39 protein-coding genes, 2 tRNA genes, 4 pseudogenes and 1 riboswitch are annotated in these 48,365 nt (G+C 59.7%); of the genes and pseudogenes, 25 read left to right on the top strand and 20 right to left on the bottom strand.

The genetic code is table 11. The annotated features are described in order from the left end of the window. The 3 genes from DES45_RS23270 to DES45_RS23260 all read right to left on the bottom strand — a co-directional run. Positions 1 to 344, bottom strand: a 344-nt coding sequence (locus DES45_RS23270) for a transposase (RefSeq protein WP_147282490.1), incomplete at its 3' end; no start/stop codon positions are given. Positions 345 to 851: 507 nt separating this feature from the next. Beyond that, a complete protein-coding gene (aptA, locus tag DES45_RS23265) occupies positions 852 to 2,195 on the bottom strand; it encodes an omega-aminotransferase AptA (RefSeq protein WP_114773105.1) in 1,344 nt (447 codons plus the stop codon). Between the two features lie 70 nt (positions 2,196 to 2,265). After that, positions 2,266 to 3,345, bottom strand: a complete 1,080-nt coding sequence (locus DES45_RS23260) for a GntR family transcriptional regulator (protein WP_245571859.1) — start codon at positions 3,343 to 3,345, stop codon at positions 2,266 to 2,268. Here DES45_RS23260 and DES45_RS23255 point away from each other — a divergent pair. After that, a complete protein-coding gene (locus DES45_RS23255) occupies positions 3,241 to 4,419 on the top strand; it encodes a C45 family autoproteolytic acyltransferase/hydrolase (RefSeq protein WP_114773103.1) in 1,179 nt (392 codons plus the stop codon). The two genes, DES45_RS23260 and DES45_RS23255, sit on opposite strands and share 105 nt — an antisense overlap. Before the next feature lie 67 nt (positions 4,420 to 4,486). Then, the gene (locus DES45_RS23250; protein ID WP_114773101.1) at positions 4,487 to 6,055 is read left to right on the top strand and encodes an ABC transporter substrate-binding protein; all 1,569 of its coding nucleotides are present in this window, start codon (positions 4,487 to 4,489) and stop codon (positions 6,053 to 6,055) included. A 22-nt stretch (positions 6,056 to 6,077) separates the two neighbouring features. On the opposite strand, the gene DES45_RS23245 is transcribed toward DES45_RS23250, so the two are convergent. After that, positions 6,078 to 6,890: a GntR family transcriptional regulator gene (locus DES45_RS23245; RefSeq protein ID WP_342633543.1), complete on the bottom strand. Its 813-nt coding sequence runs from the start codon at positions 6,888 to 6,890 to the stop codon at positions 6,078 to 6,080. Between the two features lie 57 nt (positions 6,891 to 6,947). Between DES45_RS23245 and DES45_RS23240 the strand changes: the two genes are divergently transcribed. The 5 genes from DES45_RS23240 to DES45_RS23220 are packed head-to-tail and all read left to right on the top strand — an operon-like array spanning position 6,948 to position 12,839. Further along, on the top strand, positions 6,948 to 7,838 hold the full coding sequence (locus tag DES45_RS23240; RefSeq protein ID WP_114773097.1) for an alpha/beta hydrolase family protein: 891 nt from the start codon (positions 6,948 to 6,950) through the stop codon (positions 7,836 to 7,838). 4 nt (positions 7,839 to 7,842) lie between these two features. Then, positions 7,843 to 9,390 carry an ABC transporter substrate-binding protein gene (locus tag DES45_RS23235; protein WP_114773095.1) on the top strand — a complete coding sequence of 516 codons (1,548 nt, stop codon included), beginning with the start codon at positions 7,843 to 7,845 and terminating at the stop codon, positions 9,388 to 9,390. A gap of 20 nt (positions 9,391 to 9,410) precedes the next feature. After that, positions 9,411 to 10,355: an ABC transporter permease gene (locus tag DES45_RS23230; RefSeq protein WP_114773093.1), complete on the top strand. Its 945-nt coding sequence runs from the start codon at positions 9,411 to 9,413 to the stop codon at positions 10,353 to 10,355. After that, entirely contained in the window at positions 10,352 to 11,167 is an 816-nt protein-coding gene (locus DES45_RS23225; RefSeq protein WP_114773091.1) for an ABC transporter permease, read from the top strand. Before DES45_RS23230 ends, DES45_RS23225 begins: the two co-directional genes overlap by 4 nt. Position 11,168: 1 nt before the next feature. After that, the gene (locus DES45_RS23220; protein WP_114773088.1) at positions 11,169 to 12,839 is read left to right on the top strand and encodes an ABC transporter ATP-binding protein; all 1,671 of its coding nucleotides are present in this window, start codon (positions 11,169 to 11,171) and stop codon (positions 12,837 to 12,839) included. 341 nt (positions 12,840 to 13,180) lie between these two features. On the opposite strand, the gene DES45_RS23215 is transcribed toward DES45_RS23220, so the two are convergent. Beyond that, positions 13,181 to 13,468, bottom strand: coding sequence for a response regulator (locus tag DES45_RS23215; protein ID WP_114773086.1), 288 nt, complete (start codon positions 13,466 to 13,468; stop codon positions 13,181 to 13,183). Between the two features lie 721 nt (positions 13,469 to 14,189). On the opposite strand from DES45_RS23215, the gene DES45_RS23210 reads away from it, so the two are divergent. From DES45_RS23210 to DES45_RS25920, 5 genes and pseudogenes are all read left to right on the top strand, one after another. Beyond that, positions 14,190 to 14,265: transfer RNA gene (locus DES45_RS23210), tRNA-Lys, on the top strand. 632 nt (positions 14,266 to 14,897) lie between these two features. Beyond that, the gene (locus DES45_RS23205; RefSeq protein ID WP_114773084.1) at positions 14,898 to 15,341 is read left to right on the top strand and encodes a helix-turn-helix domain-containing protein; all 444 of its coding nucleotides are present in this window, start codon (positions 14,898 to 14,900) and stop codon (positions 15,339 to 15,341) included. 51 nt (positions 15,342 to 15,392) lie between these two features. Beyond that, complete coding sequence (locus DES45_RS23200) at positions 15,393 to 15,650, top strand: hypothetical protein (RefSeq protein WP_114773082.1); 258 nt, start codon at positions 15,393 to 15,395, stop codon at positions 15,648 to 15,650. A 327-nt stretch (positions 15,651 to 15,977) separates the two neighbouring features. Next, on the top strand, positions 15,978 to 17,690 hold the full coding sequence (locus tag DES45_RS25925) for an IS630 family transposase (protein ID WP_245571858.1): 1,713 nt from the start codon (positions 15,978 to 15,980) through the stop codon (positions 17,688 to 17,690). A 126-nt stretch (positions 17,691 to 17,816) separates the two neighbouring features. Beyond that, a pseudogene (locus DES45_RS25920) lies at positions 17,817 to 18,041 on the top strand (transposase); the annotation flags it as partial. 65 nt (positions 18,042 to 18,106) lie between these two features. Here the strand turns inward: DES45_RS25920 and DES45_RS23180 are convergent. Continuing rightward, positions 18,107 to 18,985, bottom strand: a complete 879-nt coding sequence (locus DES45_RS23180) for a hypothetical protein (RefSeq protein WP_147282489.1) — start codon at positions 18,983 to 18,985, stop codon at positions 18,107 to 18,109. 407 nt (positions 18,986 to 19,392) lie between these two features. After that, positions 19,393 to 19,608, bottom strand: a pseudogene (locus DES45_RS23175) (transposase); the annotation flags it as partial. 1,218 nt (positions 19,609 to 20,826) lie between these two features. On the opposite strand from DES45_RS23175, the gene DES45_RS23165 reads away from it, so the two are divergent. Continuing rightward, positions 20,827 to 20,903: transfer RNA gene (locus DES45_RS23165), tRNA-Gln, on the top strand. 849 nt (positions 20,904 to 21,752) lie between these two features. Here DES45_RS23165 and DES45_RS23160 read toward each other — a convergent pair. The 9 genes from DES45_RS23160 to DES45_RS23120 all read right to left on the bottom strand — a co-directional run bounded on the left by DES45_RS23160 (position 21,753) and on the right by DES45_RS23120 (position 31,893). Beyond that, entirely contained in the window at positions 21,753 to 23,135 is a 1,383-nt protein-coding gene (locus DES45_RS23160; RefSeq protein ID WP_245571857.1) for an NAD(P)/FAD-dependent oxidoreductase, read from the bottom strand. 77 nt (positions 23,136 to 23,212) lie between these two features. After that, positions 23,213 to 24,229, bottom strand: a complete 1,017-nt coding sequence (locus DES45_RS23155) for an ABC transporter ATP-binding protein (RefSeq protein ID WP_114773070.1) — start codon at positions 24,227 to 24,229, stop codon at positions 23,213 to 23,215. Next, entirely contained in the window at positions 24,222 to 25,226 is a 1,005-nt protein-coding gene (locus tag DES45_RS23150; protein ID WP_114773068.1) for an ABC transporter ATP-binding protein, read from the bottom strand. The genes DES45_RS23155 and DES45_RS23150 overlap by 8 nt, the downstream gene beginning before the upstream one ends. 2 nt (positions 25,227 to 25,228) lie before the next feature. After that, positions 25,229 to 26,758, bottom strand: a complete 1,530-nt coding sequence (locus DES45_RS23145) for an ABC transporter substrate-binding protein (RefSeq protein WP_114773066.1) — start codon at positions 26,756 to 26,758, stop codon at positions 25,229 to 25,231. A 64-nt stretch (positions 26,759 to 26,822) separates the two neighbouring features. Further along, on the bottom strand, positions 26,823 to 27,686 hold the full coding sequence (locus DES45_RS23140) for an ABC transporter permease (RefSeq protein WP_114773063.1): 864 nt from the start codon (positions 27,684 to 27,686) through the stop codon (positions 26,823 to 26,825). Next, positions 27,683 to 28,591 carry an ABC transporter permease gene (locus DES45_RS23135; RefSeq protein ID WP_245571860.1) on the bottom strand — a complete coding sequence of 303 codons (909 nt, stop codon included), beginning with the start codon at positions 28,589 to 28,591 and terminating at the stop codon, positions 27,683 to 27,685. Before DES45_RS23135 ends, DES45_RS23140 begins: the two co-directional genes overlap by 4 nt. Before the next feature lie 29 nt (positions 28,592 to 28,620). Then, positions 28,621 to 29,439, bottom strand: coding sequence for an enoyl-CoA hydratase/isomerase family protein (locus DES45_RS23130; protein WP_245571856.1), 819 nt, complete (start codon positions 29,437 to 29,439; stop codon positions 28,621 to 28,623). Continuing rightward, positions 29,436 to 31,076 (bottom strand): class I adenylate-forming enzyme family protein, encoded by a 1,641-nt coding sequence (locus DES45_RS23125; protein ID WP_245571855.1) that lies wholly within the window; start codon positions 31,074 to 31,076, stop codon positions 29,436 to 29,438. The genes DES45_RS23130 and DES45_RS23125 overlap by 4 nt, the downstream gene beginning before the upstream one ends. 4 nt (positions 31,077 to 31,080) lie before the next feature. Next, the gene (locus DES45_RS23120; RefSeq protein ID WP_114773059.1) at positions 31,081 to 31,893 is read right to left on the bottom strand and encodes an enoyl-CoA hydratase/isomerase family protein; all 813 of its coding nucleotides are present in this window, start codon (positions 31,891 to 31,893) and stop codon (positions 31,081 to 31,083) included. Positions 31,894 to 32,062: 169 nt separating this feature from the next. Between DES45_RS23120 and DES45_RS23115 the strand changes: the two genes are divergently transcribed. Beyond that, positions 32,063 to 32,986 (top strand): LysR family transcriptional regulator, encoded by a 924-nt coding sequence (locus DES45_RS23115; RefSeq protein WP_114773057.1) that lies wholly within the window; start codon positions 32,063 to 32,065, stop codon positions 32,984 to 32,986. Positions 32,987 to 33,140: 154 nt separating this feature from the next. On the opposite strand, the gene DES45_RS23110 is transcribed toward DES45_RS23115, so the two are convergent. Continuing rightward, positions 33,141 to 33,347, bottom strand: a complete 207-nt coding sequence (locus tag DES45_RS23110) for a hypothetical protein (protein ID WP_147282488.1) — start codon at positions 33,345 to 33,347, stop codon at positions 33,141 to 33,143. Positions 33,348 to 33,383: 36 nt separating this feature from the next. Continuing rightward, positions 33,384 to 33,482: riboswitch (SAM-I-IV-variant riboswitch) on the bottom strand. 578 nt (positions 33,483 to 34,060) lie between these two features. Between DES45_RS23110 and DES45_RS23105 the strand changes: the two genes are divergently transcribed. The 8 genes and pseudogenes from DES45_RS23105 (at position 34,061) to DES45_RS23070 (ending at position 41,748) form a co-directional block, all read left to right on the top strand. Then, entirely contained in the window at positions 34,061 to 35,623 is a 1,563-nt protein-coding gene (locus DES45_RS23105) for a calcium-binding protein (RefSeq protein WP_114773053.1), read from the top strand. A 65-nt stretch (positions 35,624 to 35,688) separates the two neighbouring features. After that, positions 35,689 to 36,399 (top strand): IS6 family transposase, encoded by a 711-nt coding sequence (locus DES45_RS23100; RefSeq protein WP_114773051.1) that lies wholly within the window; start codon positions 35,689 to 35,691, stop codon positions 36,397 to 36,399. 351 nt (positions 36,400 to 36,750) lie between these two features. After that, positions 36,751 to 36,963: a hypothetical protein gene (locus DES45_RS23095; RefSeq protein ID WP_114773049.1), complete on the top strand. Its 213-nt coding sequence runs from the start codon at positions 36,751 to 36,753 to the stop codon at positions 36,961 to 36,963. Between the two features lie 175 nt (positions 36,964 to 37,138). Continuing rightward, complete coding sequence (repC, locus tag DES45_RS23090) at positions 37,139 to 38,293, top strand: plasmid replication protein RepC (protein WP_114773109.1); 1,155 nt, start codon at positions 37,139 to 37,141, stop codon at positions 38,291 to 38,293. Between the two features lie 87 nt (positions 38,294 to 38,380). After that, positions 38,381 to 38,629: a hypothetical protein gene (locus DES45_RS23085; protein WP_114773047.1), complete on the top strand. Its 249-nt coding sequence runs from the start codon at positions 38,381 to 38,383 to the stop codon at positions 38,627 to 38,629. A gap of 69 nt (positions 38,630 to 38,698) precedes the next feature. Beyond that, positions 38,699 to 39,975 (top strand): annotated as a pseudogene (tnpC, locus tag DES45_RS23080) (IS66 family transposase). A gap of 215 nt (positions 39,976 to 40,190) precedes the next feature. Then, positions 40,191 to 41,398 (top strand): annotated as a pseudogene (locus DES45_RS23075) (IS3 family transposase); the annotation flags it as partial. Between the two features lie 98 nt (positions 41,399 to 41,496). Continuing rightward, positions 41,497 to 41,748, top strand: coding sequence for a WGR domain-containing protein (locus DES45_RS23070; RefSeq protein WP_114773045.1), 252 nt, complete (start codon positions 41,497 to 41,499; stop codon positions 41,746 to 41,748). 22 nt (positions 41,749 to 41,770) lie between these two features. On the opposite strand, the gene DES45_RS25315 is transcribed toward DES45_RS23070, so the two are convergent. Together DES45_RS25315 and DES45_RS23060 are read right to left on the bottom strand one after the other, a co-directional pair. Beyond that, entirely contained in the window at positions 41,771 to 41,974 is a 204-nt protein-coding gene (locus DES45_RS25315) for a hypothetical protein (RefSeq protein WP_170151615.1), read from the bottom strand. Between the two features lie 569 nt (positions 41,975 to 42,543). Beyond that, complete coding sequence (locus DES45_RS23060) at positions 42,544 to 43,194, bottom strand: SOS response-associated peptidase (protein ID WP_114773107.1); 651 nt, start codon at positions 43,192 to 43,194, stop codon at positions 42,544 to 42,546. Positions 43,195 to 43,300: 106 nt separating this feature from the next. Here DES45_RS23060 and DES45_RS23055 point away from each other — a divergent pair, with 106 nt between their 5' ends. The 3 genes from DES45_RS23055 to DES45_RS23040 all read left to right on the top strand — a co-directional run bounded on the left by DES45_RS23055 (position 43,301) and on the right by DES45_RS23040 (position 46,517). Beyond that, positions 43,301 to 44,659 carry a metallophosphoesterase family protein gene (locus DES45_RS23055; RefSeq protein WP_114773041.1) on the top strand — a complete coding sequence of 453 codons (1,359 nt, stop codon included), beginning with the start codon at positions 43,301 to 43,303 and terminating at the stop codon, positions 44,657 to 44,659. A 54-nt stretch (positions 44,660 to 44,713) separates the two neighbouring features. Continuing rightward, a complete protein-coding gene (locus DES45_RS23050; RefSeq protein ID WP_245571854.1) occupies positions 44,714 to 45,451 on the top strand; it encodes an inositol monophosphatase family protein in 738 nt (245 codons plus the stop codon). A gap of 580 nt (positions 45,452 to 46,031) precedes the next feature. Next, the gene (locus DES45_RS23040) at positions 46,032 to 46,517 is read left to right on the top strand and encodes a CYTH domain-containing protein (RefSeq protein ID WP_245571853.1); all 486 of its coding nucleotides are present in this window, start codon (positions 46,032 to 46,034) and stop codon (positions 46,515 to 46,517) included. A 62-nt stretch (positions 46,518 to 46,579) separates the two neighbouring features. Here DES45_RS23040 and DES45_RS23035 read toward each other — a convergent pair whose 3' ends face one another. Then, positions 46,580 to 47,866, bottom strand: a complete 1,287-nt coding sequence (locus DES45_RS23035; RefSeq protein ID WP_114773037.1) for a site-specific integrase — start codon at positions 47,864 to 47,866, stop codon at positions 46,580 to 46,582. Between the last annotated feature and the right edge of the window lie 499 nt (positions 47,867 to 48,365).

Below are 48,365 nucleotides of genomic sequence, written 5' to 3'. Positions count from 1 at the left end.
CTTTTTTTGAGCAGACGGTTCTCGAGGGTGAGATCGGCCACCACCTCCTTGAGAGCGGCTGCCTCCCGACGCAGGCCCCTGACCTCGTCTGAGGTCGCCTCCCGGGCGGTGTCGCCGGCCAGGCGCTTTTTGCCCGCCTCCAGGAACTCCTTGGACCAGCGGTAGTACACGTTGGGCGGGATGCCTTCACGGCGGCAGAGTTCGGCAATGCTGTCCTCGCCGCGCAAGCCCTCGAGCACGATGCGGATCTTCTCCTCGGCGGAGTAATGCTTGCGGGTGGCACGGCGGATCTCCTTGACCACCGCCTCGGCCGGCCCTTTGGCCGGCCTCTGCTTCTGTCTCATCGTCGCGTCCTCATGGGCTACGATGGACCAGAACCTCTCCCTTCCTCAACTCACCCAATCTGTCTCATGAGTGCTGACGGCGGACAAGTAGCGGTTTGTCCACCTGGAACAGGGATCGCGATGGAAGAGGGGTTTGGACGTGTCAGGATCCCGCTCGTATCAAATGTGAGTGTACCATTGGTAGCCAAAGGCCCGCTTGCGTACGGGAACACTGCAGGGCTGGGTGGGGCATCTGCATTGTTGAATGAGGGCGTGGCAATGATCCGCAAAGGACAGGCCGCGAGACCACCTGAAGCGGCACCGGGGCTAAGGGTCATCTGCATTACGGCTCAGTCCTGCGCGGTTACCTGACTTCAGCATCCGCCCGGATGCCACTCGGCCGAGCACAGGATTCACAGTGGAATCCACCAGATCGCAAACAGACATTCCGGGCGATAGAATGTGCCGTGAAAGGGAGGCACTTGTGAGGTCGTAGGAATCGTTCTTATGCCGGGTGGCCTACGGATGCTAGTCAATCTGTCGCAGGGCGGAGCGAACGCTGACGGCCACCTGTTCGATCTGTCCCTCTTCGATGATGAGGGGAGGAGATAATACGATGAGGTCACCCGAGGCACGCACGAGGGCGCCGTCCTCATAGCAGCTCTGCGCGCAAAGGCCTCCCCGGACTCCCGGCTCGCCGCTGCGGGGCGACAGTTCGACCACGCCGAGCAGGCCGATATTGCGAATGTCCACGACGTGAGGTTCGCCCCTCAGGCTGTGCAGCGCAGCCTCCCATGTGGGAGCGATGGCGGCGGTCCGCTCGAAAAGACCGAGTTCTTCGTATACGTCCAGTGCCGCGAGGCCGGCGGCGCAGGCGAGGGGGTGTCCGGAATACGTGTAACCGTGGAAGAGTTCGATGGCTTCCGGCGGACCGGCCATGAAGGCTTCGAACACGAAATCACGCAGAAGGACGCCACCCATGGGTACGGCGCCGTTGGTCATTCCCTTGGCACAGGTAATGATATCCGGCGCGACGTTGAGTGCTTGGGCGGCGAAGGGCCGCCCGAGCCGGCCGAAGCCGGTGATGACCTCGTCGAAGATTAGGAGAATGCCGTGCCGACTGCAGATGGCGCGCAGCCGCTCAAGATATTGCACTGGCGGAGGATAGACACCGCCGGATCCGATCACCGGCTCCACGATCACGGCGGCGACCGTAGCGGGATCATGGATCTGCAGGAGGCTCTGGAGCTCATCCGCGTACTGTGCGCCTGTCTCAGGACGGCCCCGGGAAAATCCCATCGACGGATGATCGTACGGCAGGGAGAGGTGGGCCACATCCGGGAGAAGAGGGCCGAAATCCCGCTTGTGGCGTCCAATGCCACCGACAGAGAGACCGCCGAACCCCATGCCGTGATAGCCCTTCGCGCGACCGATGAGCTTCGTGCGGCCGCTTTCGCCACGGGCCCGGTGGTAGGCCCGCGCGATTTTGAGTGCGCTATCGACTGCCTCCGATCCGGAATTCGTGAAGAACACGTGATCGAAGCCTTCCGGAGCGATCCCGGTAAGCCGACCTGCCAGCTCGAAGGCCGCCGGATGGCTCATCTTGAAGGAGGAGACGAAGTCGAGACGACCGGCCGCCTCTCGAATAGCGTCGACGATGCGCGGCTGTGCATGACCGGCATTGACGCACCAGAGACCGGCCATCGCATCCAGCACCCGTCGGCCGTCGGCGGCCAAGTAATGCATGCCCTCGGCTCCGACGAACATCATCGGGTTCGACCGGAACTGGCGCATGGCCGTGAAGGGAAGCCAGTAGCTGTCGCCCACGTCGTTGGCGCGCGGATGGAGGTTGGTCTGTGGCGAGGCAGTCATGGAAGGCTCCTGGCAGGAATTGACTTGGGCAAGTCGCGTGGATTTTATAGCCACGAAATACAATAACTTGCTAGCCTGGATCAGGGCCGCTGCGGGACCTGATATGGCTTGCCCGCTCCAGGTGCCGGCGCATGAGCAGGGAAGCGATCTCTCTCTCGTCGCGGGCCAGATAGTCCAGCATCTCCAGGTGCTCGCGACAGTTCACCACGACCCGCTCGAAACCGAACTTCCAGTCGTATTGGGAGAACCGCCGCAGCTGGTTCTGATGCCGGATGGCAGCGTGCACAAACCGGTTGCCGGAGGCTGCGGCAAGCCCCTCGTGAAAGGCGGCGTTCATCTCGAAGAACGCGACGCTGGATGATTCGAGCCACGGTCGGCCGAGTGTGTCCTCGTGGAGGCGGCGCATCTGCTCGATCCAGGTGGGCTCCAGGCGGAACCCCGGCTCCAGGATCCCCATCGGCTCGACCATGATACGGAAGCGATAGCTTTCATCGTGGGTCGCCGTATCACGCGTTCCCGCTAGGAACCGCCAGCCGTAGCCAGGCTTGCGCTCAACCATCTCCAGTTCCGCGAGGCGTGAGAGCACGCGCTGTACGATGGGCCGGTTGAGCCCATAGCGGCGCATTACTTGCACCTCCGAGATCTCCTGCGGAAGAACGCCGCTCCTATGGTCGCGAGCGATCCGGACCAGCCACTCTTCGTCCTCATCGGTTGCTGGCGCGGATGTGACCTTCTCCCGGCGCGGGATCGAAATCAGTTCGACGCCCCGATTCGGCCGGCGGGCAACGATCCCCAAGCCTTCTAGATGCAACAGTGCCCCCCGGACAGGGGTGCGGGATACCTCGAGCCTGCGTGCCAAGCTGTTTTCGTTCAAGATATCCCCGACGGCGAGGCCGTCCTCAGTAACAAGCTGGACGATACGGTCAGCCAGATCCTGCTGCAGTCGGGTCGGCTGGTTCACGCGAGATTCCTCTTGCTTGTATTCTGTTGCGATGAAATACAATAGTTCCGGCAAAAACACCAGTCCCATTGAGAGGCCACCCTGATGACGCCGTCCTGCCCGCTCATAGAAGTATCCGGCTCTCCCCGCGAACGCGGGCGCCAATATGGCGAGCAGGCGGCAGACCGGGTGCGCCTCGGAATTCAGCATTATTCCGATCAGCTTGGGCGAAACGACCTGACGCCGGAAGGAATCAAGGCTCTGGTTCGGCGGTTCGAGCCCACGATTGACCGGTTTGACCCCACCTATCTTGAGGAGATGCGCGGGATCGCAGAAGGCGCGGGCGTGGCTTTCGAATCGGTCGTGCTCCTCAATGCACGCACCGAAATCCTGAAGCTCGCGCAGCGACCCGCCGACGAGCGCATCGTCCCGGACGACGATCCTGACGGCTGCACCGGCGTGGTCGCGATGCCTGAGGTCACGAAGGACAGGCGTCTTATCCATGCCCAAAACTGGGACTGGAAGGTTGAATGCGCCGAAACGGCGGTCGTGCTGAAGATCCGCCGGGACGACGGACCGGACATTCTGACGTTCACGGAGGCTGGCGCTCTCGCCCGCTCAGGTTTCAATGCGGCAGGCATCGCCATCACGGCGAACTACCTTGAGACAGACCGGGACTATCGCCGCCTCGGCGTCCCCCTGGCGCTGATCCGGCGCAAGGTTCTGGAACAGAAGCAGGTCGCAGTCTCTATGCAGGCGGTCTACGCGACGCCGAAATCCGCTGCGAACAACATGATCGTGAGCCAGGCCAACGGCATCGCCATCGACTTCGAGTGCGCGCCCGACGAGACCTTCCAAGTCCTGCCGGAGCGCGGTCTCATCGTCCATGCCAACCACTTCCAGAGCCCCGTAGCCCTCTCGAAGCTGAAGGACACGGGCATCGTCAACACACCGGACAGCCTCTACCGCGACCTTCGCGTCCGCTCCCTGATCGAGCCGCATCTCGGCAGCATCACGCGCGATACCGTGAAGAACGCCCTGTTCGACGATTTCGAGACCCCGTGGTCGGTCTGCCGTCCGCCGCGCAAGAACCTGAGCAGCAATCTGAGCGCCACGGTGGCGATGATCGTGATGGAGCCGATGCTGGGCATCATGGAGGTGGCGATGCTGCCAGCCCTCAATCGGGATTTCACGACATACAAGCTCGACATGGAGGTGCAGCGGCCGACCGTGCACGCTTTTCCCGCGTCGACACAGGCCACGCCGATCGTGAAGGCTGTCTAAGCGGCGGCAAACAGCTGCAGACAAGAAAAGACCAGAGCAGGAACCATTAAGTGTCGGGAGGACTATGATGAAACTGAAGGCTACGTTCCTTGTCGCGGGCTGCGTATCGGTCCTAATCGCGGCATCCGCACTGCCCGCACTCGCACAGCAATCCGTTCTTCGCATTGCGCTTAACGCCGACATCCGCGGCACGAATCCCGGTGTAAACCGCGACGACAATACGGACGCTGTCGTTCTGCACGCCGTCGAAGGCCTCGTCGCCTATGGGGAGAATGCCAGCATTCAGCCTCTGCTCGCGGAATCCGTCGCGGTATCGGAGGATGGGCGATCCTACGTCTTCAAGCTCAGGAAGGGGATCAAATTCCACAACGGCGCGGATCTGACGGCGGAGGACGTGATCTGGAGCTGGAAGCGCTACACAGATCCCAAGACGGAATGGCGTTGCCTTGCCGATTTCGACGGCCGCGGCCGTTCGCAGGTCGAGTCGATCGAGGCACCCGACGCGCAGACAGTCGTGTTTCGCCTGACCAAACCCGATGCGCTCTTTCTGGCTACGCTGGCGCGCACGGATTGCGCCATGACTGGCATCATCCACAAGGACTCCCTGAAGCCCGACGGAAGCTGGGATAAGCCAATCGGCACGGGTCCCTTCAAGCTCATGGAGTGGCGGCGAGGCGAGGTCGTCAAGCTCGCCAAGTTCGAAGGCTACGCCAACCGCGGCAACGGCAAGCCCGACGGCTACGCCGGCTCGAAGCGACCGCTGATCGACGAGGTGCGGTTCATCGTGATCCCCGACAGTGCCGCTGCTAAGGCAGCGCTGCTGCGCGGAGACGTGGACGTTGTTCCTGATGTCGCCAATGCGGACGTGAAGGAGATCAAGGCTAACGCGAATCTGGGCCTGTCGATCGCGCAGAACATGGGTCTGAGCACATTGCTAATGCAGACGCGCGACCCACTGCTCTCCAACGTGAAGATGCGTCAGGCCATCGCCGCGGCGCTCGATACTCCGCAGATTGCCGAGGCGGTCACCGAGGGGCTGGCGAAGCACAACAACTCCATCGTGCCTCTGAGCTCGTCATACCACACGGCGGCGCATGACCAGGGTTACAAGCATGACCCCGAGATGGCGAAGAAGCTGCTCCAGGAGGCCGGCTACAAGGGTGAGCCGGTCGTGATCCTCACCAACAAGCGCTATCCGCAGACGTTCGCGTCCTCCGTTATCATTCAGGCAATGCTCCAGGCGGCCGGCGTCAACGCCAATCTGGAGGTGCTGGAATGGGGCACCCAGCTTGACCGCTACACTAAGGGCAACTACCAGATGATGGCGTTCCCGTATTCGGCCCGTCTAGATCCGTCGCTGAGCTACGAGTCGGTCATGGGACCGAAGGACAAGCAGCCGCGCAAGGTCTGGGACAGTCCCGAGGCTCAGGCTCTGCTGGAGAAGTCCATGATTACCCCGGGCCAGGGGGAGCGCCAGAAGATCTTCGACGAGCTTCATCGCCGCTTCCTGGCCGAGGTTCCATTTGTGATGCTGTACAACGGCGTCGAGGCGAGTGCCTACCGCAAGAACGTCCAGGGCTACACCGCGTCGGTCCTCTCCAAGCCGCGCGCCTGGGAAGTGCAGGTTTCGAACTGAGGCGACCGGCCAACGAACGGGCTCAGCCGCTCTTGTGCTTGGGTGGCTGAGTGCTCGCCACCCCTTCCAGCCCGGTCTGTCGGATGTGGGCGGTCAGGACGCGCCTGAGGGCAGCCGTATCATGCGCTGCGAGTGCTTCGATCATCAATAAGTGCTCGCGGCCGGACTGCTCTATCCGAGCCCGCGTCTTCCATTGCGTGGCGGGAGCCGACGGTCCCCGCCCACGCAGCTCCATCACGATGTTGACCAGCTCCTGGTTGGAGCAGAGCTTTAGGAGCCGCACATGGAACGCGATGTTCGCCTCATATTGCTCCAGGATCGTTCCGGTCAGGGTCAGCTCGTCGAACCGAGCCGCAAGCCTCCGGAGGTCTTCCAGGTCGGCGGGACCGACATTCTCGACCATGCTTTCCGCGGCTGCCGTTTCCAAGATGACCCGAACGTCGCGGATTTCATCGGCTTGCCGGTCATCGAGAGCATGAACGTGGTAGCCCCGGTTGGGAACATGCCGGACGAGACGTTTCAATGCGAGCTGATCAAGGGCCCTTCGAACGTCCATGCGAGTGGCGCCGTACCGATTCTCGAGGTCGATCTGCTTGAGCCAGGATCCGGGCGTGAAAACGCCAGCCTGGATGTCTCGAGCCATGAGGTCCACGAGACTTTCTGGCGATCTTTTGGTCTTGGCACTCATCGGAACAGGAGGACCTCGTTTGCACCGTATGGGCTTCTCATACGACATCATTCGCCCGGAGAAATTATCTGCCTCGATCCGCATGGCCTGCAATTTAATTTCGCGACAGGAGCCTCGACGGAAATTTTCCCAAATCAGTATTGCCAACTCCCTTAGTCGATGCAAACATTTTGGCGCCAATTATTTTGCCAATCGGACGGCTTCATGGATCTAGCACTCGCCCCACTACCACAAGAGCAAACCGGCAAGAAGGATCGTGGGAGGCAGATCTACGATCTCGGCCACACGACGGTCTTCGCAAGCAAGAGCGATCCCCGCTTCTCCTATTGCCTGTACGTACCGCCGACCCTTGGGCAGGGCGGTTCGCCGAACCTTGTCGCCGTGATGCACGGGACCGGGCGGGCATTCACGTCCTACCGGGACGCGTTCGCAGGCTTCGGCCGCTGGAACAACTGCATTATCCTCTGCCCGCTCTTTCCGGTCGGCGTGCTCGGAGATGGGAACCGCGACGGTTTCAAGTACATGCAGGAGGCCAGCATCCGCTATGACGAGGTGCTCCTCTCGATCGTGGAGGAGGTCGGGGAGCGTTATGACCTCGACGTCAGCCGCTTCGGCCTCTTTGGCTACTCGGGCGGGGGGCACTTCACTCATCGATTCCTCATGTTCCATCCGGACCGTCTCTGGGCGGCATCCATCGGAGCGCCCGGATCCGTGACCCTGCTCGATCCGAGCCGCGACTGGTGGGTTGGAATGCGTGACGTGAAGGAACGCTTCGGGATCGAGATCGACCCCGCTGCAATGGCGCGGGTGCCCGTTCAGATGATCGTAGGCGCGGCAGACATCGAGACCTGGGAGATTACCCACCGCGAGGGAGGCCGCCACTGGATGCTAGGCGCTAACGATGCGGGCCGGACGCGGCCCGAGCGCCTCGACAGCCTGCGCCGGTCATTCGAGGCCCATGGGATCAACGTCCGGTTCGACCTCATACCGAACGTGCCGCATGACGGCAACCAAGTGGTCGAGCATGTGGAGAGCTTCCTCGCCGAGGTTCTGAGGGACCGGCGCGCCAACGAACAATCCATTGCAGAGGGATAACACGATGAACAAGTCGATTGCAGTTGCCTTGGGAGCGGCGCTCCTGACGGCCGGCCCGGCATTTGCCCAGACGGTAACGGTGGCTCTCAATGCGGATATCCGCAGCACGAACCCAGGTGTGAACCGGGACGACAATACCGATGCCGTGGTGCTCCACATGGTGGAGGGACTCGTTGGCTATCGAGAGAACGGCACCGTCGCTCCTCTGCTGGCGGAGTCCGTCCAGCTCTCGGCCGACGGGAAAACCTACACGTTCCGGCTTCGCAAGGGCGTGAAATTCCACAACGGCGCCGAACTGACGGCCGAAGACGTCCTGTGGAGCTGGAACCGCTACATGGAGCCGAAGACCGACTGGCGCTGCCGCACGGACTTCGATGGTCGCTCCGGCCTCAAAGTCGAGAAGATCGAGGCACCGGATTCCCAAACGGTTGTCATGACGCTTGATCGTCCCACCGCGCTCTTCCTCGACTCAATGGCCCGCACCGATTGCGGCATGACGGCCATCTTGCACAAGAGCTCCGTGAAGGAGGAAGGGAGCTGGGACAAGCCGGTCGGCACAGGCCCGTTCAAATTTGGCGAGTGGCGCCGCGGTGAGTACGTGACCCTCACGCGCTTCGACGAATACCGGTCTCCGCCCGGTGACAAACCCGACGGGCTCGTAGGCGCCAAGCGCACCGCTCTTCCGGAGGTTAAGTTCCTCGTCGTTCCGGATGCGTCCACCGTGAAGGCGGCTCTCGTTTCAGGTGCCGTCGACGTGGCGCAGGTGCTCGACTCAGATCTGGCGGAACTCGCCAAAGCCAAGAACGTCGAGGTGGGGCTCTTCCCGTCAGCCACGAAACACACGTTCCTGTTCCAGACCCGCGATCCGCTCCTGGGCAATGTGAAGCTGCGCCAGGCGATTGCCGCCGCAATCGACGTGCCCCAACTCGTGGCCGCCGTGTCGAACGGCAATGGCAAGCCGAACAACTCGGCCGTCGCCCTTACGTCCGCCTATTACGGCGATGCCCAGCGTAAGGGCTACAGCTATGATCCCGCGAAGGCGCAGCAACTGCTGAAGGAGGCTGGATACAAGGGCGAGCCGATCAAGATCATCGCGAACAAGCGCGTCCATGTTCCGAGCTTCAATGCCGCGGTCATCGCGCAGGCGATGATGCAGGCGGTCGGCATCAATGCGGAGATCGAGGTCCTGGAATGGGCGACGCAGCTCGATCGTTACAACAAGGGCAACTATCAGATGATGTCCTTCTCGTATTCGGCGCGACTCGACCCGGCACTGAGCTATGAGCAGTTTGCCGGCCCAAAGGACAAGCAGCCGCGCAAGGTCTGGGACGAAGCCGAGGCTGAGGCCTTGATCGACAAGGCGTCGACCATCTCGGACCAGACCGAGCGCCAGAAGATCTTCGACGAGTTGCACAAGCGCCAGATGGAAATGACGCCGCTGGTCATCTTCGCGAACGGCCAGGAGGCCTGGGGCCATACCAAGCGCGTTCAGGGAGCCGAGCCGTGGGAAGGCAAGCCCCGCGTGTGGGGTGCTCGCGTCGCGACGAACTGACCGCCAGGAGGGTGACGACCATGCTGCGTTTCGCACTCAGACGGATCCTCATGGCCGTCCCGACCCTGCTCATCATGGCGGTATCGGTCTTTGTCCTGATCCGCCTGATCCCGGGAGATCCGGCCTCCCTCATGCTGGGCGACCTCGCGGATGCCGCGAGTCTCGCGGATCTGCGGCAGCGGCTGGGGCTCGACCAGAGCCTGCTAATTCAGTTCGGCATCTGGTTCGGAAACGTTCTGCAGGGTGATCTCGGCAACTCGATCACGTCGAGCCAGCCGGTCCTGCCGCTCGTCCTTGATCGGTTCTGGATCAGCGCCAGGATCGTTCTCATTGCAGTCCTGATCGCGAGCGTCCTCGCCGTTCCGGCCGGAATGATCGCAGCCTGGCGGCAGAACAGCACCCTCGATCTCGCCCTCGTCGGCAGCGCGACGGTCCTCCTGTCCATTCCGACCTTCTGGCTCGGGCTCCTGCTGCTGCTCCTCTTCGGGCTCAAGCTCGAATGGCTCCCAGTCGTCGGCTACGTCTCGTTCTCCGAGAATCCGACGGCGGCGCTCCTCTACATCATCATGCCGGTCATGACTCTGTTTCTCCATGAGATGGGGGTCCTGATCCGCATGGCGCGGGCGAGCACGCTCGAGGTCCTGCGACTCGACTACATCACCCATGCGCGCGCGAAGGGGTTGTCGGAGAGTGCGGTCCTGTGGTGCCACGCCTTCAAGAACGCCTTCGGTCCGACCTGGACCCTCATCGGACTCGTTCTCGGCAACCTGCTGGGCGGCATTGCGGTCGTGGAGACGGTATTCACCATCCCAGGGCTCGGGCGGCTCCTCGTGGACTCGATCTTCGCGCGCGACTACCCGGTCATCCAGGGCTGCCTGCTCTTCGTGGCCTTCGTCTACGTGGTGGTCAATCTCCTCGTCGATCTCCTCTATCCCGTCTTCGATCCAAGGGTGACTGCGGAATGAGACTACCGGCTCCCAATGCCATCCTGGGTGGCACGATCATCGGCGTCCTGCTGGTCTGCGCGCTCTTCGGCGCGGTCTGGACGCCCTTCGACCCGCTCAAGATCAACTTCGCGGCGCGCCTCCAGCCGCCGGGCCCGGTCTATTGGCTCGGCACCGATGAGTTCGGGCGCGACGTCCTAAGCCGTCTGATGGCGGCCGCGGCAACCAGCGTCTGGATCAGTCTCCTCACGGTCACAACCGCCGTTACAGCCGGCACCGCCGTGGGGGTTCTGACCGGCTATTTCCGAGGCTGGACTGACCGAATCCTCATGGCCTTCAACGATGCGCTCCTGGCCTTTCCCGGCATCCTCCTGGCGCTCGGCCTCCTGGCCGTCATCGGCGCCAACAAGTACGGAATCATTCTAGCGCTCGGGCTGGCTTATACGCCGTCGGTAGCGCGTGTCGTCCGCGGCACCGTGCTGTCCCTGCGCGAGAGGGAATTCGTCGAAGCCTCCCGGGTGATGGGGAATCCCGAGGCGTTCACCATGGCGCGGCACATCCTTCCGAACTGCGTCGCGCCGTTGACGGTCCTCGCTACCTCCATGTTCGGCTGGGTGCTTCTGTCCGAAAGCGCCCTGAGCTTCCTCGGGTTAGGTGTGCCGCCACCGGCGCCGACTTGGGGCAACATGCTGGCCAGCAGTCGGTCCTTCATCGCTCAGGCGGTCTGGCTCGGTATCTTCCCGGGCTTGTGCATCTCTCTGACACTCCTCGGCATCAACCTGCTGGGAGATGCCCTTCGCGACAAGCTCGACCCGCGCATGCGAGGAGTCTAACATGGCCGAATCCAAACTTCTCAGCGTCGAGGGCCTAAGGCTCACGGTGGCCCGCAGCAGGCTCGAGGTCGTGAAAGGCATTAGCTTCGACGTGGCTCCTGGAGAGATCGTCGGGATCGTGGGGGAGTCCGGAAGCGGAAAGACGCTCGCCGCCCGCGCGATCATGGCGCTCGAGCCGCCGGCGATCAGCCGCACGGCAGGAACGATCCGCTTCGACGGACAGGAGCTTACGCAGCTCTCCCCAAGCGATCTGAGGAGGCTCCGCGGCGCACGCATCGGCATGGTCTTCCAGGAGCCGATGACCTCTCTGAATCCTTCCATGCTCATCGGCCGGCAGCTCGACGAGGGACTCGCGCTCCATCGCAAACTGAGTGCAGAGGAACGGCAGACCCTCGTTCTCGACATGCTCAGACGGGTCGGCATCAGGGACCCGGAAGGCGCGTTGGTGTCCTATCCGCATCAGTTCTCCGGCGGCATGCGTCAACGCATTATGCTGGCATCCGTCATGCTGCTCCAGCCGGCGCTGTTAGTTGCCGATGAGCCGACGACGGCTCTCGACGCCGTCGTGCAGAGGGACGTCCTTGAGCTGATGGTTGAGCTGACGCGGGCGCGAGGCACCGCCGTCTTGATGATCAGCCACGACCTCTCGATGGTGGCGCGCTACACTGACCGCATTATCGTTATGTGCAAGGGCGAGATCGTCGAGGAGGGGAAGACGCAGGACCTACTGCGTCAGCCCAAACATCCCTACACACAAAAACTTCTCGCCGCGATGCCGCGCCGTCTACCTGCACGGGAAATTCCTCCGACGGCAACGCCCATCGTCGAAGTCCGAGAACTCGTGGTGGATTACCATGGCAGGCAGGGTTTCTTTCGCAAGGAAGCCGGCAAGCGGGCCCTGCATGGGATCGACTTATTCATCAAGCCGAGGGAGGTCGTGGCACTGGTCGGCGGTTCGGGATCCGGTAAGACAACTCTGGGGCGGGCCATCGCGGGGCTCCTCAACCCAAGCGGCGGAGATATACGCTATGCGGGACGCTCCATCGCTCCGCCGCGCAGCGAAGGCTGGACTGATTATCGGTTCAACTGCCAGATGGTGTTTCAGGACCCGTATTCGTCCCTCGATCCCCGAATGACCATCGGGGCGCTTGTCCGAGAAGCGTTGCGACAAGTCCCGAGCATGAGCGCGCGTGATAAGGCGGAGCGCGTCCATGAGGTCCTGCGTGAGGTCGGCTTGAGCAAAGACTATGAGGATCGCTTTCCGCACGAGCTCTCCGGCGGGCAGCGCCAGCGCGTGGCCATCGCCCGTGCTGTCGTGCGCCGCCCCGCTTTCGTTATTGCCGATGAACCCGTCTCCGCACTCGATGTCACGGTTCGTGCACAGGTGCTCGACCTCTTCGCCGACTTACAGCAGCGGCACGGCTTCTCCTGCTTGTTCATCAGTCACGATCTTGGGGTGGTCGAGCAGGTCGCGGATCGGGTGATCGTCATGCAGGACGGCCACATCGTCGAGGAAGGGAGTCGGGACGCCATCTTCGACAGGCCGCAGCATCCCTATACGCGCCAGTTGCTCTCTGCCATTCCAGCCTTGGAGACCACAGCCAGTGGGGGCGTGCGACTGAAATGGCGCCTCGATGCTGAGAGAGTGGCTCATAGTTCGGTCGTGGCGTGATGACACTCGATCCGGCGCGGCCACTCGCCTGGCACTTTAGAACCTTGGGAACTTCGACTGTACCAAGGTTTGCCGGCGGATCGCCTTTTTCGACGCCGCCACCCTGACTGAGGTGCTGCACCACCTGCCGGGGGACGAAGCCAAGCGGGACATCCTGCGTTCGCTGGCCACAAGACTAAAGCCGGGAGCGGCCTTTGATTCACGCGGGCAATCGCTACGCCTTCGCGAGCTAGCCGCTGCTGCTGGCGGAAGGTCGGTTCGAGCCACCGCTACGCTTCTTTGCCTGCCTGTGTCTGGGCGCCTGGATCACCCGCCGCGCGGCTTGACCGGCACCCTCTCCGTCAAGTGGCTCCCGCGGCTTGGCCGCTGACAGCGGGGGCCGCTTCGACTACCTGAGGCGTGGCCATTTTCCGGATGACCTGGATGACAGTCTCGGGCAGGTAGGGCTTGGCGAGAAACGCCGCTTGTTCCAGCAGGTCCTCCGGCCCGGGTCGTTGACGCCGAGAGGTGACCACCACCTCGATCCCGGCCAGCGCTCCGGGCATCTCGATGTCGGTCACGACCGCCTGCACATCTGGGCGGGTTTCAAGGACGGCAAGAGCGTCGTCCGCGTTGACGGCTTCAAACACCTTAAACCCGGCCTCATCGAGGGAAGTCGGTCATGAACGTACGGGCCTCTGATCTTCGCGAGGCGTACCAAGCCCACATGGTGGATCGGCAGTGCCGCAAGTTGTCCTGCAGGCGCCGCTCGGTGTCAAAAGACCCGATGCGTCGGACCCGTTCAGGCGCAAGATCTGGATGACCGAGAGACAAACCTGAAAGATCGAGAATGCGGTTTGCCGCTCAGGGGCAGAGCAGGGTGCTCAAAATCATATTTGGACTGCACGGGTTGATCTGAGTGAAAACCCTGTGCCGTTTGAACCAATGTTCGCACCTAAGCAGCAGGATCTGCGGTTCCCAAACCCCTGGCTCTTCCGACACGTTATTTCCCGTTTGCGCTTCGGGGTTGGGAACTGCAACCCTTATGAATCAAAGGGTTACTGACTGAGTTACTTTCTTCTAAGCAGTAGGTCGCAGGTTCGAGCCCTGCCGGATTCGCCAATAAAAACAATGACTTAAGCGGGTTTGATAGCCCCACGTCGTGCTGAGAGATCCTCCCGGGTAACACTAGGGGTAACCGCCGCGAAAAGATCACTGGTGTCTGCGATAACGCATCGGGAACGTACCGCATCCCGTCCAGATTCAACCGTTCCGAATCAGTCAGTGACGAGTTGTCGCTGACGAAAGAGATTATCCGGTGTGGGTTGCCTATGAGCCGCCAACGCTCTAGGCAGCATCTGCTTCTGAGACGGGTGATTAGCTCAGTTGGTAGAGCAGCTGACTCTTAATCAGCGGGTCGTAGGTTCGAGCCCTACATCACCCACCAATCTCTGCAACAACTTAGCGAAGATCGGCAGCTAGCTCAGCAGAGCCTAGCAACCGTATAGCTACCACCGCAGGCTGGGCTATTCAGACTGAATGTGCTCATAGGGCCGTTCCCAAAGCACCAAATTTACGCGAGGATCATACGCGTCCCTCTAACGCCCAGAATCGGGCTGACCCGAGGCAAATGAGCCCAAGCTGGTCATGGCAAACTCGAGGTCTTATCGATTCGACGCACTAGGGATGGAGCGCCCCGAACAAGGCGCTGAGATCTGACCGGCCTCGGGCTGGAGACACTGGCCCCACCCCCGACGCGCAGCCTCCGCCCGACCCACGTAGCAACTTCCGACCACTCCAAATGTTTTCGTCCAAAGCATCACGGGCCGTTTGACGTGGCACTCGCCGGAGGCGTGCGACAGAGGCCCCATTGTTCTCGCCAGCTGTTTGGGGCGACGGAGCGGTTCGGCTGATCATGCTCCCGAACGGCTACCCTGCGAACTCTCGCCCCGACAGTTAGCGGCTTGTTAACCATACACGGCCGAAGATCACCGCAGCCGAAAGGTTGGCGGGGAGCGCGGATGTACCGCCTCCCCGCTTTTTTGCTTTCCATTCCGTCTCGATCCGAGGGAGCAGGGCGTGAACGAGATTCTCAGACAGCGCATTGGCGAGCGGGTCAACACCCTGAAAATCTCTTGGCGCAGAGCTTCATTAGACGCGGGTCTTGAGGCTGGCTTCATCCAGGATCTGGTGACTGGACGTTCCACAAACCCGAGCACGCAGGCACTCGAAAGCCTCGCGTCGGTTCTTCAGTGCAGTGCGGCTTACCTGACGGGCGAGGGGGACGAAGTCGCTGGGGAGGTAGAGCTAGTCCCTCACGTGCCACAGCCCATCCAAGGCATAAGGCAGCGGCCGGACGCTGTGATGACGTTGAAGATCGTGGACGACTTACTCGCGGCAGGCCACATCGATGCAGCGCGTATGGCTGTGAAGCGTGCTCTTAAAGAGATCCAGGCCGATAGGACGGGGCAGCCTATTCGGGGAGAGATGAGACGGTCAGCGAGCGCGCGATTGGGAGCTTGACTGACATCCATCCGATGTTCTCAATATGTTCTCATTTTAGGAGAGCATATAATGAGTCGCCGGTCGAAGCTTTTGCCGATCGAGATATTTCGCAAGGTAGAAGGGCCTGAGATCCTGAAGGTGCTGGGCGAGGCTCGGCAGAAGCTCTGCCTGTCTCAGATCCCGTTCGGGACGCCTGACAAACTGCTGGCCAATGACATCATCAGCCGGATTGATGACATGGCCGAGATCCTGACAGGAGACCGCAAGCACTTCCATATCGAGGTGCACCAAGTGGTTTGCCGGTATCCAGCAAACCGCTCAGAGTAGTTTCAGACCGCCCATAGATGGAGGTGCTCTATGCCTGGTCCTGATCTTGTTGATCGCCTTTGGGCCGCATCCGAACATGACCAAGGGATTCCGCCGGCTGAGGCTCAGGCTCTCTTCATCGAGGCGGCCGAGATGATCGAGATGCTGCGCGGACTCTTGGAGCCGTTAAGAGAGAATGGGTTGGAGGATATGACGCCCAAGGGCTGCGCCTAATGCGTCCGTAAATCCGCTCGGCTTGACTGCAGTAAACATGCGGTGAGCGCTGCGTCGGCGGACCCATGGCGTGTCAATGATTTGAGGCCCCATCCGATTTAGGAGGTATCCTCAATGTACAGCGATACAGATCAATGGCTGAGAATCCGCCACCGCATTCTGGTGGAGGGCGTCTCACGAAAGCAGGTTGTCCGCGACACCGGGATCAGCATCAACACGGTCCGAAAGATGCTCAGGTATCCACAGCCAGTATCGTACGGGCCGAAACAACGGACATTTCCCAAGCTCGGTCCTTACATAGACATGATCCGGCGAATGCTCAAGAACGAGGATGTCGCGTCCGGGACGCCAATTCCTTCTCCTCATGAAATCTACGAACGCATGCGTGAACAAGGCTACAGCGGCAGCTGTGGCACTGTCCGAAACTATGTCAGCTCTCTAAAGCACAAAGAGCGTAGGCTATGGGAGGCCGCCTACGACCATACCAAGTTGCTCGACAGGCGGTCTGCTGTCACATTCTTGGTGCGGCTAGCCCGCAGGACTTGTTCCTCGAAGGCTCAGAGGGCTCTCAGCGAGCTCTCAACGACAGGCGGCCCTGCCGCCGACAACACGGCAGAGGCATATCAAGAGGAGCTGAGCAACCGGGCAGCTTTCACCTGGATGCGGAAGGTGCTTCAGAAGAAAATCAGCGGCGCTGCTCTTCGCGGTGAGCTGGGCGGCGTGCGCGATTTAAGCACACTGCTGAACAACTTCTATGAGGGTCGCCTGTCCGAACGGAACCGATCTCTGGCAGTGCTTGCAAACATCCGTGGCTGGAAGGCAGACACAATCTGTACTTTCCTCGGCATCGATAGAAAAACCTATCACAGCTACCTGCAGGCGTTTGGTCAAGGTGGGGCGGAAACGCTCTTTGCGGGGCGCACCGCGGCAAGCCGCAAGCTGGACGATGAAGGCTTGAAGAGCCTCATCTTTGCGACCCTCCATAAACCGCCACGCAACTACGGGGTCAACCGGACCACGTGGACTATGGCCACGTTAAGCCATGTCCTCTCCGATAAGGGTCACCCCGCCTGTCGCGACACGATCCGCAAAATCGTGCATCAGGCAGGCTGGCGCTGGCGCAAGGCTCGCATCGTCCTGACATCGACTGATCCCGACTACTCCGAGAAACTCGACCGTCTGCGCTCAGTCCTGTCGCGGCTTCAGCCGGATGAGGCCTTCTTCTCGATCGATGAGTTCGGCCCGTTCGCTGTGAAGATGCACGGTGGTCGGGCACTGACCCCTCCCGGCGAGCTCCGGACAGTGCCACAGCGCCAGAAATCACATGGCTGTTTGATCATCACAGCGGCCCTGGAACTCTCGCAGAACCGGATCACGCACTTTTACAGTGAGAAGAAAAACACCACTGAAATGATCCGCATGGCCGAGGCTCTAGTCGAGACCTGCCCGGCTTACCGAACCCTTTACCTGTCGTGGGATGCTGCATCGTGGCATATGTCGAAACGACTGCGCGGGTGGATTGCCAAGCACAATGCATCTGCACATCTCTGCATAAGGCCGCTCGTCGTAACGGTGCCTCTGCCGGCCGGCGCTCAATTTCTGAATGTGATCGAGTCTGTCTTTAGCGGCATGGCACGGGCGGTCATACACAACAGCAACTATTCCAGCGTAAACGAAGCAAAGGCCGCGATTGACCGCTACTTCGCTGAGCGCAATGCCGACTTTGAGGCACATCCAAAGCGTGCAGGTGAGAAGATCTGGAGGTGCGAGCGACAGCCAGCTGTCTTTTCGGCGGCTAATAACTGCAAAGACTCTAACTACCGCTGAACAGAGATCGAAGGCGATTGCTGTCGCCGAGGTGGGATGAGGCGGAGCCGTTAATAGCGGCACCACGGCGGTGTCGATCCGCGATGCGCTCAAATGGGACCAAGCGTGATCAGTCGCTCATGGGGCATGTGTGACTCATGCGACCTCTACCGCAGCCGTCTTGATCAGATCCTCAATCACCGTCACGAGCTGTTTCGCCTAGCGGGGTTGATTGAATGGAAGAAGTTTCATCAAGAGTTCGGCCGCTTCTACCGGTCCCATAGGCGGCCCGCCAAGCCCACCCGGCTGATGGTGGGCTTGTCCTATCTCCAGCACACTTTCAACCTATCCGATGAGGCGGTCGTACAGCGCTAGATCGAGAACCCATATTGTCAGCGGATCTGTGGCCGTGAGTACTTAGACTTACGTGAGATTTGTTAAAACTCACCCCAGCCCCTCCCAAAGCGAGGGATTTCAGCTAGAACGGTCTGGGTTTTAATATTGTACAGGTACGCACATACCGGGCTGACGAAGAAGACGTGCTTCGTCATCCTCTTGTCGAGTGGAAGCTGCAGTGTCGGCTCTTGGCGGTCGGTAATGCGGGCATACCCGTGCTTTCGGAGATCACCCAAAATTAGAACTCCGATGTCGTCCAAAGAACCACCGAGCTTTGCTCTCGGCATAGGAATAGCGAAACTCTGCTTCGGCTTGCCCATGTCGTCCACGCTGTAAATTTCAGGTAGATCAAGTGCAAACTGCTGGACATCTGCAACATGTACAGTGGTTTTATTGCCAAAGGCATTGCTGCCCTCATAAGTGCCGAGGGGTTTCCATTTCAATTCATACGTGATGTGTGAACTGGCTATGTAGCCATTGCCGAACACATTCGTATCGGAACCGCCACCTAGAAAGCTCTCGCCTACGTTCGGCTTATGCCAGAATTGCTCTTTATCGACGTCGTACTTGAACCAAGTTTTTTTGATGGGAGCAAAGAAATCATGGAAGCGCCGGTTCCCAATGTTGCCCATCGGAACGCTGATGTTGGCCCAGGCGTCGCGCTTTCGCTTTTCAAACTCGTCGGTTTTCTCTAGCTCTTGCTTCTGCAAGTCCAGTCTGGACAAAGCATTTGCAAGATCGATGTTTGATTCATTGACGTACGCATAAACTTCCGGAATTCGAGAACAGCCCTTTGGTTCAGCAGATATCCCACCAGGTGCCTGTGGCTTCTTAGATTGTGCGGTGGCGGGGTAGACAATCACCGGACCAGTAGCGGCGACTGAAGCGCAAATCGCCAGAACACGGAAACCATTTTTCATTTTGCTCTACGATCCACTCTGCGGGCTGTATCGGTCCTTTAGGATCATAGGCTTGAACACATTTCAAGCCGCAGGCTATGCAACAGAGCTCAAACCGGAGGAGCAAGGCAATACCCTCGTTAAGCGCGATGGCCAATGTGCTACCTGGATTAGTCGTCGATCTGCACTGCCTGGTCCGCCGCGAATTCTGACGCCTGCAAGATCAACTCGAAGTGATCGTCAGCTTCTTTCAACAGACAGATCTCTCCGCGGCAGGCCTTCTGTGAAGATCACTAGATCGGCCATAGACCGGAAAACCGCATGGGCATCCGACCACTTGGGTTCGAGTCCAGGTCTGGGTGCTCTACAGCCTGTAGGGATCGTGGTTACAGGCGAGCCGAAAGAAGCTGCCGCATCCGATCAGCCCGATCCGCCACGAGCTTCTTAAGCAGGGCGTTCTCGTCCTCGAGCTGCTTGAGGCGGCGGATCTCAGCCACGCCCATGCCGGCGAACTGCTTCTTCCACCTGTAAAAGGTCGGCTCGGTGATCCCCATCTTGCGGATCACCTCAGATACCGGCGTGCCGCTCTCGGCCTGATGCAGCGCAAAGGCGATCTGCTCTTCCGTGTACCGTGATCTCTTCATGGCACTGACCCTCCTCAAGGATCAAAATGCCCGGAAAAGTTGTCCTCTCAATGGACCAGTTTAGCGGGGCAGGACCACAGATGATGGAGGCTTCGGTGGGGGTGGCCTTTCTAAGAGGGGAGCGCCAAATGCCGTAAAATGATAACGGGTTTGGCTGTGCTCTTTGATCAAATCGAGGGGTTGCTTCACGCGAAATATACTGAAATCGAATGTCTTTATGTGTGTCTCTAGCTGCGTGGAGAGATTGATTTTGACCTTTGAGGTGATCTTTTCAGAGCAATACTTATCCCAGTTGCTGAGAATAAAGTTCTTAAGATCATTAGGATTATCGATAAGATCCTGTAATGGAGATGTCACATCCTTGTGCGTCACAAACCAGTATTCGACTGGAGGTGAGTATGCTCCATTCGCGGTGTGATATAGGATTTTACCAATCTCCGCAGATGCCGCGTCGGCTCCTAGGCAAGTGCTATAATGCTTGCACTGATACAGATGCCAGCGCCGTGACTTCACATGAGGTGGGTCAAGCCAGACAATAACATCTCTACCCTTATCGCCTGCGCCGCCACGCTGTTGGACCTCGTAAACACCTGGAAGATGCTTGCTTAGATAGTCACTCGCCCATTCGAGAGTAAACCGCTCAAAGTCCTTTGGACTAAAGAGCTCAAGTCTTCCCAATGGGTCCATCGGCAGGCCCGCGCCAAGGCCGAGTAGCCGAGCATTCGCATTGGGCCAAGGAGTCGGAGGGCTAATAGGCTCTAAATGGAGGCTGGGTTGCTGTGTCGTGGTTCCTGCCGTCAATCCTACGTACCCCCGGATGGATGGCGCTCTGTATGGCTGCCTTGCCACAATCCTGCCATATGTCATCACGGGATTGGAAGTAGCGTTATACGAATAGATGCGCGTGAGAATAGGATATCGCTTCGGGAATCATCGCCGATGGGGTCCAGAGGCTCAGGCTTAAGCGCAATTAGACCGGAGTCGAGCCAATGAGTCTTATTGTTGGGGGGCTGGCGGGAAAGGCGGATGGGCGTGGCATATGGGCTCTCGACTTGTCGCACGGGTTGTCACAGTGAGTGTGACGGAAAGTCAGAATATGGGGACGCTAACCAGCTACCTAGGCACTTGCTATTAGGTCTACGATCGTTATCTTAGCAGTCGTAACGGCTTGAACTTCAAAGCTGTTTTGGAACGGACAAGTGTCTTCGACCGCCTCAAGCACCCGTAGCTCAGCTGGATAGAGCGTTGCCCTCTGAAGCCAAAAGTCACACGTTCGAATCGAGTCGGGTGCGCCATTTCTTTCCTTTGAAATCGAAGATTTAGCTGCCGGAAGTCGTCTCTGTATAGGCGCGGCTGTCATCTGGTGTGCCAGTGGTATGCCAAAGTCGATCCTGTACCTGCGCCAAAGATAGGCGGATATTGATGGCTGCCGTTGGCTGAATCACACCCAACTTTGGTTGGTTACTGCCATTTCGCACCTTGGCGTGAGTCCAGCTGCAGCCACTCGGAGCAGGTGTGACAAGTTATTCTAAAAGGCACCGAAGGTTCTAACGCTGGTAGGCTGCGTCTCCCGTTGCCTCCACTGCCGGTCAGAGACATCCCCGCTGGGCAACAGAATTGCACTGTGAGTTGCTCGGGCTACAGGGCGTTCTCGGGACCGAAATTCGAGGTTGATGCTCTGCGCGGGAGGTGAACCAAGCTATCATCTCGGTGGCGAGAGCGCTTGGGATGTGTGTGCCGTGCCCTTGCCTATGATTGGCTGGAAGTCGCAAATGGAAAAACTGCTCCGGTAGCGAGCTTAGGTCTGGGTCCAGATGCCATGCGGAGTCCATGACGAGGACAAACTGGCTGCCACAGTCTTTCGCGACATTCCCAGCCCCATGGATACGGTTTGGAGCCTGTATCAGGCCAGCACCACCGGGCATGTAGATATTGTCGGGCCACTTCGTGGCGGGAATCATTTGCCGCTCTTAAGGATCGCCTCGTTGCGCGCACCGTTGTACAAACCGTCTTAAGACGAGAGAACAGCGGACCTCTTGGTATGGAAGGCTCAGTCGGACTGGCTGATGCTCGTACTCCGTGATCAGCTCATCAAGCTTGTAACTGATCCACGGAATTCCGAGCACGGCCTAAGTGTGCGGTGTCTAACGCATCCCAACTTTTATATTAAGAGCCTTAGGGAGCCAAGCGCCAAACCGAGCTGCAACGTGGGGACGAACGCCGCGATCCTCAGCCTCTTCGCACGAGAGAATTGCAGCTCTCACGAGACGACCCCCAACGGTCCGAAACGGTTCCGGAGGGAACTTCGGCACCGCCCTGCGGCAGAACAGCGAATTCGTCCACTTGTTCTTCTCGCCCAGGACCAGTGACGACAAGCACTCTCCACCAATGCGGGTGGCATTCACGCCATGCCCCGAATACCCACACCCAATGTGAACGCGCCCCTTTGGCGACGACAGGAAGAATGGCAAGCGGTCAGACGAAACATCGATCGCGCCGCCCCAGGCCTTATCGATTCGCGGCTTACCAAGTTCCGGCAGAAGCCGGGATAGAGCTGCCTGTGCCCTTGCAGCCGATGCGATATCCTCGTTCATTGCCGAGTCGCCATAGCGTGAGCTGTAGGCAATGGGCCCTGAGCCTGAACCCATGAGAATTCGATTGTCCTGGGTCTTTCTAAAGTAGTGCACAAACATGCGCAGATCCGCTATTCCCTCGTCTCCGCGCCATCCAATCCTGTCATGTAGCTCGGAAATAGGCTCACTCATCACCGCGTAAGAGGAGAAGACGGCAACGTGCGGAGAGGCGAGGCGATGGGCGGATAGCGCAACGTTCGTTGCGAGGACGACCTGCTTGCAGAGGATCTCTCCCTTAGCAGTTTTGATCAGGCAGACGTCACCCTCTTCGATAGCGGTCATAGGTGTGTTTTCGTAGACTGCGACTCCGGCTTGGAGACAAGCTTTGCGCAGCTCGCGCGCAAGTCGAGCTGGTTGGACGTTCGCCCCTTCAGGATAATATATTCCTTGGCGGAATCTAGGGGATCGAATGCGTTCATTGAGTGCACCCTTATCCAACTGTACTGCAGTGTCTGACACTCCGAGCCGCTTTGCCGTTTCGATGACGTTACGCAATTTTATGTCTTGAGCATCCGAGGTAGAAACGCGAAGGTTCCCAGCCTCCTTCCACCAAACGTCTCGTCCTGCCGCTGTGCAGAACGAGCGGATCGCATCCTGAGCCATTGTTCCTAGGCGTGCTGCTTCTAAGGCGGCATCTGCCCCTAGAGAGGCCGCGAGGCCGCTGAGCCCGCCCCAGTATCCGTGGACCTTGCCGCCATTCATGCCGCTTGCACCAGATCCGCAGAGATGCGCCTCGATCAGCACCACGCTAAGATCGGGCTTCCGCTCCTTGAGCAAGAGCGCCGTCCACAATCCAGTGAAGCCGCCTCCGACGATAACGATGTCTGTCTCGGTCCGGCCTTGAAGCTCCGGTGTCGGAGGCGTTCCACCTTCATTCCCGAGGGCCTCCTGCATCCACCATGAGACCTTGTTGGGTTTCGGGCATGAGTAGTTATTTTCGGACATTTTGGTTCAATCACCAGTGAGTGGCGTCACGCGAAATGGCAGGCAACCGCTTGTGGAGAGTTTCCCCGGCGAACAAGGGCCGGGACCTCAACCGCGCATCGATCCTGCGCCATCCAGCATCTGGTCCGGAAGCGGCAGCCCGAAGGCGGATCAGTCGGCCGCGGGATCTCTCCCGTGAGGATCCGCGGCTTGCGGGACTTTTCTAGGACAGGATCTGGGATGTTCGCGCTGTCAACGAGTGCTTGGGTGTAAGGATGGCGCGGTCGCTGTAGAACATCTTCCGCTCGACCGTACTCGACGACTTTGCCGAGATACATCACCGCAATATCGTCGGAGATGTTCGCAACTACTGCCAAGTCGTGTGACACGAATATATAGGCGACGCCAAGGGAGCGTTGCAGCTCGCGCAGGAGATTGATCACCTGAGCCTGCACCGACACGTCGAGCGCGGACACAGGCTCATCGCATATCACCAAGCGGACCTCTGAAACGAGCGCTCGGGCGATTCCAACCCGCTGCTGCTGCCCTCCCGAGAGTTGATGCGGGTACCTCCGGGCCATCTCTCGGGAAATTCCCACCCGGTTCAGAATGCTCAGGGCGCGCTCGTCACGCTCTTTTTTGGAGAGGCTTCTCATATGGACGTCGAGCGGCTCTCGGACGATCTCGGCAACCCTCATTCGGGGATTGAGGGAACTATAAGGTGACTGGAAGACCATCTGCACGTCGCGTAGCACTCTCTTGCGCTCGGCGTTCGGCAGCCCAGTTACGTCACATCCATCAAGAAGAATACTTCCGGAGGTTGGCGGCGTGAGCCCAGCAAGCATCCGCGAAAGCGTTGATTTCCCGCATCCGGATTCGCCGACAATACCCAGCGTTCTTCCCTTTTCCACGCGAATGGAGACGCCGCTCACCGCTTGAAGCTGTAGCGGTTCGTAGAACATGCCCCCACCGATCGAGTAGGTCTTTGTCAGATCACTCGTTTCGAGGAGCGGAATTTCCGAACGCGGCTTAATGGAATCATTGGAATGAACGAGGCTAAGCATAATTCATCTCCCGCAGAGCGAAATGGCAGGCAACATGGCCACCGTTGGAACGCTCGACGGCAGGCGGCATCTGCTCGCGACAAATATCGCCAGCAAATGCACAGCGAGGTTGAAATGGACAACCGTGCGCGACCTCGCTCGGGGAGGGCGGGGTTCCGGGAATGGCTTCCAGCAAGGCCCCATGTTTGTCGAGCCTAGGCATAGATTCTAAGAGTGCGCGGGTATACGGATGCTCAGGCCTAGCGAACACGCTTGCGACGTCGCCAACCTCCATGGCTTGCCCCGCATACATTACGAGAACCCTGTCGGCTAACCTCGCGACGGCTCCCATGTCGTGTGTGATCAACAGGATCGACATGCCGAATCTCTCACGCAGCGATGCCAAAAGCGTCAAGATCTGCGCCTTGATCGTGGCGTCGAGCGCGGTCGTTGGCTCGTCAGCAATGAGCAGTTCAGGCTCCAAAGCGAGGGCTATGGCAATAAGCGCACGCTGACGCATGCCGCCCGAAAATTGATGCGGGTAGTGGTTTACGCGTTCGGACGGCGCGGGAATGCCCGTGAGCGAGAGGAGTTCGACCGCTCTTGCCATCGCCTCTTGCTTGGCAACACCGCGGTGTACCATCAGAACTTCGGCAATCTGATAGCCCACCGTTGTGCAGGGATTGAGAGCGGATAATGCGTCCTGGCTGATCAATGACACACGCTGGCCGTTGAGCCGCCGCCTGGCACGAGGGGCCATGGCCTGAATGTCATCCTTTCCAAGGAGGATTTGCCCTCGTACTGTGGCCCCTTTGGGCTGAAGCCCCATTATAGCCTGGGCTGTCGTGGACTTCCCAGATCCGGACTCACCGATGATCGCGAAGACCTCTCCTCTCGGTATTTCAAAGCTAATATCCCGGACGATCCGTACCTCGCCACCCAGGGACCTGAACGAAACGTTCAGGTCCCTGACGGCGAGTGTCGGAGGAGCCGTCACAGGCTCCGATATGACGCCCATCTTCACTGTTTCACGGTCTTGAATTCAGACAGGGCCAGATTCTCACCGAAGTTCGCTACCCAGTCGAACTTGTTGGAGAACCCATACAGAGAGGATGCCTGCCAAACTGCCGCGACGAAATACTGGTCGTGCACATACTTCTGCACCTGTTTCCAAATTTCAGTCCGCTTTGCCTCATCAGTCTCCTCACCAGCCATAGTAACGAGGCGGTCGTATTCTGGATCCTGGGTCACAGAGAGGGCCGAAGAGGATTGTAGGAAGGAGTTCATCTTGCTTGCATCACCTTCGCCGAAATCCCATCCAATAATATAGAAAGGACCGCCGCTCCGGTTCTGCATCATATTGATGAAACGCCCCCATTCGAGGGTTTGAGGGGTGATCTCAAATCCAACCTGCTTCAGCTGCTCATTGATGACTTGGTAGAAGTCGCGATCATTGACGTAACGTCCGTCCGACGTGAACGTGTTCAGTTTGATCGGTGTTTTGCCCTGGAGCAGTTTCTTGGAAAGCTCGGGGTTGTGCTCATAAGGCTTGATGCTGCTGTCAAACTGCAGGACGTTCGGCCCCATTGGTACTCCGAGGACCCGACCGTACTCACCTAGGAGGCCTTCAACCATCTCCTCGGTGTCGAGGGCGTGGGCGAACGCCTTACGCACATTTAGGTCATTGAAAGGTGGCTTGCTCGAGTCGAGCAGGAGCGTATGGACAAGGCCGTTGGGGCTAGCCACAACATGGGCGTTGCTAGACTTCTTGACGCGCTCGACATCGGCAATCGGCAGACGCTGAATGACATCAACTTCGTTCTGAAGCAGCGCGTTCACACGAGTTGAGTTTTCTGGAATGAACGTGAAGACGCCCTCGTCGACATCGGGAGCGTCGCCCCAATAACTGTCGTTCTTAACCAGCGTGAGGGAGGCTCCCTTTTCCCATTTGCCCAGCTTGTACGGGCCTGTGCCCATTGGCAGGTTCGTCAGTTCCTCGGGTGAATGTTTCTCGTAATAAGCCTTAGAGACGATAAAGACTCGTCCGCTTCCGCCGATCGGCTGCATCCGACGCATAAGAACTGGGTCGGGTTTTTTCGTCTCGATCTCGACCGTGTAGTCATCGATCACCCGCACTTCAGAGACCGTCGTGAGCTGCGAGTAGTGCGCGGACGCAAGGTCTTTGTTGAGAATTCGTTCGATCGTGTACTTTACGTCCGCCGCAGTCAGCGGCGTACCGTCGTGAAACTTGACGCCTTTGCGAAGCTTGATTTCCCAGACGGTCGGGGACTTGAGCCTGTAGGCCTCCGCCAGGTGGGGCTTCAGTTCGCCGGTTTTCGGATCAAGCTTGAGCAACGTCTCATAGATCTGCGTCATGACGACCAGGTCGGTGCCATTCGCGCTCATGATTGGGTCGAGTCGGTCCAGGCCACCGCTGAGAGCGACCCGCGCAACAGTCTTCTGCGCCAAGGCCTCTGAAGGAAGGAATGTGCTTGATGCCAGTGCGAGGCCAAGAGTCAGAAACGTGGCCGGTATTGCTTTAAACGACATGCCTTTCCTCCGTTCGCTTGTGTGAGTTCCCATCTGTCTCTCCTCTTTTCCCATGGACCATTCGCTATCGGCCCATGAGCTTGGGATCCGTGATATCGCGCAGACGTTCGCCGCAGACGTTGATTGACAGGACCAGCAAGAAGATTGCGAACCCTGGAAATACGGTCAGCCACCAGGCTGTCTGCATATAGTCCCTCCCTTCGCTGAGCATCTTTCCCCACGTTGGCGTCCTCGTGGGCACGCCCAACCCGACAAAGGAAAGTCCGCTCTCCATAACGATAGCGGTGCCTAGTGCGAACGTCGCAAGGACAATGATATTGGGAAGGATATTAGGCAGAACATGGCGAAGGAGGATGCGAAACGTCGTGCCTCGCATGACGTGCACTGCTTCGATGTATTCCTGCTCGACGATTTGCATGGTCTCAGAGTAGGCGATGCGAGCAAACGGTACCCAGCATCCTAGGGCAATGACAAACACGACAAGGGACACCGATGGGCGCACAATTCCCACGATGGTCACAGCAAGAAGGAAGAATGGAAATGCGAGCTGGATGTTGGTGATGTAGAGAAGGAGATCCACCATTCGACCGCCGCGAAAGCCGGCGAACATTCCGACGAGTACTCCGATGAACCCGGCAAGCGCGACCGCTAGCCCGGACACGAGGAGGGCAGGGCGCGCTCCCGCTACTATGAGAGATAGGATGTCACGCCCGACGGCGTCGGTGCCAAGCCAATGGATGCCTGTCCTACCCTCGAACCCTGGCGGTTTCAGCCGGGCCCGGAGCGACTGTTGGGCGGGATCCATCGGGGCAAGTGCATCGCCTGTAATAGCCAATGCCACTAGGATGGCCAGCACTATCAGGGCGATCGCCAGCACGGCCCGGTTCAGCCTCAGGGCACTGATAGCGCGTGCTACTGCCTCAGTCATTTGTGCCTCAGTTTCGGATTGACCAAGCGGATGGCGATCTCCGCCGCCATGGTGACGAAGACGAAGCCCACCGCCACATAGGCGACGACCCCCTGCACGACAGGGAAATCGCGGCGTTGGATTGAGGTGATCGCGAGACGTCCGATGCCTTCCCAGGCAAATACCGTTTCGGTCAGGACAGCGCCTCCGATCAAGTTTCCGATCTCGAGCGCAAGAAGTGCAAGTACCGGAACCATACCGTTCCGGAGTACAGTCCGACCAATCACCCGTGCCTCTGGCATGCCCTTTGCCCTTGCTGCCATGACATAGCTTTGCGGAAGAACTTCCAGCATCGACGATCGGGTGAGGCGCGCAAGGCTTGGAAAGACGTAGATGGCGAGTGTGATGGCAGGCAGAATCAGATGTGCCGGTGACCCGGTTCCATAGGTCGGGAAGAGGTTGAGACCGACCGCAAAAATCTGGATCAGCAGCAGTCCTACCCAGAAGGACGGCATCGATGCCCCCGTGACGGCGACAACCTGAACGAAGCGGTCGATCACTCCGTCTCTCCAGACGGCGGCAAGTACGCCAAGCGGAATGGCGAACAGACATGCCAGCGCAAGAGACGCTCCCGCGAGGACCAGCGTGTTCGGAAGATGCCTTATGACAATTGATGTCACTGCCTCCGAGTCGAAATACGACCGTCCAAAGTTCCCCACCGCAGCGTTGCCGAGGTACGTCAGGTACTGCGCCGGAAGACTTTCATTCAGGCCGAGTTGCTGGCGGAGCACCTCGCGCTGCTCCTCCGTCGCCTCTTGCGGGAGGATGATACTGGTGGGATCCCCGCTAAACCGAACCAGAACGAACGTGACGGTCAACGCTGACAGGACAACGAGAAGCCCCAGAACGGACTGCCGCAGAAACACCCGGATCAATCAACGCCCTCCTTGTTGCTTCATGGTTTGTCGCCAAACCGCTCCTCGCGCCATTTCAAAGCCGCGCTTGTCCCGCTGCTTTCGAGTACCTGCTGGAACTCGCTTCCTTCTTCATGAGTCACATAGCTGAGGTAGGCCCCCGTCTCACTCCAACTGTCGATGTGGGGCACCATTCCCATGGTTTCGTATGCCCTGTTGATGCCCTTCTTGTTGAAGGTCACGGCTGCAGGGGGGATGGCTTTCAGAGTGGCGACGAGCTGTTCTGTATGCTCCTGAAGCTCGTTTAAAGGCACTACCGAGGTCAGAAAGCCTATATCGAGAGCTTCTGAAGCCGAAATACGCCGACCGGTGAGCAACACATCTTTTGCCCGCTTATGGCCCGTCATCCAGGGCACCATCATGAAGGCAGGTCCCATTCCGAACCGTATCTCGGGCTCACCAAGCTGGCAGTCGTCTGAGGCAATGGTAAAGTCGCATGGCAGCATCAGCTCGAATGCGCCACCAAGACAGTATCCGTGGATGGCTGCGATGACCGGTTTGGCAGAGTGCCAAATCGCCCAACGGGCACGATTGGCAACATTCTGTAGCGTGTGCAGCTTCTCCGCATGCGTCCGACGCGACACCTCAAGCTTCAGGTCGAAGCCCGATGAGAATGCTCGCCCAGCCCCTTTTACAATGATCACCTGACAGTCAGTTTGCTCCCCCGCCCGAATGACGTGATCGCCAATGCTCCTATAGATGTCGGGGGTCAGTGCATTGAGTTTCTCCGGACGGTTCAGCGTGAGAGTGAGGACGCCGTCTTTCAGCTCGTGGAGAAGATGGTGATCCGTCATCGTCATCTCGCTTCCACCTCGAACCAAGCTCCTGTTGCGGAGTCGTAGGTGCCGGTAATGAACTCACCTTCTCCGTCCTGGAGGCGCTTCTTCGCAATTTTATTGGAGCCGGTACGCGGGAATTTGGAATAGTATTGGATGTACCGGGGCACTTTGAAGCGTGCCAAATGGTTACGGGCGTGCTCGAGAACCTTCTCAGGAGGCAGGTCGTTTGTGGTTAATCCCGAACGAAGGATCAGACAGGCTTTGACCTCCTCGCCGCGCTTCTCGTCCTTGACGCCATGGACGGCAATGTCCTCAACTTCCGGAATCGTCGCGAGAGCACTCTCCACCTCCGTAACCGATATGTTCTCAGCACTTCTGCGGATCATGTCCTTGATACGACCGACGATATAGAAGAACCCCTCACTATCACGGCGGGCGAGATCTCCCGTTCGGAACCACTCTCCGTGAAAGGCTGCTTTCGTGGCTTCTGGCTTCTTATAATAGCCCTGCAACATTCCTGGGCCCGCGATGCAAAGCTCGCCGATCTCACCGTCAGGAAGTTCATTCCCCTCTGGGTCAGCGATCTTGGCCTCTCGAAACGGAAGAACCTTGCCACAGGTGCCGATCCCAACCGATCGGTCGTCATTCAGGCGGCACCCAATCGCAAACCCAATCTCGGTCATGCCAAAGGCATCCCTCACAGGCACCTTGTACCGCTTCGCGATCGATGATTGCAACGCCGGTCCCATGCCGAACGTAGCGATCAGTTTTAGCTGATGCTCTTGCTCAATCGGATCTGGTTCGAGCATGGCGACCGGATTAGTCATCCAGGCCATATCATATGCGTAATCGCGGATGCGCTCCCGGAAACGGCTAAGGCTGTACGCGGGCGGGACACAGAGGGCAGCCCCGCTGAATGCCGCCATCGTAAAGCGCCAGAGCGGACCCATGTAATAGAAGGGCAGGTCGCATTGGATCCGTTTAAGACCTGGCCAGGCCTCGGAGACCACTTTTCCGCACAGGATCCAATACCGGTGCGACAGCAAGCATCCCTTGGGCCATCCCGTCGATCCGGACGTATACTGGATGTTGACGATGTCATCGAGTTCGACGTCGTCGGGGGCACGGAAATTCGCCGGGGCTTCGGCCAACTGGCCATTCCAGTGTTGGAAATCGCTGAGCGCCTCTCCCCAAACCGAGACCCTATCCCGCTTCAGGAGTGGAGCGTCCTTCTCGACAGCATAGAGGGTCTCGATTTTCGACGACTCGATGAGGAGGAATTCGGCATCACCGTCGGTGAGCCAGTATTTCAGCTCATCGGGTGTATACCCTGGATTGATTGGGATCATTCGCGCGCCAAGGCGAGCGATGGCGAGCCAGGCCGCAAGACTTTCCGGGATGTTCGGCAGCATGACACCGACATGCGAGCCCTTCTTGACTCCCATTGCAGCAAAGGAGTTGGCCGATCGCGCAACTAGGTCCCCAAGGTCCTGCCAGGACAATGGTGGGCGATCCTGCTCGACGAATACCCATGCGGGGCTGGAACCATATTGAGAGATCGCGTCGTCAAGCAGCGCTCCAAGATTCTTCGGCAGCGGCTCAGCCTCGACGCGCTGCCTGAACTCTTCATCACTTTCGACGACTTTTTCCATCAGCATGACTTCATGATCCCCTTGTCTTCGTGCGATCTGCGAAGAAGCCTTCTTTGGAGCCATAGCCCTCGTAGTTCGTACGGTGGAGCTTGTAGAGTTGCTGGCCGAACCGCGCGGCATCGTAGCGGTCCATCGCCTGACCGATTTCAAGCGCCTCCATTTCCACCCTGACGGCGGTCGGCGGATGCCGTGCAATCAGCTTTGCCACTTCAAGGGCTCTAGGAATGAGGTTCTCGGTGTCTACCACTTCGTTTATCAGGCGGATGCGCTCGGCGTCTCGTGCGCCAATGAACTCCCCAGTGAGTGCCATCCAGGCGGCATCGGCAGGGGCCAGATGCTGAGACAGACGCGTGACGGCGGACAAACCAGCGGCTCCAAACGCAACCTCGGGCAGGCCGAATTTTGATGTTGGATCTGCAATCCGGATGTCGCTGTGCTGCAAGAGGCAAGCCAAGCCCGCTCCCAGGCAGTAGCCGCTGACTGCGCCTACGATTGGCTTGTACCGGCGATGCCGATAAACGTCCTCTTCCCAGCCAGGGCGCGATGGTTCCTCGCCCTCATTCTGGTGTAGGAAAAGGAATGCCTCCAGCTCCTGTTGGCGAGTGCGCTCCGGACGATACTTGTTCTTGATGTCGTCACCTGCGCAAAAGGATCGACCTTCCGCATAGCCTGCGCCGTAAAAGACTCCAGCGCGGGCTTCGGGATTGATCTCGAAATCCTTCAGGAAGTGATAGAATTCCTTGTACGTCTGAGGCGTCAGGACGTTCATCTTCCCATTGTCAAGAACGAAATGGGCGATTTGATCTTCAATATAGTACATCATAGCAATACCTACGTTCCTCCCAGTAGATATTGGCTCTGCCGATCTCGACTGGCAGACAAATATATGTCGTTACTTGTTTTTATCGTTTGAGTGACGCTAACCAGATGCCGTTGTCTTGACAATGAATATTTTTTCATGACTCAATAACCACTGGTTATCGAAGGGTCCAATGGATATTCGGCATCTCAAAGTTGTTGAGACGGCGTGCAAGACGGGTTCCGTTACTGAGACTGCGCGCCTCCTTCATGTGTCGCAGCCTGCAATCAGCAAGACCATCCGCCAATTTGAGGAAGAGATTGGGCTAGTCCTGTTCGAAACCGTTCAGGGACGCATTGTTGCAACGGAACAGGCACATGCGCTTCTTCCGGTTATTGCAGATCTCATGTCAGGGCATGAGAGGGTCAAGCAAAGGATCGAGGACCTGCGAACGGGTAGGAAGGGTCTGATCAAGATCGCCACGGCCCCATCTCTGACAGCCATGCTTGTCGCTGAAGCGATGAGGAGATTCCGGGCAGAGAGGCCGTTCGTTGAGTTGAAGGTCACGGCAACATCCACCCGCGAGGTCGTCGAACGGGTGGCACGAAATGAGGTCGATGTCGGGACCTGTCAGCCCTCTTCAGGAGATGCCGCTGTCAGCACGCGGCTGCTATCGACTGGGGGAGTCATTTGCGTGCTGCCGCAGGAGCATCGCCTCTCACGAAAATCTTCCGTGTCGCCGATCGACCTCGAGGGTGAGGAGCTGATCACGTTCCCTGACACAGAACCTACTGGAGCCAGGGTTTCAGAGGCATTCGTCATGCAGGGAGTTCGGCTGAAGAGGGCAATTGAAATTAACCAGAGCTTCAGCGCTTGCTCGTTCGTCAGCCAAGGGCTCGGCATCGCGATCGTCGACTCGTTTATTCATGCTGAGGGGCATTTTCCCACGCTTGTGGCTCGGCCGTTCGAGCCAGAGATCCCAATCCATGCTCACATGCTGGTATCTAGCATCAGGCCTATTTCGCCCCTCGCTCAAGAGTTCTGCGACAAACTGGTAGAGGTCGGACGGGAGCTCGAGCCGGGGCTTTCTTTCAGTTCGGATGTGCGTGGAGCGTAGTTGAGCGCCAACAGATCCTAGGGCACTTCATGGGATTTCATAGGGTGCGACTAGAGCATCGGACCTTTAAGTGGACGCACTATCGGCGGCTTCAAGATAGCTCCAGGCTTATTGAGATGCACAACTCACCAGATCCAACTTCTCGTCCGTTGCACTAGAACGCGATACCGCCGAAGTAGGTCGCGCGCTCGAACGGATCCTGACACAGGGCGTCCCCGATCGGCTGCTCGAGAGAGCGGCCGTTGCGGGTTTCGCGAACCCACATGATGTGGTCGACGAAATAGTACTCGAGCGTCCAGCCCGGCTCGATCTCGCTGACCAGACATTTGCCGTCGTCTGAATTTCGGTAGGGGTTGTCCACGTCTTCCTCCGGCTTGCACAGACGCATCTTCAGAGGACCAAGACCTATTGCTGCCCTTCTGGGCCACATCGTCTTTGCCACCGTTGCCGGTCTCGGCTGGTTGGCGGGGCTCTTGGCCCTCTCGGGATAACGGAGAACCGTACCCTCGATGAGCAGGTGGGGTGAACGGTTCAAAGGGATTAGAGGCACAACCTGGCACAAAGGGGTTACACCCTGCGCCCCCTGTACCCCCTTCCACCTTCCAGGAGCCTCGCATCGGCCTGCCATGTCCTGTGGTGGACCTTTGCGGCGATGCCGCAGGAGGGGGCTTAACTGCATGGTTGCACCTGCCAACCATGCAACCCTCCCTCCATCGCCTGTTCTCTCGTAGCAGCGTGCCGCTGGCGTGCAGCGTGGCCGGTTCGTGGGAATGGCAAACTGCCTGCTGTAGATCCACCCCTGCGGGGTGTTGTGAAGACAAATCGGTTGGCTGTGCCGGATGCCGCCGGGTCACACGATCAAGCCTCGCGACTACATACGCCTTATCGCACTTAGACTGGGCAGGTCGCGCAGCTGACCCTTAAGCCTAGCCTAATGTAGATGCTCCATATGGGTGTGCTGAATACCACCTTTGCAGGGTTGGTCAGCCAAAACAATCATGTCTCTATTTGTGCAAGTCTTCCTATTCAGCGCTGCTGCATGAGTGGACAGGAAACGTACGTCACGAGGCACACATGGCTACTTTCGTCTTCACTGTCGCCGAGTTCACTGCCTTCCCGACCAAGCCTTTCGCACCCGAGGACGATGTCACCATCGCCGATGTGGGACAGGCCATCGACGGATTGACGCCCGCGGACATCGCAGCATTTGCGGCAGCAAATGTGGACCTCATCGACGCAACGAACGACTCGATATTCCTGTCGACATCGCAGCTCGAAGCCTTGGGGAGCGTGAGGCTCACGGCAGGCGATACGGTTGTCCTCGCCGACACAGGTGCGGAGCTTGCCACCGGCAGCCTCGCACAGATCTCGTCTCTGGCTGCGCGAAACATCGACCGCGTTGACGTGACCGACAACGTGCTGCCGTTCTCCTTTGCGCAGCTCAACGCCCTGCCGGTATCCCTCTCTGTCGGCGATACCATCTTAATGACGGACAGTGGCGCAACGCTCAGCAGCCTTGCGCCGTCCGATATTACGTCGCTTGCATCGCGCGGCGTCGTTGGCTTCAATGCGACCGATAACGCAGTCTCGTTATCTTTGACGCAATTCAACGCTTTCGGCGCAACGCTTGCTGCCGATGACATCGTGACCATCGCCGAGACAGGCGCGGTTCTAAGTGCTCTCACCCCGGTGCAGATCGCAGATCTGGTGGCCCGTGGCGCAGACGTTCTCAACGCATCCGACAATACCCTCTCGCTGTCGCTGTCCCAGTTCGCCGCTCTGGGCTCAATTGGGTTGTCGGCCGACGACACGGTCCGCCTAACCGATACGGGAGCGGCGCTGGCCTCCCTGTCCGCCGGTCAGATCACTGATCTCGCCACCAAAGGTGTCGATATTATCGATGCATCCGACAACGTCCTCACCCTGTCTGTAGCCCAGCTGAAGGCCCTAGGATCCGTCGGGCTTGCCGCCGATGATGCCGTCCGTCTGACGGATGGAGGTTTCACACTGGCCAGTTTGTCGGCCGGCGAGATTGCAGGGCTTACGGCCCGAGGCGTGGATATCCTCGACGCATCTGACAACGCGGTGACGCTGTCCTTGTCCCAGTACCAGTCTCTTGGCGCTCTTCAGATCGCGGCCGAGGACCGCGTGACGATCAATGGAACCTCGGTGTCCGAGCGCATCGACGGACGCGCCAACAACGAGTACATCAAGGGCTTCGGCGGCAACGACCGCCTGAACGGCAACGACGGTAACGACTGTCTTAGCGGCGGCACGGGTAAGGACATCCTGACTGGCGGTCGCGGCGCCGACATCTTCGTGTTCGACACAAGGCCGAGCAAGAAAACGAATTTCGACACGGTGCGAGACTTCAACGTCCGGGACGACAGCGTCTATCTCGACAATGCCATCTTCAAGAAACTCGGAAAGGGAAGCGAAGCGAATCCCGGCAAGCTGAACAAGGCGTTCTTCCAGATCGGCGAACGCGCGGATGATCGCAACGATTACCTAGTCTACAACAAGAAGACCGGCATCCTCTATTACGATGCGGACGGGTCGGGCAGCGCTCATCAGGTTGAGATCGCCAAGTTGTCGAAGAACCTGAAGCTCACGTACAAAGACTTCTTTATCATCTGACTGGCGCATTCAGTGGGCACCGTCAGGTTAAGTGGAGGGTGACTGGGTGAAGGTATATAGAAGGAATGAACAAGACCCGTGATCCTCACTATGCCCGTCACCGCTACCCGGCTGAAGTGATCAGCCATGCCGTCTGGTTGTGCTTTCGGTTTCCGCTCAGCCTTCGCATGGTTGAGGAGATGCTCGCTGCCCGAGGTATCCTGGTCAGCCATGAGACGGTGCGGCAGTGGGCGCTGAAGTTCGGCCAGAGCTTTGCCAACCAGATCCGCAGGCGTCTGCCCGCCTCCGGAGACAAATGGCATCTCGATGAGGTTGTGATCAGCATAGCCGGCCAGAAGCATTGGCTGTGGAGAGCCGTGGACCAGCATGGGGTCGTGCTCGACATTCTGGTCCAGAGTCGACGAAACGCAAAAGCCGCCAAGCGCCTGCTGCGCAAGCTGCTGAAGAAGCAAGGCGTCGCTCCGCGGGTGATGATCACCGACAAACTCGCGAGCTACGCCACTGCAAAGCGAGTGATCATGCCCGGCGTCGAGCATCGCCAACATCGCGGATTGAACAACCGAGCTGAGAACAGCCATCAGCCCACCCGACGACGCGAGCGCATCATGAAGCGCTTCAAGTCCGCCGGGCAGGCCCAGCGCTTCCTCTCGGTTCACGATCAGGTGGCAAACCTCTTCCGCCGTCCCGCCCGCACCAATTCCGCTGATCATAGCCGTGCCCGCGCTCGGGCGTTCCAGGCCTGGACCGAGATAACCGGTGCCACGACGGTCGCCTGATCCAAAAATGAACCTTGGATCGTTGCGAGCCCTCTCAGTAACTTGACGGTACCGTTCCGCTAGCGGTCGTCACCCTCTCCATCCGGTACATGCTTGAATCGTGTAGCTGGATTGCGAGGCCAAGGTCAGCTCGATTACTACGCAGCAGCGAATCAAGTGCGCAACTAAGATTCACTCGGAACCTGGCTTTTACATGCGAATTGACTCCGCCATTTCAGCTAAATGATTCTAGCTAAAGAAGTTTCCCACTGCTGAATCGATCTATTGTGAATGGATTCTTGACGCGCGACTCCACAGCCACCTCAGAATCGGGCATCTCTCGATATGGCACGAGTCTAATGGGTGCATGCCATGCCTGACGCAAAGCAGATCGAGCGCGTTCAACGCTTCCGCAAGTCTCGCCGGGAACGGGGAGACAAGGAAGTGAACGTCTGGATTCCAGGGCCTCTGAACACCGCGATCGACCAAGCTGTCGAGAGTGGTCGCTTTAGGTCCCGTGAGGCTGTCATCACCTATGCCCTCGAAGCCATGTTCGCCCAGAAGGATCGAAATGTCGTGACGTAAACTAGGCAAAGCAAAAGGCCCACGAAGCTGGAAACTTCGAGGGCCTTTGGAGACCACCGCGAGGGTGGGCATTCGGAAAGTTGTTGCAAACTCCTTATGCCATCCCGACAAGCTGAGTGTCAAGAGCATCGGTTTCGGTGAACGCTTCTGCTTTGCCCTCAACATGGAGGGTACGATGCAGCTTGCATCGTCAGGAGGCCGGCGGCTGAGACATGCCGCTCTGGCCGCAAGGAAACATGCGCTCGAAGCTGAGCGCACGGTGACACGAAAAGAACTCTCGGCCGCTGCCCGGGACGCCGGCAAGGCCCTCGACCTCAGGCCAGCCCAGCGAGCAGTCCTCTCCGAGCTGGTGGCCTGCTGGGGCGAGCAGGAGTGGGAGCGGCTGCTGGTGTGGCCGTCCAACGACTACCTCATGAGCCGCACTGGCCTAACCGAGAGGGCGATCCGGCGCATCCTGCGCCAGCTGATCGACCTGCAGTTGATCGCGCCCAAGGACTCGCCCAACGGCAAGCGTTACGCGGTCAAGGATCTGGCCGGGCAGGTGGTGGACGCCTTCGGGTTCGATCTGACCCCGATCTATGCCCGAAGAGGCGATTGGGCCGTGATGCTCATGGAGCAGAAGCAACTGCGGGAGGTTCAGAAGCGAGCCTTTGACGAGGTCACCATCTGCCGGCGGGCTGCGGAAGAAGCCCTGGCGGCCTTGGCGGCGCATTTCCCTGAGGTCGACCGCACTGAATTCGAAGGGGAGCTGAAGACCCTGCAAGCCCGCACGCCAGCTCGGTCCAAGGTGACGCTGCCGGCCGATCTGCTGGAGGCTTGGCAGCTGTTAAGAACCCATGCTGAAGAAGCCTTCTATAATGCGGGCAATGCCGGACTCAGAGTCCGTCACTCTGATAACAACAACGGATCTCCTAGTGAGCCTTGTAACAAGGGCTTTCCGAAGAAAGCTGGGGCTGTTCTTCCAACCGAACAACCGCCTGACCATCTATCACCGAAATTGATCCTTGAGGCTTGCCCCACCCTGGGCGACTACGACCAGCCTGTGCGGGATCTGGCCGACATCGTCTCCGCCGGCCGCTACCTGCGCGCCGCGCTCGGGGCGCATGAAAGTGCCTGGGCCGAGGCCATGGAGGACATCGGCACCGTCAGGGCAGCCCTTGCGGTGATCTACACCCTGCAGCTGTACGAGGACGATGTGGCCAGGAACGGCGGCAAGAGCCGGATCAAGAACCCGGGCGGCTACTTCCGCGCGCTCACCCGCATGGTCAAATCCGGCAAGATAGACCTCGCCGTCGAGCTCCTGGCCATGAGGAGGCGAAGGATGTCGTAGGACAGGAGCCGTACGCGTCGAGATGACGGCTGGCCAGCGTGCCGGGTGTCACAGAGGGCGGGAATGGAGAACGAGGAGTGAAAAAGTATGGTGTTGATTTCAACCGTCGTGGGCGGGCTCTTCCTCTACGTGATCTTCGAGCGGTATCTGAAAAAGGCACTGCATCGGACGCAGGACCACCGCAAAGCCATCGAGATTGGAATGGTGACAGCCGCGAGTGCTGCCATGATGCTGGCGGCGGGGAGCCTAACCTACACGCTGACAGAGATCGGCGCTCTTGAGGAGCCTGTCATGGCGCTCGAAATGGCTGCACGAAATCTCCCTCAGGGGAGATAGTAACTACGTGGATGAGGGTAATTACCCAGGGCCCTTGCGCGAACTGGGATTCGCTGATTCCCTGTTGTCATGGGCCGCAGCGATCTTGAGCGTCTGAGCAAGGAAGAGCTGATCGAACTGGTGCTGCGGCTGCAGAAGACCTCGCGCACATCCTCGAAGCCGCCCTCGACGGATCGCAAGGAGCGTCGGGATCAGGCCAAACCCGGTGGCGCCAAGCCGGGGCATGAAGGCCACAGCCGGATCCTCAGCACCACGCCGGATGAGGTGGTCGAGTCCCGTCCTGACCGGTGCTCCTGCTGCTCAGCCGTCCTGATGGCGGTGCGGCCGGCGGAGACGATCAGCATCCACGAGCAGTTTGACCTGCCAGAGGTGGCGCCCCGCGTCACCGAGCATCGGCGCCTGGCAGTACGCTGCCCAGCCTGTAGCACGCGGGTTGTCGCGCCCGTGCCGGACGCCGCAAAGGGGACGCCGTTCGGGCCGAGCGTCCATGCCGTGGCCACCTATCTCAAGACCTTCCAGACCTTGTCGTACGAGCGGCTGCAAAGCGCGTTCGCCGATCTGGTTGGGCTGACCATCAGCCAGGGCGGGCTGATGAACATGCTGCGCCGGGCGCAAGGCGCCTTCGCGTCCGAGCGCGAGAGGGCCAACGCGGCGTTGCGCCAGGCCCGGGTCATCGCTTGCGATGAGACCGGCGTCCGGATCGAAGGCACGAACGCCTACCATTGGGTGTTTCGCTGCTCGCAGGCGGTGGTCCATCATGCCTCTCCGACCCGGGGCGCCATCGTGATCCGGACCGTGATGGACGGGCACCGCCCCGATGTCTGGTGTTCCGCGATCGCTATAGCGCGCAGCAGGGCCATGCGGACGCCCACCAGACCGGCCTGGCCCATCTCGCCCGCGACGTCGCCTATGCCGATGAGGCGAGCGAGGATGTCCTGCCATCGCGTCTCAAGCTGTGGCTGCACCGTGCCTTCGCCTTGGCGGAGGGTGTCGCAACCCTCGCCACCTCGACCCTCGGCCGCAAACGCCGGGCCCTGGAGCGAAGTCTGGATGATATCCTGGCCGCGCCAACCTCGTGCGATCTGGCCCGCGACATTCAAAACAAGTTCCGGCGCGCCCGCGATCAGCTTCTGACCTTCGCCCACTGGCCCGGCATGGTAGACGCGACGAACAACGCCTGCGAACGGGCCCTCAGACCCGCCGTGATCCAGCGCAAGGTGACCAATGGCTACCGGGCCATGTGGGTCGCCGAGGGCGAAGCGGACATTCGCACGGTCGTCGACACGGCTCGTCTCCGCCCGGACACAAACACGTTCAAGACAATCCTTCAGACTGTGTCCGCCTGAACCTCAGTGCGGAAGCAAGGGGTGGGTAATTACGGATGAGGGTAGGGGAGAAGCAAGGTCTTAGACGAGCGATTAGTGCCTGTGAGTTGCTAAACTGACATTCCGAACTCAGGGTGCATCACTGTTGTGAGTCATTGCTGCTCAAATGAAGTAGCCCCCGAATTGACCGGACACGATCTCCCACCTCGCTAAGGGACAGGAGTAGTGTTGGTGCTATGACTGGTTCTTCCTCGAAGTTTGAGGTCCTTGATGGACCGCAACGCCGCCGCCGCTGGACCGCCTCTGAGAAGCTGGCCATCGTCCAGGAGACTTACGAGCCGGATGCCACGGTCAGCCTAGTGGCCCGCCGGCATGGGGTGGCGCCCAACCAGCTCTTCCGCTGGCGCAAGCTCGCCGCGCAAGGCGCACTGACCGCCACCAGTGCTCAGGAAGAGGTCGTTGCCGCCTCCGAATACCGCGCCCTGCAGAACCAAGTCCGGGAGCTACAGCGGCTTCTGGGCAAGAAGACTTTGGAAGCCGAGATCCTCAAGGAGGCGCTGGAGGTCGCCACCGGCCCAAAAAAGCAGCTGTTGCGCTCGCTGTCGTGGCCCAAGGGCCGTTCGCGATGAGCGCGGTCTGCGCCACCCTTCAGGTCGCCCGCTCCAACCTCGCCGAGCAGGCGGCAGGTCGGCCGGTAAAGCGCCGGGGCCGTCCTCCTCTGCCGGAAGAGGACCTGGTGGAGGCGATCAAAACGCTCATCGGCAGCCTGCCGACCTATGGCTATCGGCGCGTGCATGCACTTCTGGTGCGCCAGGCTCGCGAGCAAGGTCTGGCGCCGCCCAACCACAAGCGGGTCTACCGGGTCATGAAGGCCCACGGTCTCCTGCTGCAGCGCCATGCCGGCGGGGCCGAGGCGCGCCGACATGACGGGCGCGTGGCGGTGGAGCGCTCCAATCTGCGCTGGTGCTCGGACGGGTTCGAGATCGGGTGTGACAATGGCGAGAAGGTGCGGGTCGCCTTTGCCCTCGACTGCTGCGACCGGGAGGTGCTCGGGCATGTGGCCACGACGGAAGGGATCAAGGGTGAGGATGTGCAGGATTTGATGATCACGGCGGTCGAGTACCGCTTTGGGCCAGTGAACCGTCTGCCAGAGACCATCGAATGGCTCTCCGACAACGGCTCGGGCTACATTGCCCATGACACGAAGAGCCTAGCACGGGAGATGGGACTGGAGCCGAGGACCACACCCGTGCAGAGCCCACAGAGCAATGGCATGGCCGAAGCCCTCGTGCGTACCATCAAGCGCGATTACGTCCGCGTCAGCCCGATCCCGGATGCCCGCACCGTGCTGGACAGCCTTCCTTTATGGTTCGAGCATTACAATAGCCTTCACCCGCACAAGGCGCTCGGTTGTCGTTCACCGCGTGAGTTCATCGCCTCACGTCAACCGGGATCATCTGTCCGATCTTTCAGAGGCAACAACACTCAACTGATTCAGGACTTTGATTGGACCTCAACACATGGCTTGCACAACATGGATGCATGTCCCAAGATACGATCCAGTACCTGGTTCTCGACAGGCTTGATCCGAGTTGCAACATGGCTCGCTACTATGTGCTGTCGATCGAACCCAGCTTGTTCGGTGATGCGACACTGATCCGCGAGTGGGGCCGCATCGGGAGGCCGGGGCAGAGGAGGATCGAGTTCTACGAAAACCAATCACATGCAGTAGAAGCTCTTGAGACTTGGCTCCAACGAAAGCGTCGCCGCGGCTATCTGCTGAGAGGCGAGTAAAGCATGAAAGCCTGGAGTGGCCTCAGCGTAGGATCTTGAGCAGCTCTTCGACAGCTTCAGTTTCCTTGAGACTGCCCCTCTCGTACTGGCGCAGCACGTCCCTAATCTGAGCGCGCTTCGAACGTGAGTTGCTAACCTGCTCATCATGGGCGGCTGCTTGCCTTTGGATCACAGGCGGCAATGCAGGCTTGCGAAAGTAGGTCTGAGCTTTTTGCAGCAGTCGCATGTTCAGCATTCGTCGTAGATGACTCTGATGATCGATATGGGAGCTCTTGAGGCCGGCCCGTGCCTTCAATCCTTAGCAACCGACAGGATTGAGGAAGACAGACTTTGGTAGAAGGATGAGGAGCGGGAAAGCCGCAGTTCGGCCACTAGGGAGGTATGAGCTGAGCTTCGACAGTGCTTGTAGCCAACCGGGCGGAGGGGCGCTGGGAGGATGACACCGGATGGACGAGAGCTTCTCGCCGACCATTTTCCTTTATGGCATGGCCCTCGTGCTGGCTGTGGGAAAGGCGTTCACGCTGACAATCTGTCGGACCCTTCCAAAGCCCAGACCAGGGCTGCAGCAAGAGATGCTGCAGGCTTGGGAGAACCGCAGGCTTCGGAAACAGGCTGTAGCGAATCCAGTCCGGCATCCTCGAAACGAGGAGACGGCGGACAAGCCCTTGAAAAATGCCGAGGCGGCTAAGCGGGAGCCACGCGTCATAGTGCCAGCTTCAGAACAGGGTTCAGCAACCCAACCGGGGTCCAATCCAACTTCTGAAAAGTAGCTTTGGTGTTTGCTGGCGGCCTAACCTAAGCTACCTCCGGCTGATCGGACTTTGCACCTTCGGCCACGATCTCGAGCATCTCGTCGGGTAGCGGCCGCTGCAGTTTGAGCGCCACGTCCGCCGGCGCGGTGAGCCAAGTTTCGTACTCCTCAGGGGTGGTGAGGATCACGGGCATCGCCTTCGGGTGGATTGGCCCGACGACGCCGTTCGGCTCCGAGGTCAGGAACGAATAGAGCAGGTGCTCGCCCTCAACCGGCTCGGCCTTCGTGCCGCGCACTCCTGTCCACGGCCGCCAGATGCCCGCGAAGGCAGCGAGCGGACGGTCTTTGTTGAGCGCAAACCAAACCCGCGTCTTGCGCGGCTTGGTGTCTTTGTACTCGCTGAAGCTCGTCAAAGGGACGAGGCAGCGGTACTGCGGCTTGAGCCAAGCGCGCCAGAAGGGCGAGGACACGTTGCGCACGTTGGTGACTGGTTGGGTGCCCACTTTCGGCGGGGGCGGAAAGCCCCAGCGCATCTGGATCAGCTCGCGCTCTCCGTCAGCCATCCGCACCACCGGCGCCATTTGGTCTGGAAAGATTGCGGGCAGGGGAGGGACGTTGCCGGCGCTGTCGCGGGCAACCTCGAAGGCTCGGCGCATAGCCTCCTGGGTGGTGTAGCTCGAGTAGAGATTGCACACGGGCGAGATCCTCCAGCGGGGCATGGCACCTTATGCGGTTGCGGCGGTTCTCAAATCATGAAGGGACTGGCATGTCTTGGCTTCTGCTCCCCGGACCTTAGCCGAAATGTCTCAAGACGAAATCCCGGCTCTCCTGCCGCGCACCTCAGGCTACCAGTTCGTCCTCTATGGTGATGCCTGCTCCGGCGTGCCCGGTGCTCGGCATGAGACGACGTTCGCCTCGGTCAACGCGGTGATCCGCCGGCTCCAGCCGCAGCCGGAGTTCATCCTATTTCCCGGCGACGAGATCATCGGCCTCACGGACGATGCCGACGCGCTGCGGGCGCAATGGCGGCATTGGCTCGACCATGAGATGAGCTGGCTCGACCGACCGGCAATCCCGCTCTGGCACACCACCGGCAACCACACGGCCTACGACACCATGAGCGAGGACGTGTTCCGCGAGGTGCTCGACCTGCCAAAGAATGGGCCGCCCGGGCAGGAGGGTCTGTCGTACTGGGTGCGCCGCGGCGACCTGCTGCTGGTCTTCGTCCATACGCTTTGGACCGGGCTGGGCGGCGAGGGCCACGTCGAGACGGAGTGGCTTGAGAGCGTGCTCCGCCAGCATGCAGATGCCCGGCACAAACTCGTCCTGGGGCATCATCCCGTCTACCCGGTCAACGGCTTTTCTGGACCTTACCAGCGCGAGATCGGTCCCGAGCATGCCGGCCGCTTCTGGGGCATCCTGGTGGAGCCGGACGTGCTCGCTTACGTCTGCAGCCACATCCTGGCCTTTGACGTGCAGGTGTACCGGGGCGTTCTCCAGATCTGCACGGCAGGAGCGGGGACAGCCCATCGCATGCCCGAGGGGGTTGAGTATCTCCACTGCGTCCAAGCGGCTCTCGACGATCACGGTTTTCGCTATCAGGTCCTCGATACGGACGGGATCGCGCGGGAACGACTGGAATGGCCGATGGCATCGTTCCCCGCCGAACGGTGGCGGGACCTCACCAGAGGAGAGGGGCCTGCGTCAGTCACCGGACGACTACAATCGGGCAGCAGGGTCGAGTTCCGCTTCCGCGGCCGTACGGCGGCCGATGCCGTCAGCTCGGCGCAGACGCTGCTATCCGCCTACTCGCCTGGAAGCATCGCCCCGGTCTGGATTGGGCTGCAGGGACCGCGGCAGACCCTGACCCTGATCTTGGGGCGTGAGCCAAGCCGGAGCCCGCACTACTGGATTGGTCCCAGCTTTCCAGGTGGCGAAAACTTCGACCTGCATCTCGCGATCAACCCCGACATGGGCCCAGGCGGTGTCCTGTTCCGTCCTTGGGGCGAGAGACGGTGGACCTCGTTTGCGGCCGCTTCCGCGACGGGGCTGGAGACGCTGCAGTGGCCGGCCCGGTGGAGCGTCGGGCACGGTCAGCATGGCGGCGCGGACCGACCTTTCGCCGGATCGGATCTGACGGTTTCGGTCTCGATCGGCTAAAGGTTCGCTGGGCTGACAACGGCACAAGGGGAGACTTCGATGCGTTCAGACGTGATGGACGAGGTGGCGACGATCCTGCGCCAAGCCGCTGCCGAGGCCATCCTGCCGCGCTATCGGAAGCTGCTGGCGGGCGACGTCGAGGAGAAGACACCCGGCGAGGTCGTGACCGTCGCTGACCGGGAGGCCGAGCAGATCATCAGCCCCAGGCTGGCCGCGCTGCTCCCCGGCTCACGCGTCGGTGAGGAAGCTGTGGCCTCGAATCCATCGTTGATGGACGGGCTCGACGAAGGCCAGGTCTGGCTGGTCGATCCGCTCGACGGGACCGCCAACTTCGTGGCCGGATCGTCCGCCTTCTCGGTCATGGTCGCGTTGCTGCAGGACGGCCGAACGGTCGCGTCGTGGCTGCTGGACCCGGTGAGCGGTCAGCTGTCGGTTGCCTCCCGCGGCAATGGAGCCTTCATCGACGGCTTGCGGGTTCGTGCGTCGGCGGCATCTCTGACCGCCTCTGAATGCCGCGGTTCCGTGCTCACGCGGTTCCTGCCTGAGGAGCTCAAGGAGCAAGTGGCGGTGGGATCGCCCGCGCTCGCTGAGGTGCTGCCGGGAGCCAAATGCGCCGGCGTCGACTATCCCTCGATCATCCGGGGCTCTCAGAACTTCCTGATGTTCTGGCGTCTCCTGCCGTGGGTGGGCGGATCGAGCGGAATGGGCAGTTCCTGTCGATCCCACAAGCGGAGACGAGGCTTCGCGACCGACGGGACGCGATATCGCCGGGACTGCGCAAACCGGAGATGATCCCGCCTGGTGAAATTGCCGTTGGTGTCCTCCATGTCGTGGCCACGAACTTGGGAGCGACCGACGACGAGGTTGCCCTCAGTGTGTCGCGCCTGCTCGGCTTCAAAGCGACCAGCGCACAGCTCAGAGGCGTCATTGTTCAGACGGTAGAGAGGCTCCTTGCGGAGGGTCGGTTGGTGAGGGATGGGATGATGTTAGTCCTGTCATCCGTGTCACCTGAACCGCCTAGGCTAGGCGTCGGAGTAGAGGGTACGCCCTCGGGTTTGAAGCCAGCAGCTGAGCGGAAACCATAGCGCGGGGTTCAGGGTTGCTTCTTCCTTCCTCCGCCATGTACCAAAGGCGGGCCTCCGCAATCCCTTACATTCCCTGGGCTTCATGACTGCTCGCCGCCGCTTTCTTCTCGCCCCATCGTTTGCTCGCCTGATCCAGCGCGAGAGGGGCGGCCTGCGTCACGTCGAGGGCTTCTTTCCCGAGCAACGGGACCGCTCCTCCTGGGTCCGCCTTGAGGAGAACAGGGGTCTGCTGATCCTCAAGACGGCAGGCCCTCACGGCGAGGTCGAGGAGCAGACTGAAATCCCCGATGACCCATGCCCATGCACTGCTCGATGTCTGCGCCGGCGCGGTCGACTACACCCGGACAGCCCTGCCGATTGGCGAGGGTCAAGCCTTAATCGATGAGATCATCCGGCCCCGTGTCCTCCACCTCGTCACCATAGAGTTTGACACCGGAGACGAGGCGAGGGGGTTCCATCCACCAGAGTGGTTCGGGCCTGAGGTGACGGGAAACCCTCGCTACACCCATCAGTTGATCGCGCTTCGAGGGCTTGCTGCGGCTCCGGAGATCCCGCTGTCCGATGCGGCCCTCAACAGCCTGATCGATACCCTGGAAAACCGCTTCCCCGCCCAGGCGCAGCTAACCATTGATCGGCCTAAGGGGAGGCAGGTGCCGGTGACCCGGGCCAAGGCGCAGACCAGCGGAGAAACCGTCAAGGCCAACCTCGATGAAATCGAGCAGGCGATGATGCGCGAGATGGAGAAGACACTCCAGAAGGGCAGACCCGAGTAGGGGGCCCTGGCGCTGCTTATCGGCCTTGCCCGCGCGGCGTCGCTGATGTGCACAGCCTTTCCTCAGAAGCACATTCCGAGACCAGCATCCTCCTCCACTACGTCGGCCGCGTCTGGTTCTCTCAGATCCGCGTGGGCCGGGATTTCCACCGGGTCGAGATCAAGGGATGAGGGCATAGGATGCTGGTAAGCCTCAGGATGCGCCGGATCTCGCCTCCGACCCCATAGAGCGGTTGCTCTCGATATCTGAGGAGGCGTAGGCAGCGAGGAGGTCTCAAAGAACATATCCCACTTCGTGAGCCTCTCGGCCTCCTCATCTGCCTGATTGTTGGGTTCGGAGATTGCACCGAGACCAGCTGTGGGCGCATGGACTTCGTTGGTCCTCGTGGCCTCTACGGGGTTTGCGTTGTTCGTCGGCATCGCAGTCTCGTCAGCCGCGACCGCAGGGACGTCGGCCGGAGCGACAAACGCGAAATCCGCAGTCCAGCCCTTGCTTTTCCCGGCATAGTGCTTGCCCGCCGTGACTTTGCTGCTGTGGCCGGCGAGGAGCGCGATCGTAGCCGCGTCGTATCCGGCCGCCTTCCAGGTAGCCATGGCGACATGCCGGAAAGAATAGGGGCAGATTCTCCTGTTTATGACGCGGATGCTCAGCCGCGCAAGGCGCTGGCGAGCCACGTGATAGAATGCGTCGAAGCCACCTTTGGCGTCGATCAGGGACCTCTGAACGCTGATAAATTCGGCCACGAGGTGCAGAAATCCGGCCTCGGCACTACTGAGATCGATTCCCCGCGTGTCCCGCCCGGCGCGGCCATTGCTGTTCTTGGCGCAGGGTACGAGGAGGGTGGCGCCAGAAATCTGAAATCCGATGCCTTCGATAGGACGAAACCCCAGGCTTGGAGCCAGCCGCGCATACAGCAGGAGATACCGGTCAATGTCGTCGGCTTTTGGTCCCTGAACTTTCTGCGCCAGCGCCTCAATCAGGACGGCAGCCTCCGTTCTGGTCAGATTGCGCACCTTCTTGGCTCCGGTCCTCGGTGCGGACGGGCGCTGCCTGCTATCGAACAAGGCGGCTGCAATCGTCGCCTGCGCGGTGACGAGAACGTCCTCGGAGATCTCGTTCGACTGCCGCAGCTTGTCGAGGATTGTGAGGTGCTCCTGCCAGTAGCGGCGAGCCGTCCTCGCCTTGAGCACCGGCTCGCTCTCACGGACCGCAACCAGCGCCTTGGCCGGGCACGCAATCTCAGGGAACAGCCGCCGTGCCCGGCGCAAGTGCCGCTCGCCCTCCTCGAGGTAGACTTCCTCAGTCTTGCTGGTGCGCGTCGGTACTGGAAAGGGATTCAGCGAGTTCACAACCGGTCTCCGCGTTGGTGAACAGCTATTGTCCTGGGCGTGCCAGCAAGCCACAACGGACAGAGAGGATGTGATTGGCTCGGATGAAGAGGCGGAGGCTTTTGGTCGAAGCTGACGAGCCTTGAGGAGGCTAGAGATTGTACGGTTTCAGCTGCCGGCGGAGCAGATTTTGATGCTGAACTCCGCCTTCGTTGGCACATTCTGTCCGTTAAATTCACATTATATCAATTTTTGCACTACTATGTCACTTATCGTATAATCATGTCGCGCACTGTCCCATTATGTCGCATATTGTCTTATAGAGGGTAAGGGTAAGTGATTGTGTATCACGTCATATGGCGCAGGTTTGAAAGTCCATTTGAGCATCTCGCTTGTATGGCTCTTGGTGGCCCACGTGAGCGATTTGGTCCTGACCCGTCAAACTGGTCCATTCGGAGGACAACTTTTCCGGGCATTTTGATCCTTGAGGAGGGTCAGTGCCATGAAGAGGTCACGGTAT

Source organism: Microvirga subterranea (genome assembly GCF_003350535.1).
In the GTDB taxonomy this organism is placed as follows: domain Bacteria; phylum Pseudomonadota; class Alphaproteobacteria; order Rhizobiales; family Beijerinckiaceae; genus Microvirga; species Microvirga subterranea.
The sequence above is the reverse complement of the archived record's forward strand: the minus strand, read 5'-3'. Positions and strand labels throughout refer to the sequence as shown.

Bases quoted from the DNA above. Each gene is read 5' to 3' on its own strand.
- aptA (WP_114773105.1), bottom strand. From the start codon at position 2,195: ATGACTGCCTCGCCACAGACCAACCTCCATCCGCGCGCCAACGACGTG.
- DES45_RS23255 (WP_114773103.1), top strand. From the start codon at position 3,241: ATGACGCCGTCCTGCCCGCTCATAGAAGTATCCGGCTCTCCCCGCGAA.
- DES45_RS23260 (WP_245571859.1), bottom strand. From the start codon at position 3,345: ATGCTGAATTCCGAGGCGCACCCGGTCTGCCGCCTGCTCGCCATATTG.
- DES45_RS23250 (WP_114773101.1), top strand. From the start codon at position 4,487: ATGAAACTGAAGGCTACGTTCCTTGTCGCGGGCTGCGTATCGGTCCTA.
- DES45_RS23240 (WP_114773097.1), top strand. From the start codon at position 6,948: ATGGATCTAGCACTCGCCCCACTACCACAAGAGCAAACCGGCAAGAAG.
- DES45_RS23235 (WP_114773095.1), top strand. From the start codon at position 7,843: ATGAACAAGTCGATTGCAGTTGCCTTGGGAGCGGCGCTCCTGACGGCC.
- DES45_RS23230 (WP_114773093.1), top strand. From the start codon at position 9,411: ATGCTGCGTTTCGCACTCAGACGGATCCTCATGGCCGTCCCGACCCTG.
- DES45_RS23225 (WP_114773091.1), top strand. From the start codon at position 10,352: ATGAGACTACCGGCTCCCAATGCCATCCTGGGTGGCACGATCATCGGC.
- DES45_RS23220 (WP_114773088.1), top strand. From the start codon at position 11,169: ATGGCCGAATCCAAACTTCTCAGCGTCGAGGGCCTAAGGCTCACGGTG.
- DES45_RS23200 (WP_114773082.1), top strand. From the start codon at position 15,393: ATGAGTCGCCGGTCGAAGCTTTTGCCGATCGAGATATTTCGCAAGGTA.
- DES45_RS25925 (WP_245571858.1), top strand. From the start codon at position 15,978: ATGTACAGCGATACAGATCAATGGCTGAGAATCCGCCACCGCATTCTG.
- DES45_RS23180 (WP_147282489.1), bottom strand. From the start codon at position 18,985: ATGAAAAATGGTTTCCGTGTTCTGGCGATTTGCGCTTCAGTCGCCGCT.
- DES45_RS23160 (WP_245571857.1), bottom strand. From the start codon at position 23,135: ATGCAGGAGGCCCTCGGGAATGAAGGTGGAACGCCTCCGACACCGGAG.
- DES45_RS23155 (WP_114773070.1), bottom strand. From the start codon at position 24,229: ATGCTTAGCCTCGTTCATTCCAATGATTCCATTAAGCCGCGTTCGGAA.
- DES45_RS23150 (WP_114773068.1), bottom strand. From the start codon at position 25,226: ATGGGCGTCATATCGGAGCCTGTGACGGCTCCTCCGACACTCGCCGTC.
- DES45_RS23145 (WP_114773066.1), bottom strand. From the start codon at position 26,758: ATGTCGTTTAAAGCAATACCGGCCACGTTTCTGACTCTTGGCCTCGCA.
- DES45_RS23140 (WP_114773063.1), bottom strand. From the start codon at position 27,686: ATGACTGAGGCAGTAGCACGCGCTATCAGTGCCCTGAGGCTGAACCGG.
- DES45_RS23130 (WP_245571856.1), bottom strand. From the start codon at position 29,439: ATGACGATGACGGATCACCATCTTCTCCACGAGCTGAAAGACGGCGTC.
- DES45_RS23125 (WP_245571855.1), bottom strand. From the start codon at position 31,076: ATGCTGATGGAAAAAGTCGTCGAAAGTGATGAAGAGTTCAGGCAGCGC.
- DES45_RS23120 (WP_114773059.1), bottom strand. From the start codon at position 31,893: ATGATGTACTATATTGAAGATCAAATCGCCCATTTCGTTCTTGACAAT.
- DES45_RS23115 (WP_114773057.1), top strand. From the start codon at position 32,063: ATGGATATTCGGCATCTCAAAGTTGTTGAGACGGCGTGCAAGACGGGT.
- DES45_RS23105 (WP_114773053.1), top strand. From the start codon at position 34,061: ATGGCTACTTTCGTCTTCACTGTCGCCGAGTTCACTGCCTTCCCGACC.
- DES45_RS23100 (WP_114773051.1), top strand. From the start codon at position 35,689: ATGAACAAGACCCGTGATCCTCACTATGCCCGTCACCGCTACCCGGCT.
- DES45_RS23095 (WP_114773049.1), top strand. From the start codon at position 36,751: ATGCCTGACGCAAAGCAGATCGAGCGCGTTCAACGCTTCCGCAAGTCT.
- repC (WP_114773109.1), top strand. From the start codon at position 37,139: ATGCAGCTTGCATCGTCAGGAGGCCGGCGGCTGAGACATGCCGCTCTG.
- DES45_RS23085 (WP_114773047.1), top strand. From the start codon at position 38,381: ATGGTGTTGATTTCAACCGTCGTGGGCGGGCTCTTCCTCTACGTGATC.
- DES45_RS23070 (WP_114773045.1), top strand. From the start codon at position 41,497: ATGTCCCAAGATACGATCCAGTACCTGGTTCTCGACAGGCTTGATCCG.
- DES45_RS25315 (WP_170151615.1), bottom strand. From the start codon at position 41,974: ATGCGACTGCTGCAAAAAGCTCAGACCTACTTTCGCAAGCCTGCATTG.
- DES45_RS23055 (WP_114773041.1), top strand. From the start codon at position 43,301: ATGTCTCAAGACGAAATCCCGGCTCTCCTGCCGCGCACCTCAGGCTAC.
- DES45_RS23050 (WP_245571854.1), top strand. From the start codon at position 44,714: ATGGACGAGGTGGCGACGATCCTGCGCCAAGCCGCTGCCGAGGCCATC.
- DES45_RS23040 (WP_245571853.1), top strand. From the start codon at position 46,032: ATGACCCATGCCCATGCACTGCTCGATGTCTGCGCCGGCGCGGTCGAC.